General features: G+C 33.8%; 48 protein-coding genes and 1 pseudogene. All 49 read left to right on the top strand.

What is annotated here, in order from left to right:
- The first annotated feature begins 117 nt into the window (after positions 1 to 117).
- A complete protein-coding gene (gene serC, locus QVA17_RS04475) occupies positions 118 to 1200 on the top strand; it encodes a 3-phosphoserine/phosphohydroxythreonine transaminase (RefSeq protein WP_287386741.1) in 1083 nt (360 codons plus the stop codon).
- Between the two features lie 31 nt (positions 1201 to 1231).
- Positions 1232 to 2395: a phosphoglycerate dehydrogenase gene (locus QVA17_RS04470; protein WP_287386739.1), complete on the top strand. Its 1164-nt coding sequence runs from the start codon at positions 1232 to 1234 to the stop codon at positions 2393 to 2395.
- Positions 2396 to 2480: 85 nt separating this feature from the next.
- A complete protein-coding gene (locus QVA17_RS04465) occupies positions 2481 to 3821 on the top strand; it encodes an MATE family efflux transporter (protein WP_287386737.1) in 1341 nt (446 codons plus the stop codon).
- Positions 3822 to 3969: 148 nt separating this feature from the next.
- A complete protein-coding gene (locus QVA17_RS04460; protein ID WP_287386736.1) occupies positions 3970 to 5205 on the top strand; it encodes a DUF1015 domain-containing protein in 1236 nt (411 codons plus the stop codon).
- A 46-nt stretch (positions 5206 to 5251) separates the two neighbouring features.
- Entirely contained in the window at positions 5252 to 6187 is a 936-nt protein-coding gene (locus QVA17_RS04455) for an alpha/beta hydrolase (RefSeq protein WP_287386734.1), read from the top strand.
- A gap of 101 nt (positions 6188 to 6288) precedes the next feature.
- Entirely contained in the window at positions 6289 to 8772 is a 2484-nt protein-coding gene (gene glgB, locus QVA17_RS04450; RefSeq protein ID WP_287386733.1) for a 1,4-alpha-glucan branching enzyme, read from the top strand.
- Between the two features lie 13 nt (positions 8773 to 8785).
- The gene (locus tag QVA17_RS04445; RefSeq protein WP_287386731.1) at positions 8786 to 9667 is read left to right on the top strand and encodes a mechanosensitive ion channel family protein; all 882 of its coding nucleotides are present in this window, start codon (positions 8786 to 8788) and stop codon (positions 9665 to 9667) included.
- A gap of 17 nt (positions 9668 to 9684) precedes the next feature.
- Positions 9685 to 10611 carry a hypothetical protein gene (locus QVA17_RS04440; RefSeq protein ID WP_287386730.1) on the top strand — a complete coding sequence of 309 codons (927 nt, stop codon included), beginning with the start codon at positions 9685 to 9687 and terminating at the stop codon, positions 10609 to 10611.
- An 89-nt stretch (positions 10612 to 10700) separates the two neighbouring features.
- Positions 10701 to 11060 carry a hypothetical protein gene (locus QVA17_RS04435; RefSeq protein WP_287386728.1) on the top strand — a complete coding sequence of 120 codons (360 nt, stop codon included), beginning with the start codon at positions 10701 to 10703 and terminating at the stop codon, positions 11058 to 11060.
- A 99-nt stretch (positions 11061 to 11159) separates the two neighbouring features.
- Positions 11160 to 12362 (top strand): hypothetical protein, encoded by a 1203-nt coding sequence (locus QVA17_RS04430; RefSeq protein ID WP_287386727.1) that lies wholly within the window; start codon positions 11160 to 11162, stop codon positions 12360 to 12362.
- An 18-nt stretch (positions 12363 to 12380) separates the two neighbouring features.
- Positions 12381 to 13490 carry an ABC transporter permease gene (locus tag QVA17_RS04425; protein WP_287386725.1) on the top strand — a complete coding sequence of 370 codons (1110 nt, stop codon included), beginning with the start codon at positions 12381 to 12383 and terminating at the stop codon, positions 13488 to 13490.
- Positions 13491 to 13492: 2 nt separating this feature from the next.
- Positions 13493 to 14164, top strand: a complete 672-nt coding sequence (locus tag QVA17_RS04420) for an ABC transporter ATP-binding protein (protein WP_034246576.1) — start codon at positions 13493 to 13495, stop codon at positions 14162 to 14164.
- A gap of 173 nt (positions 14165 to 14337) precedes the next feature.
- Positions 14338 to 15138 carry a polyphosphate polymerase domain-containing protein gene (locus QVA17_RS04415; RefSeq protein ID WP_287386723.1) on the top strand — a complete coding sequence of 267 codons (801 nt, stop codon included), beginning with the start codon at positions 14338 to 14340 and terminating at the stop codon, positions 15136 to 15138.
- Positions 15090 to 15785 (top strand): DUF4956 domain-containing protein, encoded by a 696-nt coding sequence (locus QVA17_RS04410; RefSeq protein ID WP_287386721.1) that lies wholly within the window; start codon positions 15090 to 15092, stop codon positions 15783 to 15785. The genes QVA17_RS04415 and QVA17_RS04410 overlap by 49 nt, the downstream gene beginning before the upstream one ends.
- A 214-nt stretch (positions 15786 to 15999) precedes the next feature.
- Positions 16000 to 19797, top strand: coding sequence for a hypothetical protein (locus tag QVA17_RS04405; RefSeq protein ID WP_287386719.1), 3798 nt, complete (start codon positions 16000 to 16002; stop codon positions 19795 to 19797).
- A 268-nt stretch (positions 19798 to 20065) separates the two neighbouring features.
- The gene (locus tag QVA17_RS04400) at positions 20066 to 21328 is read left to right on the top strand and encodes an NAD(P)-dependent oxidoreductase (protein ID WP_287386717.1); all 1263 of its coding nucleotides are present in this window, start codon (positions 20066 to 20068) and stop codon (positions 21326 to 21328) included.
- A 238-nt stretch (positions 21329 to 21566) separates the two neighbouring features.
- Complete coding sequence (locus QVA17_RS04395) at positions 21567 to 21824, top strand: IreB family regulatory phosphoprotein (RefSeq protein WP_027431389.1); 258 nt, start codon at positions 21567 to 21569, stop codon at positions 21822 to 21824.
- Positions 21825 to 21830: 6 nt separating this feature from the next.
- Positions 21831 to 22280, top strand: a complete 450-nt coding sequence (gene ruvX / locus QVA17_RS04390) for a Holliday junction resolvase RuvX (protein WP_027431388.1) — start codon at positions 21831 to 21833, stop codon at positions 22278 to 22280.
- Between the two features lie 116 nt (positions 22281 to 22396).
- The gene (locus QVA17_RS04385) at positions 22397 to 22657 is read left to right on the top strand and encodes a DUF1292 domain-containing protein (protein WP_287386715.1); all 261 of its coding nucleotides are present in this window, start codon (positions 22397 to 22399) and stop codon (positions 22655 to 22657) included.
- A gap of 54 nt (positions 22658 to 22711) precedes the next feature.
- A complete protein-coding gene (locus tag QVA17_RS04380; RefSeq protein WP_027431386.1) occupies positions 22712 to 24382 on the top strand; it encodes a ribonuclease J in 1671 nt (556 codons plus the stop codon).
- A gap of 107 nt (positions 24383 to 24489) precedes the next feature.
- Positions 24490 to 24837: a YlbF family regulator gene (locus tag QVA17_RS04375; RefSeq protein WP_027431385.1), complete on the top strand. Its 348-nt coding sequence runs from the start codon at positions 24490 to 24492 to the stop codon at positions 24835 to 24837.
- Positions 24838 to 24879: 42 nt separating this feature from the next.
- Positions 24880 to 25257, top strand: a complete 378-nt coding sequence (locus QVA17_RS04370) for a hypothetical protein (RefSeq protein ID WP_287386713.1) — start codon at positions 24880 to 24882, stop codon at positions 25255 to 25257.
- 49 nt (positions 25258 to 25306) lie between these two features.
- Positions 25307 to 25951: an O-methyltransferase gene (locus QVA17_RS04365; protein ID WP_027431383.1), complete on the top strand. Its 645-nt coding sequence runs from the start codon at positions 25307 to 25309 to the stop codon at positions 25949 to 25951.
- A gap of 54 nt (positions 25952 to 26005) precedes the next feature.
- A complete protein-coding gene (locus tag QVA17_RS04360) occupies positions 26006 to 27268 on the top strand; it encodes a peptidase U32 family protein (RefSeq protein ID WP_074522055.1) in 1263 nt (420 codons plus the stop codon).
- A gap of 59 nt (positions 27269 to 27327) precedes the next feature.
- Entirely contained in the window at positions 27328 to 29136 is a 1809-nt protein-coding gene (locus QVA17_RS04355) for an aminopeptidase P family protein (RefSeq protein WP_287386710.1), read from the top strand.
- Between the two features lie 6 nt (positions 29137 to 29142).
- Entirely contained in the window at positions 29143 to 30297 is a 1155-nt protein-coding gene (locus QVA17_RS04350) for a hypothetical protein (protein ID WP_287386709.1), read from the top strand.
- Between the two features lie 206 nt (positions 30298 to 30503).
- Positions 30504 to 32213 (top strand): GspE/PulE family protein, encoded by a 1710-nt coding sequence (locus tag QVA17_RS04345; protein ID WP_027431379.1) that lies wholly within the window; start codon positions 30504 to 30506, stop codon positions 32211 to 32213.
- Between the two features lie 16 nt (positions 32214 to 32229).
- On the top strand, positions 32230 to 33294 hold the full coding sequence (locus tag QVA17_RS04340; protein ID WP_287386706.1) for a type IV pilus twitching motility protein PilT: 1065 nt from the start codon (positions 32230 to 32232) through the stop codon (positions 33292 to 33294).
- A gap of 107 nt (positions 33295 to 33401) precedes the next feature.
- On the top strand, positions 33402 to 34607 hold the full coding sequence (locus tag QVA17_RS04335; RefSeq protein ID WP_287386705.1) for a type II secretion system F family protein: 1206 nt from the start codon (positions 33402 to 33404) through the stop codon (positions 34605 to 34607).
- Positions 34608 to 34694: 87 nt separating this feature from the next.
- On the top strand, positions 34695 to 35201 hold the full coding sequence (locus tag QVA17_RS04330; protein ID WP_287386704.1) for a type II secretion system protein: 507 nt from the start codon (positions 34695 to 34697) through the stop codon (positions 35199 to 35201).
- Between the two features lie 19 nt (positions 35202 to 35220).
- Positions 35221 to 35985 (top strand): prepilin peptidase, encoded by a 765-nt coding sequence (locus QVA17_RS04325; protein ID WP_287386703.1) that lies wholly within the window; start codon positions 35221 to 35223, stop codon positions 35983 to 35985.
- Positions 35986 to 35994: 9 nt separating this feature from the next.
- The gene (gene pilM, locus QVA17_RS04320) at positions 35995 to 37566 is read left to right on the top strand and encodes a pilus assembly protein PilM (RefSeq protein ID WP_287386702.1); all 1572 of its coding nucleotides are present in this window, start codon (positions 35995 to 35997) and stop codon (positions 37564 to 37566) included.
- A gap of 17 nt (positions 37567 to 37583) precedes the next feature.
- The gene (locus QVA17_RS04315; RefSeq protein WP_287386701.1) at positions 37584 to 38324 is read left to right on the top strand and encodes a hypothetical protein; all 741 of its coding nucleotides are present in this window, start codon (positions 37584 to 37586) and stop codon (positions 38322 to 38324) included.
- Positions 38325 to 38336: 12 nt separating this feature from the next.
- Positions 38337 to 39623, top strand: coding sequence for a type II secretion system protein (locus QVA17_RS04310; protein WP_287386699.1), 1287 nt, complete (start codon positions 38337 to 38339; stop codon positions 39621 to 39623).
- Between the two features lie 10 nt (positions 39624 to 39633).
- The gene (locus QVA17_RS04305) at positions 39634 to 42114 is read left to right on the top strand and encodes a hypothetical protein (protein WP_287386698.1); all 2481 of its coding nucleotides are present in this window, start codon (positions 39634 to 39636) and stop codon (positions 42112 to 42114) included.
- Positions 42114 to 42689 carry a pilus assembly FimT family protein gene (locus tag QVA17_RS04300; RefSeq protein WP_287386696.1) on the top strand — a complete coding sequence of 192 codons (576 nt, stop codon included), beginning with the start codon at positions 42114 to 42116 and terminating at the stop codon, positions 42687 to 42689. The genes QVA17_RS04305 and QVA17_RS04300 overlap by 1 nt, the downstream gene beginning before the upstream one ends.
- Before the next feature lie 8 nt (positions 42690 to 42697).
- Positions 42698 to 43354: a PulJ/GspJ family protein gene (locus QVA17_RS04295; protein ID WP_287386694.1), complete on the top strand. Its 657-nt coding sequence runs from the start codon at positions 42698 to 42700 to the stop codon at positions 43352 to 43354.
- Positions 43355 to 43366: 12 nt separating this feature from the next.
- The gene (locus QVA17_RS04290; protein WP_287386692.1) at positions 43367 to 45937 is read left to right on the top strand and encodes a DUF5057 domain-containing protein; all 2571 of its coding nucleotides are present in this window, start codon (positions 43367 to 43369) and stop codon (positions 45935 to 45937) included.
- Between the two features lie 120 nt (positions 45938 to 46057).
- A complete protein-coding gene (locus QVA17_RS04285; protein WP_287386690.1) occupies positions 46058 to 47605 on the top strand; it encodes a YifB family Mg chelatase-like AAA ATPase in 1548 nt (515 codons plus the stop codon).
- Between the two features lie 27 nt (positions 47606 to 47632).
- A complete protein-coding gene (gene dprA / locus QVA17_RS04280) occupies positions 47633 to 48784 on the top strand; it encodes a DNA-processing protein DprA (protein ID WP_287386689.1) in 1152 nt (383 codons plus the stop codon).
- Between the two features lie 22 nt (positions 48785 to 48806).
- Positions 48807 to 50885, top strand: coding sequence for a type I DNA topoisomerase (topA, locus tag QVA17_RS04275; RefSeq protein ID WP_287386687.1), 2079 nt, complete (start codon positions 48807 to 48809; stop codon positions 50883 to 50885).
- Positions 50886 to 50903: 18 nt separating this feature from the next.
- Positions 50904 to 51683 (top strand): GTP-sensing pleiotropic transcriptional regulator CodY, encoded by a 780-nt coding sequence (codY, locus tag QVA17_RS04270; RefSeq protein ID WP_027431365.1) that lies wholly within the window; start codon positions 50904 to 50906, stop codon positions 51681 to 51683.
- 317 nt (positions 51684 to 52000) lie between these two features.
- Positions 52001 to 52393 carry a flagellar basal body rod protein FlgB gene (gene flgB / locus QVA17_RS04265; RefSeq protein ID WP_027431364.1) on the top strand — a complete coding sequence of 131 codons (393 nt, stop codon included), beginning with the start codon at positions 52001 to 52003 and terminating at the stop codon, positions 52391 to 52393.
- Between the two features lie 29 nt (positions 52394 to 52422).
- Positions 52423 to 52908, top strand: coding sequence for a flagellar basal body rod protein FlgC (gene flgC, locus QVA17_RS04260; RefSeq protein WP_287386684.1), 486 nt, complete (start codon positions 52423 to 52425; stop codon positions 52906 to 52908).
- A 116-nt stretch (positions 52909 to 53024) separates the two neighbouring features.
- Complete coding sequence (locus QVA17_RS04255) at positions 53025 to 53360, top strand: flagellar hook-basal body complex protein FliE (protein ID WP_287386683.1); 336 nt, start codon at positions 53025 to 53027, stop codon at positions 53358 to 53360.
- 36 nt (positions 53361 to 53396) lie between these two features.
- A complete protein-coding gene (locus QVA17_RS04250; RefSeq protein ID WP_287386681.1) occupies positions 53397 to 55010 on the top strand; it encodes a flagellar M-ring protein FliF C-terminal domain-containing protein in 1614 nt (537 codons plus the stop codon).
- A 17-nt stretch (positions 55011 to 55027) separates the two neighbouring features.
- Positions 55028 to 56050 (top strand): flagellar motor switch protein FliG, encoded by a 1023-nt coding sequence (gene fliG / locus QVA17_RS04245; protein ID WP_287386680.1) that lies wholly within the window; start codon positions 55028 to 55030, stop codon positions 56048 to 56050.
- A complete protein-coding gene (locus tag QVA17_RS04240; protein ID WP_287386679.1) occupies positions 56031 to 57155 on the top strand; it encodes a FliH/SctL family protein in 1125 nt (374 codons plus the stop codon). Before fliG ends, QVA17_RS04240 begins: the two co-directional genes overlap by 20 nt.
- 60 nt (positions 57156 to 57215) lie before the next feature.
- Positions 57216 to 57671: pseudogene (fliI, locus tag QVA17_RS04235) on the top strand (flagellum-specific ATP synthase FliI); the annotation flags it as partial.

Below are 57671 nucleotides of genomic sequence, written 5' to 3'. Positions count from 1 at the left end.
CTGATATCTTTTGGCTGATGTCAGACAAGTTAGAAAGCCCCAAATTCTCTAACCGCAGACAAGAGAATATGGCTACTTATGGGGCTTTGCAATTTAAAATCTAGGAGGAAGAGAAAAGTGGCAAGAGTTTATAACTTTAGTGCAGGTCCAGCTGTTTTACCTGAGGAAGTATTAAAAGAAGCAGCAGACGAAATGTTAGATTATAAGGGTTCTGGTCAGTCCGTAATGGAAATGAGTCATAGATCTAAGGTTTATGATGCAATCATTAAAGAGGCTGAGAAGGATTTAAGAGATCTATTAAACATTCCTGATAACTACAAGGTATTATTCCTTCAGGGTGGTGCATCACAGTTCTTTGCTGAAGTACCAATGAATCTTATGAAGAATAAGAAGGCTGGTTATGTTATTACAGGCCAGTGGGCTAAGAAGGCCTTTGCTGAAGCTAAGATTTATGGTGAGGCTGTCGAATTAGCATCTTCTGCTGATAAGACTTTCTCATATATTCCTGATTGCTCAGATTTACCTATTACAGATGATATGGATTATGTATACATTTGTGAAAATAATACAATTTACGGAACAAAGTATAAGACTCTTCCTAATACAAAGGGTAAGTTACTTGTATCTGATGTATCTTCATGCTTCTTATCTGAACCTATGGATGTAACTAAGTATGGAGTAGTATATGGTGGTGTTCAAAAGAATATTGGACCTGCTGGTGTAGTTATTGCAATTATTAGAGAAGATTTAATTACAGACGATGTATTAGAAGGTACTCCAACAATGCTTAAGTGGAAGACTCAAAGTGATAATGATTCACTTTATAATACACCTCCTTGTTATAATATTTATATTTGCGGTAAGGTATTTAAGTGGATTAAGAAAATGGGTGGCCTTAGCGCTATGAAGGAACATAACGAGAAGAAGGCTAAGATTCTTTACGATTTCCTTGATGAATCTAAGATGTTTAAGGGAACTGTTCGTAAGGAAGATAGATCACTTATGAATGTACCATTTGTAACAGATAGCGAAGAGCTTAATGCTAAATTCATTAAGGAAGCAGCTGAAGCTGGTTTTGTTAACTTAAAGGGACACAGAACAGTAGGCGGTATGAGAGCTTCTATTTACAATGCTATGCCAATTGAAGGTGTAGAAAAGTTAGTAGAATTCATGAGAGAATTTGAAAAGAAGAACGCTTAATACTTAGTGAATTGTTAAAAGGGAGATTAAAATGGTTAACGTACATTGTTTAAATAATATAGCTAGCTGTGGTTTAGACCTATTCACAGCAGATTATAATACAGAAAGTTCATATGAAGATGCAAATGTAGTTTTAGTAAGATCTGCAAAGATGCATGATTTAGACCTTTCTAATAATTTAGTAGCAATTGCAAGAGCTGGTGCTGGTGTTAATAACATCCCTCTTGAAAAGTGCGCTGAGGCTGGTGTTGTAGTATTTAATACACCTGGTGCTAATGCTAATGCTGTTAAGGAGCAGGTACTTGCTACAATGTTACTTGCTTCTCGTGATTTAATTGGCGGTAATAAGTGGGTAGAAGATAATAAGGATGATGCTGATATTGCTAAGACAACAGAAAAAGCTAAGAAGGCTTTTGCTGGTAGAGAAATTGCAGGCAAGAAGCTTGGTGTAATTGGTCTTGGTGCTATTGGACAGTTAGTTGCTAATGCAGCTATTAGTCTTGGCATGGAGGTTTATGGTTATGATCCATATCTTTCAGTAGCAGCAGCTCTAAATCTTTCAAGAGAAGTAAAGCATGTTATTGATGTTAATGATATCTATAAGGAGTGTAATTATATTACAGTACATGTACCAGCACTTGATTCAACAAAGGGCATGATTGGTAAGGATGCCTTTGAATTAATGCAGGATGGAACAGTAATTATTAACTGTGCAAGAGATGTATTAGTTGATGAGGATGTTATTGGAGATTATTTAAAATCTGGTAGAGTTAAGTGCTACGTTACAGATTTCCCAAATCCTAAGACAGCTAATATGGAGGGTGCTCTTTGTTTCCCTCATCTTGGTGCTTCTACAGCAGAAGCTGAAGATAACTGTGCTATTATGGCAGTTAATGAAGTTAGTGATTTCATCGAGAATGGTAATATTAAGAATTCTGTAAACTATCCAGCTTGTAATTTAGGTGTTTGTGCTACTGAAAGTAGAGTTGCAGTTTGCCATAAGAACGTACCAGCTGTAATTTCTAAGATTACATCTGCTATGGGTGGAGCAAATGTAAACATTGAGTCTATGGCTAATGCTTCAAGAGGAGAGTATGCATATTCATTACTTGATCTAGATAAGCAGCCAGATACTTCAATTATTACAGAACTTGCTTCTATTGAAGGCGTTATTAAGGTAAGAGTTGTAAAGTAAAATAGATAGTGATATAATTTTTAGCGGGTATTGAGAGGTTAACTTTCAATACCCCTTTATTTTTTTGTTTATTTAGGAGTAATTTATGCAAATAGAGAAGAAATCAACAGTTAAAGACATGACAGAGGGAAATATTGGAAAACAACTTATTTTGTTTATGATTCCTTTGCTTGTAGGTAACATTTTTCAACAGCTATATAATACGATTGATAGTATTGTAGTTGGTAATTATGTAGGAAAGGACGCTCTTGCCGCAGTAACAAGTACATCACCAATTTCAATTATGCTTGTGGGATTTTTTATGGGTATGTCAACAGGTGCTGGTGTAATTGTTTCTCAATATTTTGGTGCTAAAGATGAGAAATCCTTAAGAAAAAGTATTCATACGGCTATTATGTTAACTATTATTTTAGGCGTGGCATTTATGATTATTGGATATTTAATTACTCCAATAATGCTTAAGCTTATGGATACACCTGATTCAGTAATGGCAGATGCCAACACTTATCTTAGAACTTACTTTTTAGGAATCTTAGGCCTTATGCTTTATAATATGGCCTCAGGAATTTTAAGGGCTGTAGGTGATTCTAAGACTCCGCTATACATTTTAATATTTAGCTCAATCCTTAATATTATTCTAGATTTATTCTTTGTAATCGTGCTTAAATTAGGAGTTGCAGGCGTGGCCTATGCAACAATTATTTCTCAGTTTTTATCAGCTGTAATTGTAATAGGCATGCTTCTTTTAAGTAAAGATATTTATAGCCTAAGATTAAAGGAATTAAGAATTGATATGCCAATTCTAAAAAAGATAGTAAAGGTAGGACTTCCAGCAGGACTTCAAACAGCCATCGTTTCATTTTCAAATGTATTCGTTCAGTCTTATATCAATCACTTTGGGGCAGAGGCCGCTGCTGCTTGGGGCGTTTATAGTAGAATTGATGCCTTTGTTATTTTACCAATGCAGAGTATGGGACTTTCAATTACAACCTTTGTTGGACAGAATGCAGGTGCCGGTAAGAAAAAGAGAATTAGAGATGGTATTAGAATTGCCATGATTATGGCTATTGTTATAACTACAGTTATTTGTTTGCCTCTAGTTTACTTTGCACCAAAGATTGTAGTTTTGTTTAATAAGGAAGCACAGGTAATTGCCTTTGCAGCCCTCTTTATTAGAGTTAACGAGCTCTTTGATATTGTAGCTTGCACAAACCAGATTCAAGCCGGTGCCCTAAGAGGAGTGGGTAATGCCATAGTTCCTTCAATAGTTATGATTTTTAGTTTTGTATTTTTTAGACAAATATATCTAAAAATCGTATCTATGCTAACAAGCTCAATTATACCTATTGCCTGGGGTTATCCTGCAGGATGGATTTGTTGTAGTATAGTGCTTTTTATTTATTTTAGATTTAATAAAATAGCCTAAAAGTTTCTATAAATAATTGTAATAAACTAACTTCAATGATACAATAAAATACGTGGAAAAATGATTTAAACAATGGTTTTTTATCATTATGAGGAACTGGTAAAGAACAGATTTGTTTAGCAAAACTATTGCATTTGGAGGAAGTTTTATGGCAATAATTAGACCATTTGAATGTGTAAGACCTAACACAGAGGTGGCATCAAGATTTGCGGCTCTCCCTTATGATGTTTATAACAGGGAAGAGGCAACAAAGGAAGTAGAAAGAGAACCAATGTCTTTTTTAAAAATTGATAGGGCAGAAACTCAATTTGGCGAAGACGTTGATACTTATGCGGATGAGGTATATTTAAAGGCAAGAGAGCTATTTTTAAAGGCCCTTGAAGATGGCACTTTAATTACAGATAGCGACAAGGCCTATTATATATATGAATTAACAATGGATAACAGAACACAGACAGGTATTGTGGCAACTGCATCTATTGATGATTATGAGAATAATGTAATTAAGAAACACGAGAATACTAGAGCCGATAAAGAAGCTGATAGAATAAGACATGTAGATAGTCTATCAGCTCAAACTGGCCCTATCTTTTTAGCATATAGAGCTAATGCTGTTATTAATGAAGAGGTAAGAAAGGCTAAGGAAAGTAAGCCTCTATACTCTTTTGTATCAGAGGATGGCATTAAGCATAGAGTATTTAAGATTAGTAATCCTGAATCAATTTCCTGCATTAGACAGGCTTTTGAAAAAATTGATTCTATCTATATAGCAGATGGCCACCATAGAGCAGCTTCAGCTGTTAAGGTTGGCTTAAAGCGTCGAGCTGAAGCTAAAAACTATACAGGGGAAGAAGAGTTTAATTTCTTCCTTTCAGTTTTATTCCCAGATGAAGAATTAATGATTATGGACTATAATAGAGTCGTTAAGGACTTGAATGGGTTAACAGTTGCACAGTTTATAAAGGCCTTAGAGGATAAGGGCTTTAATGTGAAAAAGGCAACTAAGCCAGTTAAACCTAATAAGAAAGCAAGTTTTGGTATGTATATAGAGGAAACTTGGTATGAATTAGAGGCAAGAGAAGAGATTTTATCAGAAGATCCTGTAGATGGACTTGATGTGGCAATTTTACAAAACAATTGCTTAACTCCACTTCTTGGAATATCAGATCCAAAGACAGATAAAAGGATTGACTTTGTTGGTGGAATCAGAGGTTTAAAGGAATTAGAGGATAGATGCCATAAAGATTGCGTTTTAGCATTTTCAATGTATCCAACTTCTATTCAGGAATTGTTTGCAGTAGCAGATGCTAGTAGACTAATGCCTCCTAAATCAACTTGGTTTGAGCCAAAGCTTCGTTCAGGATTATTTATCCATAGAATTTAATCAAATAAATTCTTAAAATTTTATTGGAAATATAAGAGGTATTATTATGATTCACGAAAGCTTTGAAATCGATATAGACTACGAAAAATTAGGTCTAAAACATGATTGTAAAAAAGCGACAATAACAACTTATATTAAGGATTCCTATCCTAATGATCAGGATAAGTTTAATAGACCTTTAATTGTTATTTTCCCAGGAGGTGGTTATCACCATCATTCTGTAAGAGAGGCAGAACCTATTGCAATTAAGATGATGGATTATGGCTTTAATGCAATTGTTGTTCGATATTCGCTTATGCCAAATACTTATCCTTGCCAGTTATATGAAGCTTGTGCTGCTATGAAATATGTTAGAGATAATGCAGCAAAATGGGATACTAATCCAGATAATATTGTAATTGCAGGTTTTTCAGCAGGCGCTCATGTGGCAGGACTTCTTGGAACTAAGTGGAATACTAGGGAAGTTGACCCTATCTTAAAGGAGCTAAATTGTGATAGGGAATATATAAAGCCTAACAAGATGATGCTTGGTTATCCTGTTATTTCTTCAGGAGAATGTGCTCATAGAGCTTCTTTTGAAAGACTTATATATGGTGGCACTAAAAACGAATTAGAAGGTCAAAGACTAGAAGGAATTGCTGGTCAGGATGGAGATTTAACTGGTGGAATGCTAACAGGAGATAGGGATTATCTTTATGAAGAATTGTCTTTGGAAAAATGTGTCACAAAGGATACTCCAACAACTTTCCTTTGGCATACTTTCACTGATGCTTCAGTGCCAGTAAAGAATTCTTTACTAATGGCAGAAAGCCTTGAGGCTAACAATATTCCTTTCGAATATCATGTATTTCCAAAGGGACATCATGGTTCGGCTTTAGGAACAAAGGAAACCGCATCTAAAAACCTAGGTCACTACGAACCAAGTCTTGCAATATGGACTAAGATGTTTAAAAATTTTGTCTTAGGAGAACTTGTCTTATAATAATGGAGAAATTGTAAAAAGTAGACATACGGGAATTGTATAAAATAGACATTAAGAAAAGATAAAAATGATAGAGTAGATATAAAATGGGAGGTAGAAAAATGAATAAGAAATTGTACAGCGTTATGAATTGGCCAGAAATTGAAGGGATTGTTTATGCAGAAGCTAGTAATCCCTTCAGTTTACTGGGATCACATTTAATTAAGGAAGGTAATTTAATCCAGATTTTTAGACCGGATGCAGTAGCTGTGGCGGTTAAGGTAGATGGAAAGAATTATGAATTAGAAAAGGTAGACGAGGCTGGCTTTTTTGCATGTCTTATTCCTTCAAAAAAGAAAAAGCTAGATTATAGTGTAATTATAGAGGATGTTAAGGGTAAGACTATTAGCTATAAAGATGCTTATTCCTTTGATACATTTTCAAAAGCAACAGTCTTTAAAAACTTCTTTGCAGGTATGGAGTATAAGGCAAATGAAATCTTTAGCCCTAAGTTAACTAGTATTGATGGAGTAGAAGGCTGTCTATTTACTGTTTGGGTAGAAGATGCAATTAGAGTTAGTGTGGTAGCAGATTTTAACAACTGGGATGGACGTATTCATCAGATGGAAAAAATTGATGATAGAGGTATTTTCCAGCTCTTCATTCCTGGAGTTACTGCTGGGGCTAAGTATCTATATGAGATTAAGGTTAGAGGTCAAAAGGTTTATAGAAAGTTTGACCCTTACGCAATTGAGATGTCAAAAAAGCCTGAAGATTGCTGTATTGTCAGGGAAGATAAATTAGAGGCTAATATTGTTAAATTTAAGACTAAAAATAGTGATGCCCCTATTAGAATCTATGAATTAAATCTAGATGCCTGGAGTAAGAAATCTGAAGCAAAGACTTATAAATATTTGGCAAATGATATTATTTCCTATGTTAAAAAGGTTGGCTATAACTATATTGATTTAATGCCAATAGCACACTACCTAAATGATAAGACCTATGGATACACAACAGTTTCTATGTTTGCTCCTAGTTCTAGATTTGGTAGCCCAAAGGACTTCCTTGAATTTGTTAATGAATTCCATAAAAATGGCATTGGAGTAATTATTGATTGGAATTGCGCTTACTTTGGAACAGATGCTAGAGGCTTAGATAAGTTTAACGGAACTAATATTTATGGTGGCCTAAAGCCTATTCTTGAAAAAGATGAGACTTGGGATGTTTATACCTACGATTATTATAACAACTGTGTTTTATCTTTCCTTTATAGTAGTTTATATTACTGGATTGAGAATTTCTCAATTGATGGAATTAGAATAGATAGTCTTGCATCAATGCTCTATCTTGATTATGGCAAGGAAGCAGGAAGCTGGATTCCTAATATTTATGGTGGTAATGAGAATTTAGCTGCAATTGATTTTATTAAGAAGGTAAATAAGATTGCAACTAAAGAAGGCATAATTACTATAGCTGATGAAACTAGTGGTTGGATTGGAATTACAAAGACTTTTGATGGTGATAATTTAGGATTTGATTATTTACAAAACAAGAACTGGACAGAGGAATATTTAAATTTCTATGAACAAGATCCTTTATTTAGAAAAGGTTTATATGAGAATTTAACCTTCCCTATGGTTTATCATTTTAATGAAAAATTTATTCAGAAATTTTCAAGTGCAGACCTTTATGGAACTGGAGTTTCTCTTTATTCATTAGCAGCTGGTAAAGATGATGAAGAAAAAAAATCCGATTTACGTACAGCTCTTGCTTATCTTTATTTCTATCCAGGTTCTAAGATGATTGCTTTTGGTCAAGATTTAGGACTTGATATGACAAATCCTGCAAAAAAGGAAGCATGGGAATTAGTTGATGAGAATGGAGAAAACTATATTAAGTCATTAAATGGATTTTTAGATAAATATGCAGATGTATTTAAGAATGATAATAATGAAGATTCTTTTGAATGGTTAGAAAATAATAATGCAACAGAGACTGTTTTAAGCTTTGCAAGAAAATCTGCAAAGGGTAAGATTTTAACAGTAGTATTTAACTTTACACCAGTAGAAAGAAAAGCATATAGATTATTCGTTTGTGAAGAAGGTAAATATAAGGAATGCTTTAATTCTTCTTTAAAAGAATTTGGTGGAAATTTGGCTAAAACAAAAACTGTATATAGATCAGATAGAGAAGACGAACATCCTGATGCAAGAAAATTTATTGATATTGACATTCCAGGATTTAGTGCTGTTTGTTATGAATGTGAGGCTTATACAGAAGAAGAAATTGAAGAGAATAAGATATTAAAGGAGGCTGCAGTTGCTAAAAAGAATGCTGAGGATAAAGCTAAAATAGCTAAAGAATTAGCAACTAAAGCAGAAGAAGAGGCAAGAGTTGCCCTTGAAGCAGAAAAGAAGGCTAAACAAAAAGCTGATGAAGCTGTTAGAGCTAAGGAAGAGGCTGAAAGAAAAGCAAAGGAAGCAATTAAAGCCTCTATAAGAATAGACGAAGAGACAAAATTACGCTTAGAGAAGTTAAGAGCTAAGCTTAATTTAAAAGATGATAAATCTAAGAAGTCTATAAGTAAAAGAACTAAGAAATAGGATGGTTTAAGTTATGTTAGAAGTATTAAATTCTACATCTGTAAATGATGCAACTACACAGATGACAACTTTTTTTTCAAAAGAAAATTTAATGAATCTAATTACTGATTTTTGCAATTGGGCAGTTGGAGCAGTGGGTACTCTTGTTCTTGCAATTGTAATATGGATTATTGGAAAAAAGATAATTAAGGCAGTAGGAAAATTTTTAAGGAAAGTGCTTGATAGGGGAAAGCTAGATGAAGGGGTTAAAACTTTTGTGTTATCAGCAGCAAGAGTGCTTTTATACATTTTCTTATTTATTATTGTAGTTGATACTTTGGGATTTCAAACTACTTCCTTAATAACACTTTTAGGTACAGGTGCCCTGGCTATTGGTATGTCATTACAAGGAAGTTTGTCAAATTTTGCAGGAGGAGTTTTGATACTTATATTTAAACCATTTACTATTGGTGATTATATTGTGGCGCAAAATTCTGAGGGTAGTGTAGTTTCTATAGGTATCCTTTATACTAAACTTAGAACAGTAGATAACAAAGTAATCATGTTACCAAATGGTACACTTAGTAATTCTAATATTACAAATGTTGGTGCAGAAAATTTACGTAGACTTGATATTGAAGTGGGAATATCTTATGAGGCTGATATTAAGGATGCAAAAAGAGTTTTATCTGAAATTATTGCAAAGAGAAAAAATATCCTTACATCAGCTGGAAAAGAACCTAGAGTTATTGTTAAGAGCTTAGATGATTCTTGTGTAACACTTGAGACAAGAACATGGTTAAAAACTGAAGATTATTGGGATACAAAATTTGAATTGCTAGAAGAATATAAAGAAGAACTTGAAAAGAATAATATTAGTATTCCGTATAACCAAATGGATGTGCATATAATTTAATATTAATGGGGGGATGTATGAAAAAAATTTTTTGTGTTACATTAAGTTGTATGTTTATTTTTTTATCAGCATGTAGTAAAACAAGTGAAAGTGAAACAGAAGAAAAATTATCAGAAGAATTCACTTATGAACAAACATCTGAGTTAATAGATAATAGTGGACAAAAATATTATAATGTTAATAGCTGGGTTAGAAAACCCGAACTTGATTTTTATAATACACAAAATAATCTGATAGAAGCATACTATCCTAATCAATATTTTGAAAGTGGAATATATACAATATTAGATGATATAAATGCTGTAAATGTATCAATAAAAACACCTATAGGAACGGATATGATTAAAGATTATTTTTGTGAAGGGCTCTCTTTCTTTAAAAATAGTAAAATACCAATTATACAGAATAATGAAATTATAGATTATTATATTGATAATGAAGCAGTAGGTTCTGGACTTTTATATGGGGATGTTTCAGAAAACTCGTCATCAGTATTTGATCCAGATAATTATATGACAAATATAATAAATCATATACGATGCAGATGTGATGTATTACCTTTTTCAGCAGCATTATATGAAGATTTTTTTGAATGTGATATGAGCTTTCAACTTGATATTTATGGAGTATCAAAAGAATACTTTAATGATAAATTGGGAACGTATACATATTCATGGACGCAATATGAAGAATATTGTAAAGGAATAGAAGAAGATTATAAAAGTTTTGATCATTTATCTAGCTATAATTTAGATGAATCGGGTGTATATTATATAGATTTTACTCAATATAATGATGAATACGAAGATTATTATATAGTTGTAACAGATATTTCAGAGGAAAATATTACATATTTGTTTAAAGGACAAAATGGATATATGGTTAACGATGCGAATGCATATCAGAAATGGAGAGAGGATAATAAAGATAAGTTTATAAATTAATATTGACCGATTAAAGCCAAACTATTGTAATATATAAAAAATATGATAAAATAAATTTACAAAATTTTTTTATGAAATAGGAGGGATTTATGAAACTAAAAAGATTTTTTGTAGCGGCGTTATTGACATCGTCAGTTATATTGTCTTCATTAGCATTGGTATATGCAGGGGAGAATACTGGAACATATGGATATGCTTATCGAAATGTAGAAGGAAGAGATGGAGTGTATAAAATAAGTGCTGGTACAGTAAGAAGAAATGGTGCAGAACAATCATCAATTAATGTAATAAAAACATATTATGATGGTGATGTTCAAACAGAATTTTCAGGTGCGAAAAATGAAGATGTTGTGTACACAAGAGGCTATGAATACATAGAAGATTATGTAACGGTACACAAAACATATAAGAATTCTCGCCCAGTGTATAGTATTACATTGTATAAGTAATAGTAATTAATATTTATAAAATTTAGCAAGTAGATTATAATAATAATCTACTTGTCTAAAGATTATAGATTAAAAAAGGCGATATAATAGAGGGTGAATATGGTAGATGCTAGATTAATTTACAGAATATTTATGAAAAGACCATTATCTATATTTGTTATGACAATAATGTCTATGATTTCTTTTTATATGATTTCCAATGAATTGATGGAAAGTATATCTAATAAAGTTTATACTCAAAGAATTCACAATATGTTTTCAATAAATGAAAGTCGAGTAGGATTGATAAAAATGACTGATGATGTTGAATCAGGAAATATTGATATAAAAAAAGTAAAGCAAGATTTCGAAAAAAGTGAATATATAAAAGGTATTGGTTTTAATTCCTCAGATTATATTTATGAAGGGATAAATGCAGAAGTTTATTTTATTGATGAAAGTATGTTAGCTTCATATAATATTAGTGTGGAAAATGAATTAAAAGAGAATATGTTAAAAGATACAGAATATATACCGGTTGTAGTAGGTTATAATTTAAGGAATAGGTTTAATATAGGTGATGTTATTGATTCATCTATTGGAAATAAATATAGGGTTTATGGCTATTTAGCTAAAGATGATGCTATGTATCATGAACAAAAATTATTTGGGGGATGGACTAATTCTGATTTATATAATTTGGATGATTCATTTGTTGCTATTGTAGATAATGTAGAGGATTTTCGTTTTTTTAATTGGTATTATATAAATTTCTACGTAGATGAAGGTGATTTTAATCTTGCAAAAGAGGAAATTTTAAAAATTGCAGAAAATGATAATATCAACATACAAGTTATAAATAGGGGAGAGGAAATATTAGAAGCACAGGAAGATAATAATATTCTTCATAGTCCCAATCTTTATATCTTAATTGTAGTATTACTAGTTAATATAATTACTATAACTATAATGACAATAACATATGTAATGATTGAAAAAAGGCAATATGGTATTTTATCTATATGTACATATAGTAGAAGAAAGATATCATTTTTAATCATCAAACAGAATGCAATTATAGTCTATTTAGCAGCAATAATTGCTTGGGCCATTAATCAAAAGTTATATAATGGAAGCATTATTATAAAATTAGCAGACTACCCATCAAATTTGCCTTATAAGATAACATTATATAGTACAATGATTATTTTACCATTAGTATTATTTCTTATTGCATCTCTTATTATAGTAATTTCAAGTATGATTCCGGTTATTCTAATAAATAGATATAAAATACCAGAGTTAATTCATAGTAATAATTAAACTAGAGGTGGATTAGAAATGAAAAAAATAATAAATATACTTTTTAGACATAAAATGATATTAATATTTGTTATGATAGGGCAATTTGCAATCTATATAAGTGTATTTGGAATTCTAAATACACTTAATATTGCTGAATTAAAAGAAAAGGATAGGATAGAATCTGTATATAAATCAAGAATAAAAATGGAAATAATGAAATCTTCTGATTCCTCTTTGTTATCAGAGGATTTAAAGAATATTGATAAAGCTAATATTATTATTACAAAAGGCTTGGCTGTGAATTATAAAGAAGCAAATTCGTCATATATAGCAGACCTTATTATAGCTTTAAATGAAGAATTGCCATACAAATTAATAGAGGGACATATACCAGGCACAGATCCAGATGATAAAGGGAAAAATCTTGTAGCAATAGGTAGAGATAAATGTAAATATACATATGAAGAAAATGGGAAAAAATATATTACTCTTGATAACGAAAAATATGAGGTATGTGGTATATTAGGAAGTAAATATTCAGATTTTTGGGATTATAAAATTATATTAAATGTAAATAATATTGGAGATAATATAATAAGTAGAATAAACGAGCTTACGTATTTTAATATAGAGATTTTATCAAATGAAATTAATGTAAGTGATATTTATGAAGATGTTTATGTTGCAATAAAAACATGTAATAATGACGCTGCTATAGATTCATATCAACTTTATGGTAGAGGAGAAAGTGAAATTAGAAATACTTTAGCTAGAAATAACATTAACAAAAAAATATGTATTTTGTTATTTAGTTTATGTAATTGTATTGTAATATCGGAATTCTATTTCCTAGACTATAAAAAAGAAATTGTAATTTATAAAATTCTTGGCGCAAATAATTCATTTATCATAAAAAGATTAATGGTATCATTTGTTGTTATTAGTAGCTTTACATTAATTTTATATGGATTAGTTGCTACATTATTAAATACAATTGGGATGAATGGATTGATGTATTTTAGTGTTAATGCTAAGAATATAATAAGTATGTTTATAGTTATATTATTAGTTACAGCTTTATCTATGATATATCCATATATAAAAATGACAAAATTAAACATTACAAGCATGAGATTAAAGGAGTAGTTATGATAGATATTAAGGGGTTAACAAAAGTTTTTAAAGATGGTGATTATAATAAAGTCGCTTTAGATGATATTAATTTAAAAATCAATGATGGAGAAATGGTTTCTATAATGGGCCCATCTGGTTCAGGAAAATCTACTTTGCTAAATATTATTGCATGCTTTGATGATGTAAGTAAAGGTGAGGTGTATATAAATGATAATAATATAACTTCACTTAAAAAAAGAAAAAAAGAAAAATTTAGAAGAGACAATATAAGCTTTATATTTCAAGATTATGCTTTGTTAGAAAATTTCACATGTTATGAAAATGTAGAATTACCTTTATTAATTAACAAAGTAAGATCAAGAAAGACTAAGACCCTATCTTTATTAGAAAAGATGAATTTGTTAGAAGAGAAGAATAAAAAGATTAATAAATTATCAGGTGGACAAAGACAAAGAGTAGCAATTGCAAGAGCTCTAGCACTTGATACAAATTTAATTCTTGCTGATGAACCTACGGGTGCATTAGATCAAAAAATGGGTGAAGAAGTAACAGATATCTTACGCAGTATTAATAAAGAAGGGAAAACAGTTATTATTGTTACACATGATGAAAAGGTAGCTAATAAAACAGATAGAATTATTAAGCTAATGGATGGAAAAATAATAGATGATATAAAAAACGTTTAGATTAGGTAAAATTAAAGATTAGAAATTATAAAAAGGTTATCAAGTAGCGAAACTTGATAACCTTTTTTGTTCACAAAGAAGTCTTTTTTCATCCACAATTAAAACACATATTTCAATTAACATAATAAATGTAAAGAGGAGATAACATTAGTGTTAAATTGAAAGGAGTAGTTATGGCTATTGAAGTATTTAATAGATATGAAAAAAAGTACATGCTGACAAAGAAAAGTTTTAGAAAGCTTTTAACTAGAATTGAAGATCATATGGATATGGATAAATACAATATAAATGGTAAGCCATACACAATAAGTAATATATATTTTGATACAGATAATGATGCTCTTATAAGAGCTTCAATTGAAAAGCCTGTGTATAAAGAAAAATTAAGAATGAGAGCATATGGCACACCATCACTAGATGATAAGGTTTTTATAGAAATAAAGAAGAAGTATGACGGCATAGTTAATAAGAGACGTACTTCTATGACTCTTAAAGATGCCTATAATTATATACTTAATGACAATCCACCAACACCCGCTTCAGGAAAGATTAATACTCAAGTTTTACATGAAATTGACTATTTTAAAGATTTCTACAAGGTAAAACCTAAGTTATATCTTTCTTATGATAGATATGCATACTTTGAAAAAAATGATGGCGATTTCAGAGTAACATTTGACACAAACATTCAGACAAGACGATATGATGTTGCACTAGAAAAAGGCCAGTATGGAAGTCAGTTACTAGAAGCAGACCAGGTTTTAATGGAAATTAAAATCAGTGGCGCGGTTCCTATGTGGTTTACGAAGATTTTATCAGAATTAAGAGTCTATCCAGTATCATTTTCTAAGTACGGAACGGAGTACAAGAGATATGTATTAGAGAATACTCAAAGAGAATTTATTGAAAATAAAGGAGAAATAATATGTTCGAATCAATTTTATCCTCAGCTACAAGCAGTAGCTTCACTGTAAATGAGTTTTTAATTGCCGAAGTAGTAGCTATTGTTTTAGGTTTAATTATTGGCGTTGCTTATATGGTAGCTTGCAAGAATGACGGTTATTCTAAGAATTTTATCGTGGGTTTATCAATCTTACCAACAGTTGTGGCGGCAGTAATTTTATTTATCGGTAGTGATGTAGCAAGAGCATTTTCAATGGCAGGAGCCCTTACACTTGTTAGATTCCGTTCTGCTCCTGGTAATGCTAAAGACATTTCAGTAGTATTTTTATCTATGGCAACAGGCCTAGGATGTGGTTTAGGTTATATAGGATATGCAGCAATCTTCGCAGTAATAGCAGTAATTCTATTAATTATTTTAAGCTTAAGTACATTTGCAAAAAAGCCATCTAACAAGAAACAGCTTAGAGTAACAATTCCTGAAAACTTAAATTACACAAATGCTTTTAATGATGTCTTTGAAAAATTTGTTAATGAATGTAGACTTACAAGAGTAAAGACAACTAACATGGGTACAATGTTTGAATTGACTTATGAAGTGTCTTTAAAGGATGAATCTAAGGAAAAGAAATTTATTGATGAACTAAGAACTAGAAATGGCAATTTAAATATTATTCTTGGGATGATGCCAGCGGGAAATGAAGGTTCATTAAACGGTTAATTTTGTAGTTATTTGCGCAGCAAATCACTACCCATTATAGTTTTCGTAAAAAGCAGGTTAGAGAAAATCTAACCTGTTCTTTTTTTATCTTTGTATACATGTCCTTTTCTTCCTAAAATTTATTGACTATTTTATTGGAAGAGTATATTATGAAATTAGCTTTTTTAAAATATATTTATAAAAGTCAATTTATAATGTATAGGGAGGTATGCAAATGAAATCTAAAAGTTTGCGTAAAGCATTAGCGCTAGCTATGGCAAATGCCATGATCCTTGGGGTGGTTGGATCAAATTGTAGCTTAACTAGTGCATCGGGGTTACCATCAACTACTGGCCATGATACTTATGTCAATAGTGATGTGTTTTCAGTAATATCAAGTGATAGTTTTGGTACAACAGCACTTGATAGTCCACTTTTTTCAAAAAATATTGGTAGTTATGATATTACTAATCTACAAGTACCAACATTAGCCTATGATGATACAAGCATAGGTCTTGTCTGGGAAAAACCAGAAAACTATGAAAATGTAGCTGATTATCATGTATATATTAACGGGGAATTACAGGAAACAGCTAGAGAAAATTTTAAAGAAAATGCTAAATGGACTTATACCTACATGCAGTCTTTCTACGATTATTATGAGACAGCTTCTGATGTAGATATGGTAGATGTAGATATCCATTCTTTTAGAGCAACAAATTTAAGTCCAGAGACAAGTTATGAAATTAGTGTCGTTGCAATTGATGAGAATGGCAACGAACTTGGTAATAAGGTTTCAATTACTGCAACAACAACTAAGACACCAGAACTAGTTAATGTCTTAGATTATGGAGTTACATATACAGAAGGTTATACAGAATATAATGATGAAATCAATGCAATTATCGAAGCTAATACTAAGGCTATTCAGGCTGCTATTGATGCAGTTCCTGAAGGTGGCAAATTAGTTATTCCAGATAATGACCAGGGACTTGTATTAGTATCTGGTGCTCTTTGGCTTCATTCTAATATGACTCTTGAACTAGATGGTACATTATGGGCTTCACCAAATTCAGATCATTTTGAAATTGGTTTTCTTATGTATCCTTTCTACACAGATACAAGAGATTGGGGCCTTATTAATGCAGTTTCTCAAGATGAGAATGCAGCTCTTGAAAATATTAGAATCACAGGTAGTGGTACTCTTTACGGTAATGGTTGGAAGTATGGCGCAGGCGATACAATGTATGGAGATGGTTATACATCTAATGCTGGAGTGAATACTCAAAGTGGAGACCCAGATGTTAAAGATACTCAGTCTGAATACGGTCTTCCAAGATTTATGGGTGGTAGCAATACAAAAGTTTATTACTATGGTATTCAGGCAGCTGATTCTGCTAAGAAGTATTTAGCTAATCTTTACAATGAAGATGGTACAAGAAAGTATTCTGATGAATTAATTGAGAGCTTGACTTCAAAGATTAAAGCTAATAAGAGTGATAAGTTATCAAGTATTGATACTGCAGATTTAAAGGCTGCTTATGCTACAAGAGCTTCTCTTTTAATAATGAGAAATGTAACTAATGTTTATGTAGCAGATATTACAGTAGAAAATCCTTCAAATCACTCAGTAAATATTCTTGATTCAAGAAATATTGCTACAACTAATGTTAAGGTATTCTCGTATGATGGAAACAACGGTGATGGCCTTGGCTATGGTTGTTCTCAAAATGTAATTTGCTGGAATAACTTTACAGATACAGGTGATGATAACTTAGGCTTTGGCGCTTCTGTAGGTGAAGGCGCAAGAGATTGTGATATTCAGACAAACTCAGAGCTTTGGATGTTTAATAACTTCCTTCGTGAAGGACATGGCGGTCTTGCTGCTGGTTCTCATACAGGTAACGGAATTCAGGATGTATTATTTGAAGATACAGTAATGAATCATATTGATATGGCTTTCAGATTTAAGTCAGCACCTACTAATGGCGGCTTTGCAGCTAATATTACTATGAGAGATTGTGCTATTGCAGATACAAATCAGGCTTGGGTATTAACAACCTCTTATTCAGATCCTAACTCTGCATCTTCAACAGAGGCAGCTGAAATTGGCGAATTCTATAATTTTGCATCTTATAACGTATCTGTTTATGGTGCAAATCAGAACACAATTTGTGTTTATGCAGATGTAGATTATGATTCAAATCCACAAAAGCCAGCTCATTGTCACCACAATTTATACTTCCAAGATATTACTTTTGGAAATGTTGGTGGAAATGGCAGCTATAAATATTACAGTGGTTGGGATACACTTACAGGCTGTGAAAATGCTGTATTCTATAATGTAAAGACAGTATCTTATAATAGTAAAGCAGTATCTAAAGGTACAGACGCTGCTTGGACCAATATAAAGTACTGTAAGAATATCATTTTCCAAGGAACAACTCTTGAGAGCTTGAATATTAAAAGCTCTAATGTGGAAAATGCTATGCAGGCACCAGAAGTAATTGACAATAATATTACAGCTACAAGTGCTGAAGATGGAAAGAGCGTTAGCTTGTCTTGGGCAACACAAAAGGATAACTATTCTATGACTTATGGAGTAGAAACTTATGTAAATGGCGAAATGGTTGATTTTGTATCAGGCTTATCAGACACACAGACAACTATTAACTCACTAAGCCCAGGAGTAGATTATACTTTCAAGGTTTATGTATCAGATAAGACAGGCAATAAGACTTTAATTAATGAAGTATCTGTTAAAACAAAGGGTGAAGATACAGAAAGCATTGTAGCTCCAAAATCGCCTACAGTTACTTTAACAAATCCAATTTACACATGTGCACAAGCAAGCTTTGCATCTGCTTATGCAAATGATAATAGAGTAAGAGGTTATAAAATCTATGCTAATGGAAATTTAGTAAAGACAATTTATAACTATCAGATAAAAGATTACAAGAATGCTGCTAGCATTTCAAACCAGGTTGGTAGATTAACAGCAGGCATTAATAATGAAGTAAGTGTTGTAGCCTTTACAGATTCTGGTAAGGAATACAAATATGATCTTGCATATGTAACAACTCTTGGTAATTATGATTACAAGGCACCTGTATTTGCAACTACTGCTAAGATTACAGCAGTTGTAAATAAGGATAATACTATTGATTTAAGCTGGGATGAGGCAGTAGATGATACAGCAGTTGGTGGCTATAGAGTTTATGTAGATGGCGTAGCTGTTTATACAGAGGAATCAACAGATACTTTCAATCCTGTAAATGGTGCTTATACAACTAATAAGACAGAAATTACATTAACAGATGTAGATACAACTAAGCCTCATACAATTACAGTTCAGGCTGGAGATACATGGTGGAAAGCTGCTAAGACAATGGGTAACTTTGATAAGATGGCTTCTTATAACTGGACAGTTAAGGGGTTAAAGTTAACTACACAGGCTTATGAAGAGCCAACAACAGAGGAGCCAACAACAGAGGAACCAACAACTAAGGAGCCAGAAACACCTAGTGAGACTCCATCTGGTGAAGTAGCAGCAGATACTGACATTGTTTATACAATGCTTACAGGTAGCGAGGTTAACTATGTAAATGGAGAAAAACTAGTTCTTCGTAGCGCAGCAGACTTTGATAAGTTTGTAGGTGTTAAGGTAGATGGAACTTTAATTGATAAGGCTAATTATAGTGCCTACTCAGGTTCAACAATTGTTGAGATTAGCGAAAACTACATGGCTGGCCTTTCAAATGGAAAGCATGAGTTTGAAATTGTATCTAATGATGGAGCTGCTAAGGCAGTAGTTACAGTAAATAAGACAGAGACAGTAACAAATAACGAAGCTACAGTTTCAAATACAAATAGTAATACAGCCGAGGTTGCAGCAGATTCAAGCGAAGTTACAAATAGCTCAAAAAATACAGCAGACTTAAATAATATGTTAATTTATTTCTTAATGATTCTTGCTTGTGGCACAATTAGTTTTGTGGTTGCAAGAAGAGAATATAAGAATCGAATGAACTAAAAATCTTACATACAAAAAACTTCATAAATCTATAATTTCCGTAGGGATTAATGACTAATAAAATTGTAAAAAAGAGACATTTTTATAGTTAAAATCCCTACGGATTTTTCATCTTAATCAGTTAAATACTTAACACAGTTAAATCCACAAAATATTTAGTGATTTAGCGTACTAAATTTATGCAATTTTAACATTGATATAAAACTTTAATTATGAAAAAATAACCTTACCGTGTGGTAAATGTTGAAATGAATGGAGTTTTAAAGTTATGGCAATCAATGTAGTAGAAGAAGCAAAAAGGTGCTTACAATGTAAAGTACCAATGTGTAGAAAAGGATGTCCGATTTCTACAAATATTCCAGAGATGAACAGACTCTTTTTAGAGTTTAAAAAGGATGAAGCAGGAAAGATGCTTTTTGAAAATAATCCTCTTTCTGCCATCTGTTCACTTGTCTGTAATCATGAAAAACAGTGCGAAGGTAACTGTGTACTAGGAAGAAAGAGTTCCCCTGTACATGTATCAAGCATTGAGAATTATATATCAGATGCTTATCTTGATCATTTAAATTTACAAAGAGAAGATGATAAGAAGCAGAGAGTTGCTATTATTGGTGGTGGTCCTGCTGGTATTACAATTTCAGTAATTCTTGCACAGCGTGGATATGATGTAACAATTTTTGAATCAAGAGATAAGATCGGTGGCGTTTTAAGATATGGTATTCCAGAATTCAGACTTCCAAAGACAGTTCTTGATAGATATGAAGAAAGATTAAAGAAGTTAGGTATTAAGATTCGTCCTCATACAGTAGTGGGCTATGCCTTAACTATTGATGATCTTGAAAGAGATGGCTATGAGGCAATCTTTATTGGTACTGGTGTTTGGAGACCTAAAAAGCTTGGTATTAAGGGCGAGAGTTTAGGAAATGTACATTTTGCCATTGACTATCTTGCTAACCCAGATGTATATGACTTAGGTAAGAGAGTCGTTATTATTGGCGCCGGTAATTCAGCTATGGATGTGGCAAGAACTGCTACAAGAAAGGGCGTATCTGAAGTTTATGTATTCTGTAGAAGAGGACATGCAGCAGCTTCTGTTCGTGAATTAGAATACGCTGAGGCAGATGGTGTGCAGATCCTTTATGGTTACAGACCAGATGAATTTACTGATAACGGCGTATTATATAAGGTTGCAACAATGGACGAAGAAGACAATGTCTTAGAGATGAGCGAGCAAAAGTTCTTTGAGGCAGACAGCATTGTAGTTGCAGCAAGTCAGGGTGCTATGAACAGAATCGTAAGTACTACAAAGGGTATTGAGACTAACGAGAAGGGCTTACTTAATACTGATGAGAAGGGAAGTACTTCAAGACCAGGTATCTTTAGTGCTGGTGATGTTGTAAATGGCGCTAGAACAGTAGTAGAAGCAGTTAGATATTCTAAGGATGTAGCAGAAGCTATGGATGAATATTTAAAGGCAAAAAGAGAAGAAAAAGAAAATGCTAATGAGGATGAAGAAGTAAAGGCAAGCTAATTATTTGTCTTAACATACCATGTTTGAAATATTAGGAGATTTATATAAAGGACCTATGTCATATCTTAGACATAGGCCCTTGTTTTTTATAAAGACTATATATAGTAGATTTTTTTAAAAATAAAAATGAAAATATCCAAGAAATTGTGAAAATTTATCGAAAGATTTCCCTTTAGTACTTGTTAAATAAGTAGATTTATTATATTATTAATACATATATAGGAAGGACGTGATTTATATGGCAGATAATAACACACAATTTTTTAAAACACAGCCTGAAAAGACAATTTCGGTTGAAGGAATTATTGAGCAAGTTTATCTTGCTTTAAAGGAGAAGGGATACAATCCTGTGAATCAAATAGTTGGATACATTATGTCTGGGGACCCAACTTATATTACTAGTCACAACAATGCTAGAAGTTTAATTATGAAAGTAGAACGTGATGAGCTTGTTGAAGAAGTAATCCGCTATTTTATTGAAGGTAAGGGACTTTAATCTTACATGAGATATTTAGGATTAGATTATGGCAGTAAAACTGTAGGCGTTGCGCTGTCTGACCCTCTTGGTTGGACAGCACAAGCCTTTGAGACAATTACAAGAAAAGAAGAGAATAAGTTAAGAAAGACTTATGCAAGAATAGAGGAAATAATAAAAGAATATGGAGTTACTAAGGTAGTAGTGGGCTTACCTAAGAATATGGACGATACGGAAGGTGAGAGAGCTCTATTAGCAAGAGATTTTGCAAGTAATATCCATAGAAGAACAGGGATAGAAATCGTTATGTGGGACGAGAGATTAACCACAATTGCAGCTGATGAGGTTCTAGAAGAAGCTGGAGTTAAAAAGGAGAACAGAAAGGCTGTTATAGATCAGATAGCAGCAGTTTTTATATTACAAGGTTATCTTGATTTTGAGGCAAAAGAGGCCAAAAAGCAAGATTTCAATAAATAGGATGGCTAATCATGGGGAGTTTTAGCACTGTGATTAGAGTCTTTTTATGTCTAGATATATGTGAAATATTTAGGCGAATGTATTAGGGTTTAAATTTTTAATTTGGAGAGAGATTTATGGAAAAGATTAGTTTGATTTCAGAAGAAGGAGACAAGATTGATCTCTACATTCTAGAAGAGACAAGAATTAGTGGCGTGAACTATATCCTTGCCACAGAGTCAGAAAGTGACGATGATGAAGCAGAAGTTTATATTTTAAAGGATACTTCTAAGAGCACAGATGCTGATGCTATTTATGAATTCGTGGAAGACGATAGTGAACTTGATGCAGTAGCAAAGGTTTTTAGTGAATTACTAGAAGATGTAGATTTTAGATAATTTATAACGTGAAATATTATATGAAAGATATATTTTTAAATTAAGGAGAGTTATATGAAGAAAGAGGCGAATGCTACTTTAAAGATTGTGCCTTTAGGTGGTTTGGAACAAATTGGTATGAATATAACTGCGTTTTGCTATGAAGATAGTATTATCGTAGTAGATTGTGGACTTAAATTTCCAGATGATGATATGTTAGGTGTAGATTTAGTTATCCCTGACGTAACATTTTTAAAGGATAATATTGATAAGGTAAAGGGTTTTGTAATCACTCATGGTCATGAAGATCATATTGGTGCTATTCCATACATTTTAAAAGATATTAAGGTTCCTGTTTATGGTACAAAGCTTACAATTGCTTTAATTGAGTCAAAGCTTAAGGAACACAACATGATGAAGGAAGTTAAGAGAAAGGTTGTAAAGTACGGCCAGTCTATTTCTCTTGGAGACTTTAGAGTTGAATTTATTAGAACTAATCATAGTATCGCTGATGCAGCAGCACTTGCTATTTATTCACCAGCAGGTACTGTAGTTCATACAGGTGATTTCAAGGTAGATTATACACCAGTTGATGGAGATCCAATTGATTTACCTAGACTTGGCGAAATTGGTAAGAAGGGTGTACTTGCACTTATGTGTGATTCTACTAATGCCATTAGACCAGGTTTTACAATGTCAGAGCGTACAGTAGGTGCGACTTTTGATAAGATTTTTGCTGATAATAAGAACTCAAGAATTATTATTGCAACTTTTGCATCAAATGTAGATAGAGTTCAGCAAATTATTAATACTGCGATTAAGTATGACCGTAAGGTTTGTGTTGAGGGACGTAGTATGGTAAATATTATTGAAGTCGCTCAAGACCTTGAATACCTTAAGTTCCCAGAAGGAACAATTATTGAAACAGAAGAAATGAAGAATTATAATCCTGAGCAGATTGTACTTATTACTACAGGTAGTCAGGGTGAATCAATGGCAGCTCTTTCAAGAATGGCAGCTAACATTCACCGTAAGGTTTCTATTATTCCTGGAGACTGTGTTGTATTTTCATCAACACCAATTCCTGGTAATGAGAAGTCTGTATCAAAGGTTATTAATGAATTAGGAATGAAGGGCGCTAAGGTAATCTTCCAGGATACTCACGTTTCAGGACATGCCTGTCAGGAAGAAATCAAGCTTATTTATTCTTTAGTACGTCCTAAGTATTCAATTCCAGTCCATGGTGAATATCGCCACTTAATCGCTCAGAAAGAGCTTGTTATGGGACTTGGATATGATAAGCAGGATGTAATTATTGCTAAGTCTGGTGATATTATTGAATTATCAGAAAAGGAAGCTAAGATTGTTGGTAAGGCACCAGTTGGTGAAGTTATGGTTGATGGTCTTGGCGTTGGTGATATTGGTAATATCGTACTTCGTGATAGACAGAACTTAGCTGAGAACGGTATTATTATTGTAGTATTAACATTTGAGAGAAACTCAGGTCAGTTAATTGCTGGACCAGATATTGTTTCAAGAGGTTTCGTTTATGTACGTGGAGCTGAGGAATTACTTGATGAGGCAAGACTTATTGTTGAAGATTCAGTTCAGAAGTGTATTGATAATAGAATCTCTGACTGGGGCAAGATAAAGAATATTATTAAGGATGACTTATCAGAATTCTTATGGAAGAAAATGAAGAGAAATCCTTTAATTCTTCCAATTATTATGGAAGCTAATTTATAATTAAGACTTAAATAGGCGGCTAGATAAAAGGCCGCCTATTTTTAAAAGAAATCATTTAGGGAAAGTTAGTAGCAATTAGGTTTAAGTATTAATAGAGGTGAGAGACTATGACAGGGGATAAACTTGAAACACTAAAAAAGGAACTAACACAGACTATACTTGAAAGTGATGAGTATAAGGAGTACAAGCGCTTAGAGGCTATTATTAATAGAAACCCAGATTTAAGAAGAAGCGTGGACGAATTTAGAAGAAGAACATTTGAGATAGTTAATAATGATGATATTGAAGATGTCTATACAGCTATGCTAAATCTTAATATTGAGTTTGATAATATGAGAAGACAGGATATAGTTAATAGATATCTAACAGCAGAAATATGTTTTAGTAGCTTAGTAAAAGACATTGTAAAGTCTATTGTTGAGCCAATTGATATGGAACTTGATTTTTTGCGTTAAAACCCTTATTATAGCAAGTGATGGTAAAAAATGGAGGATTTCATGAGCAATAAAAATATTAGACTTATAATAGCAGTGTCAGTTAACGTAATAGTAATTCTTATTGGCGTTTTAATCATCTATAGAGTAGGAACTTATGCTTATACATTAGGCAATAACATATTTAATGAGGTTGCAGTGGATGATAGTTCTAATGCAAGATCTGTAGAAGTTACTATAACATCATCTATGTCTGCTAAGCAGCTTGCTAAATTATTCTACGAAAAGGGCTTAGTAGCTAAGGAGAAGCTTTTCTATTATCAGATTATAGCTTCAGATTATAATGGAGATTGGCTTGATGGAACATATACTTTAACAACAGATATGCTCCCAACAGATATGTTAAAGGCAATCTCAACTGCAACTACAAGCAGTAATTAGTGTGCAATTAATAATCAATTAAGAATTTAATTTAGAAAGAGGATTATTTATGATAGTCAACGAAAGAATTGTGGCTTATATTAATTCTCTTGATTGTGGTAATTCGGATATTGTTAATACAATTGAAAAAGAAGCGATTGAAACAGGTGTTCCAATCATAAGGAAAGAGATGGGGAATTTACTTAAGGTCTTGCTTTCATTAAAGCAGCCCTTACGTATCTTAGAAGTAGGTACGGCAGTAGGTTACTCATCTATTCTTATGAGTGAGAATATGCCAGAGAATTGTCATATTACTACAATTGAGAATTATGAGAAAAGAATTCCAATAGCTAAGGAAAATTTTAAAAGGGCTAAAAAAGAAGATAAGATAACTTTAATTGAAGGCGATGCCACTCTAGTTTTAAAAGAATTAGAGGGAAGTTATGATTTTATTTTCATGGATGCGGCAAAGGGGCAGTATATTAACTTCCTCGATGACATTTTAAGGTTACTTAGTCCAGGAGGTCTACTAATTTCAGATAATATCCTACAGGAAGGCGAAATTGTAGAATCTCACTTTACAGTGGCAAGAAGAGATAAGACTATACATACAAGAATGAGAGAGTATGTCTATACCCTAACTCATCACAAAGACTTAATTACATCCATTGTTCCAATTGGCGATGGAATTACATTAAGCGTAAAAAGAAGCTAGGACTAGTATTACAGATATTAGTTATATGTACTAGTTATATAAGAAAGGATTTATATGAGAAACAGAGTTTATAATGGTAGAAAGCTTGAATTACTTATTCCAGCTAGTAGTTTAGAAGTACTAAAGATTGCAGTTCTTTACGGAGCTGATGCAGTTTATATTGGTGGTGAAGCCTTTGGCCTTAGAGCTAATGCTAAGAATTTCTCAGCAGATGACATGAGAGAAGGTATTAAGTTTGCCCATGAAAGAGATGTTAAGGTTTATGTTACAGCTAATATTTTAGCTCATAACTATGATTTAGAAGGAGCAAGACAGTATTTTGAAGAGCTTAAGGAAATCGGTCCTGATGCTTTAATTATTTCTGACCCTGGTATGTTTACAATTGCTAAGGAAGTATGTCCTGAAATTGATATTCATATTTCAACTCAGGCTAATAACACTAACTATTTAACATATAACTTCTGGTGGAAGCAGGGTGCAACAAGAGTTGTATCAGCTAGAGAATTAAGCCTTGCAGAAATCAAGGAAATCAGAGAGCATATTCCAGAGGAAATGGAAATTGAAAGTTTCATGCATGGTGCTATGTGTATTTCATATTCTGGTAGATGTTTACTTTCTAACTATATGGCAGGTAGAGATGCTAATAGAGGTGCTTGTACACACCCTTGCAGATGGAAGTACTCAATTGTTGAAGAGAACAGACCAGGTGAATATATGCCAGTATTTGAGAATGAAAGAGGAACATACATTTTCAACTCAAAGGATCTTAATATGATTGAACATATCCCAGAGATGGTAAGTTCAGGTATTGATTCCTTTAAGATTGAGGGCCGTATGAAGACAGCTCTTTACGTAGCAACAGTTGCAAGAACTTATAGCCTTGCTATTGATGACTTCTTAGAGGATCCAAAGAAGTATGAGGCTAGAATTCCATTTTACAAGGAAGAAATTGGAAAATGTACTTACAGACAGTTCACAACTGGCTTCTTCTTTAATAAGCCGACAGAAGAAACTCAGATTTATGATAGCAACACTTATGTTACAGAATATAAGTATCTTGGTATTGTAGGTAAGAAGAATGAAGAAGGCTTATATAATATTGAACAGCGTAATAAGTTCTCAGTAGGAGAAACTATTGAGGTTATGAGACCTAATGGAGACAATATTCCAGTAGTAGTTAAAAGAATTGTAGATGAATTTGGACATGATATGGAAAGCTGTCCACATCCAAAGCAGCAGTTATTTATCGACTTAGGAATCGAACTTAATGAGTTTGATATTTTAAGAAGAAAAGAAGGAAATAAAGAAATGGCTTAACATATTCCTTTCTAGTGTTAAAATAGCTAGTGAATACATTTATGAAGGAAGGTTTACTTATGTCGAAGGTAGAAACAATTAAAGAGAGATTGGCTTCTGTTAGAGAAACTATGGCTAAGACAGGGGTTGATATTTATCTCGTATTAACAAATGATTACCATATCTCAGAATATTCAGGTGATTATTTTAAGGAAAGAGAATTTATAACAGGTTTTACAGGGTCAGCAGGAACAGCTGTCATCTTAAAGGATGAGGCTAAGTTATTTACAGATGGTAGATACTATGTTCAGGCTGCTAAAGAAATTGAGGGAACAGGCTTTGAACTTATGAAGGATGGTTCAGTTGGTGTACCAACTTTATCAGAATATGTAGCTTCTAAGTTAGAAGAAGGTATGTGTCTAGGCTTTGATGGTAGAACAGTAGATGCTAGATTAGGTCTTAAGTTAGCCGATATTGTAAAGAATAAGAAGGCAAGTCTTAATTTAACCTTTGATGCTATTGCTGATATCTTTACTGATAGAGCAGCATTCCCAGAAAGCAAGGCTTTTTATCTTGATGAGAAGTATTGTGGAACAACAATTAATGAGAAACTTGCTATGCTTAGAGAAAGCCTTAAGAAGGCTAATGCAGATTCTAATATTATTGCTAGTCTAGATGATGTTTGCTGGCTATTTAATATTAGAGGTAACGACGTTTGGTGTAATCCAGTAATTATGTCTTATGCTTATGTAAGCATGGATAAGGCTATTCTTTATACAGATGGCGATAGATTTAATGAAGAAATCCTAGCTATGTTTAAGGAAGCTAATGTAGAAATCCGTCCATACGAAGCAGTTTATACAGATGCAGCTAATATCTCAGGTCGCGTAATAGTAGATACTAAGAGAGTTAATATGCGTCTTTATAACATTTGCATGGATAATAAGAACTTAAACTGTGTGCTTTCTGAAAACCCAACAGTTTTACTTAAGGCAATTAAGAATGAGACAGAAATTAAGAACTTAAAGGATGTTCACCTTGAAGATGGTGCGGCTCTTACAAAGTTTATCTTCTGGACAAAGAAGCAGGTTAAAGAAGGAAAGCAGATTACTGAGGCAGATGCAGCAGAGTATCTTGATTCTTTAAGAGCTAAGATTAGTGATTATATTGAACTTAGTTTTGATACAATTTCAGCAACAGGTCCTAATGGCGCTATGATGCATTATCATGCAACTAAGGAGAATGCAGATATCTTAAAGCCAGAGGGAATGTTACTTGTAGATTCAGGCGGACAGTATTTAAGAGGTACAACAGATGTAACAAGAACATTTGCCCTTGGTCCTGTAACTGATGAAATGAAGAAGTGCTTTACACTTACACTTAAAGGTATGTTAGCACTTGCTAATGCAAGATTCCTACATGGCTGTAACGGCTTTAGCCTTGATATCCTTGCTCGTGGCCCATTATGGGATGAGGGCATTGATTATAGATGTGGAACAGGTCATGGCGTTGGCTATTTACTTAATGTTCATGAGGCACCTAATGGCTTTAGATGGAAGCACATCCCAGGTGTTAATGACTTAGCAGTACTTGAGCCTGGCATGGTTACATCAGATGAACCTGGTGTTTACGAAGAAGGCAAGTTTGGTATACGTATTGAAAATGAAATCGTATGCAAGAAGGATTACGAGAACGAATATGGTACATTCTTAAGCTTTGATATGCTTACAATGGCACCAATCGATTTAGAGCTTGTAGATCCAAAGTATTTAGAAGCAGTTGATATTAAGCGACTTAATGCTTACCATGAAGAGGTTTATAATAACTTAAAGGACTTCTTTACAGGTGAAGAATTAGAAGAACTTAAGGCGGCAACGAAAGCGATTTAATTAATTATGAAAGAATTTATTAGTAAGAAAAGAGAGAATAAAGACTTAAAGGAAATGAAAAGAGTGGTACCTAGAAAGGTAATTGCTTTAGTATTTATTGCACTTATAGCTGTAGTTATGATTATTGGATTTATTATTTATAATAATAGATTTGATGTTAGAGATTACATATCTGTTAGTTATGTGGGAGCAAATGATTATGCAAGCCCAGAGTTTAGCCTAGATAAAGAAGGTCTTAAAAATGCCCTTATAGGAGATAAGACAGATGCTAATGTATTATCTGCAATTAATAGTTTAGTTAATTCCATTGAGGTTAGCTCAGATGCCACAGACCTATCAAATGGGGACAAGATTGAGGTTTATATAAACTATGACAGTTCCTATGAAGATGCTGCTGGGGTTAAATTAAATCTTACAAAGTATAGTCTTAGGGTAGATGGAATATCTTCCGGAACTAAGATATCTTTATTTGATAATATTGAAGTCACATTTCAGGGCATAAGTCCAGAGGCTACTGTTTTAATTACTAATAATGCTAGTGACGAATATTTACAAAGCTTAACATTTACAGCAGATAAAACTACTAACATTTCCTTTGGTGATACAGTTATAGTAAGCTGTGATCAAAACTATGAAGATATAGCAAGACATGGCTATTTAGTAGATAGCTTAGAAGCTAGTTATACAGCTGATAAGTTAGGAGAATATATCAATGGCGTTGAAGATATTGATATTAGTGTAATTAATGAAATTGTAGAAGAAGCTAAGAGTGCTATTACTACAGAGACTAATGATACAACCTTTAGAATGCTTTATAAGGCCAGTGGAAACAAGGACTATTTAAAGCAGGCTAATACTGAAACAGCCACAGATATTACTCTTGTTTCAAAGTATTTGTTAGCTAATGGAACTAATGGCAGCGATTACAATAATGTAATAATACTTTTATTTAGCGCTAAGATTTCAAATCAAGAGTCTAGTGAAACGGTTTATTTTGCATTTTCATATTACAACAGTTACATAAGCGTTGATAATCAGTTTGACGTAGTTAGAAATTTATCTACTGAGAATTACGAAGTAAGCACAAATCTTGATTCCTTGGTTAATAGCCTTATTAACTCACAAAAGGAAAGATATACGGTTTATGAGTTAAGCAATTAATAATTAGAAATCATATTAGAAACACTTCTAGGGATTATCCTAAATTAGGATTTTCTTTGGAAGTGTTTTTTATTATTTTAAGGTTTTGACTGCTAGCTTTAGCCCATGCTTTCTTGACTTTACAAGGCTTCAATGCTATGCTTTAATTAAAAGTTTGGTAAAATTTAATATAACAACAATCTATATTTTTCATATGGAGGCTGCTAATGAATTATAGAAAAAAAGTAAAGTTAGGCAGTTTATTAGTGTCTAAAAATGTAATTAGCAATGAGCAGTTAGACTCAGCCCTAAAGGAACAAAGGCAGAGAGGGTTAATGCTAGGTGAGACCATTGTGGCCCTTGGTTTTGCTAGTCAAAGCCAGATAAATGAGGCTTTGTGTGAAAGTCTAGGCATTGAATTTGTAGATATGAGAGCTGTAGAGGTGCCAGAAGAGATACTAAATCTTTTAGATGATACATTTATGAGAAAGAATCTTTTAGTGCCCCTAGGCTTTAGACAGGATGAGGGTGGCAGCTTAAAGGTTGCCATGGCAGATCCAACTAATATTTATGCCATGGATGATGTAAATATTATTACAGGTAAGCAGGTTATTCCTTATCTTGCAGATGGCAATGCCATTAAGGCATTTCTTGATAGAGTTATTAGTTCTAAGGAAGCTCAAAATATTATTGATAAATATAAAAAAGAGCAGGAAAACGCCATTAGTAAGGAAGAAGAGGATAGGGAAAGAGACAGACAGGCAAATATTGAGTCTGCCCCTATTGTTGTGCTCATAAATAACCTAATTGAGGCAGCAGTTAGAAACAGAGCCTCAGATATTCATATTGAACCCTTTAAGGATAATATAAGGGTTAGATATAGAATTGATGGTAGTTTAAGGGAAGTATTAAGCTATGAGTCTAGTTTATATGGTGCCATTATTACTAGAATTAAGATTATTTCTGGTATGGATATTTCTGAAAAAAGAAAGCCTCAAGATGGCAGAATTACTATAAATGTAGATGATAAGGAATACGATATTAGAGTTTCAGGCCTTCCAACTATTTATGGAGAAAAGTTTGTAATGAGAATTGCAGCGAAGGAAGGCTTTAATAAAGAGGCTTCAGAACTTGGATTTTCTGAGCGTGACCTAAAGGTTTTTAATGACATTTTAAAAAATCCTCATGGAATCATCCTAGTAACAGGCCCTACAGGTTCAGGTAAGTCTACAACCCTTTATACAGCCCTTTCAAGTTTGAATAAAAAGGACGTAAATATTATTACTGTTGAGGACCCAGTAGAGGCAAATATTGATGGGGTAAATCAGGTGCAGGTAAATACAAAAGCAAATTTAACTTTTGCCAATGCCCTAAGATCAATCCTAAGACAGGATCCAGATATAATTATGATTGGTGAAATTAGAGATTCAGAAACTGCTCAGATTGCAGTTAGAGCCTCTATTACAGGACATTTAGTAGTATCAACTATTCATACAAATTCCACCGCTGCAACAGTGGCAAGACTTATTGATATGGGAGTTGAAAACTATATGATTGCAGATTCTGTGGTGGGAATTATTGCCCAAAGACTAGTAAGAAAGCTATGTAGCTGTAAACAAGAGCGACAAGCAACAGATTCTGAGAAAAAGATTCTAGGAAAGTCCTTAGAAGAGGATGTAAAAATCTATGAGCCCGTGGGTTGTAAACTTTGTAATGGCACAGGCTATTATGGCCGAACAGCTATTTATGAGATTATGAAGATTACACCTGCTATAAAGAAGCTTATTATTGAAAATGCAGGCGCAGACAGGATTTTAGAAGAGGCCAGAAAAGAAGGCATGCTAAGCTTAAAGGATTCTGCAAGTCTTTCGGTGCTTGAGGGGGTAAGCTCTATGGCAGAAATGATTAAGGCAACTTATGAGACAGAGGATTATTAAATTTTAGAGGTGGATTATGGTTACTGTTGAACAGTTACTTATGCTTGCTAAGGAGAAAAAGGCTTCTGATGTACATATAACAGTAGGTCTTCCTCCCAAGGTAAGAATTAATGGAGAGTTAGTAAATCTTGATTATCCAAGACTTTCCCCAGAGGATTGTCAAAAGTTAATTGAGGAAATAATGGATGATAGGCAGTGGGAGATTTTTAAAGAGGAAGGCGAGGCGGATTTCTCTTTCTCAATTCCAAGAGTAGGTCGTTTTAGAGTAAATGTATATAGGCAGAGAGGTTCTGTTGCTTGTTCAATGCGTATTGTGGGTACTGAAATTCCAAAGCCAGAAAAGCTTGGTCTACCTAGGTCTGTAATAGATTTATATGATAAAAAAAGAGGCCTTGTACTAGTTACTGGTCCTACAGGTTCAGGTAAATCAACAACTCTTGCATCTATTATTGATAAGATAAATGATGAGAGAAATGCCCATGTTATTACCCTAGAAGACCCGATTGAATATTTGCATAGTCATAGAAAGGCTATGATTAATCAGAGGGAAATTGGCATTGATACAGCAAATTACGCCAAGGCCCTACGTGCTGCCCTAAGAGAAGATCCAGATGTAATACTTGTTGGAGAAATGAGAGACCTAGAGACAATTTCAACAGCTATAACTGCCGCTGAAACAGGTCATTTAGTATTCTCAACTCTTCATACCATTGGAGCCGCAGCAACCATTGATAGAATTATAGATGTATTTCCACCACATCAACAACAGCAAATAAGAATTCAGCTAGCAGTGGTTTTAGAGGCTGTTATATCTCAACAATTAGTGCCAACTCTTGATAAGCTAGGACGAGTGGCAGCTTTTGAGGTAATGCATGCAAACATTGCCATTAAAAATCTAATTAGAGAAGGCAAGACCCATCAAATTGAGGGCATTATGCAAACCTATAAAAAGGATGGCATGATTACCATGGATGATGCCTTATTTGACCTTTATATTAGGGGAGAAATAAGTGCTGAATCGGCCCTTAGTTTTTCACAGGATATGGCCTATTTAGACAAGAAAATAAATAACTTATATTAGTATTTATAGTCGTTTAAATTGTTGAATGGGAGCAATACATTTGCTATAATGAGTATAGGTAAGGATAAGTTTGCGTGGAGCATGACAAGTGAATATGAGAGGTGAGTATGGATACATATTTATATCAAGCCATAACCTCAGAGGGTATAGAAAAGAAAGGTTCTATAAAAGCGGAGAATGAAAGAGAGGCACAATTAAGGATTAGAGAAACTGGATTAATTCCTATTTCCGTATCAAGACAGAATTTTCTCAATAAAGATATAGAGCTTTCATTCTTAAAGGGGAAAGTTAAACAAAGGAATATGGCGGTTTTTTGCCGACAGTTTTCTAGTATTATAAAAGCTGGAATATCTATTGTTAGCGCACTTGAGATGTTAGAGGAACAAACAGAGGACTCTAGTTTAAAAGAGGGAATTAAAAGAGCTAGAGCAGGGGTAGAAAAGGGCGAGTCACTTGCAGACGCCCTAAGAGAAGATAAGATTTTTCCAAGTATTCTAATTGAAATGATTAAGGCTGGTGAGAGTTCAGGCAGCCTAGAAAAGTCTCTTGATAGAATGGCGATTCAATTTGAAAAAGAGGCAAAACTAAAGGGAATTATAAAAAAGGCAATGATGTATCCTATTGTTTTATTAATCGTAATGATAGGCATTTTAGTGGTTATGCTAACATTTGTAATTCCTAACTTTGTGACCATGTTTGAAGACTTAAATACAAGCCTTCCAACTTCCACAAAGTTAATCATAGGACTTAGTGATTTATTTAGAAACTATTGGTTACTATTAATTGTATTGGTAGCCTTTCTCATATTTTTATACAAAATCTATAAAGCTAGTGATGGTGGCAGACACAAAATAGACGGGCTTAAATTAAAGCTTCCAATCTTTGGAAAGTTAGCTGTTAAAACCGCATGTGCTTCCATTTCAAGAACACTTGCAACCCTTATACAATCAGGCATGCCACTGATTTCGGCCCTAGATATAACGGCCCAGACCATGCCAAACATTCACTATAAGGATGCATTAATAAAAATGAAGGGCGGAGTAGCACTAGGTATTCCCCTTTCATCACAAATGAAAACAATGGATATTTTTCCAGCTATGCTAACACATATGGTGGGCATAGGAGAGCAGACGGGTAACATGGAGGAAATGCTTTCTAATAGTGCAAATTACTACGAGGAAGAGGTTGAAATTACAACCACAAGTCTTACAGCATTATTAGAACCAGTTATTATAATTATCATGGCGCTTTTAGTAATACTACTAATTGCAGCAATTTATCAGCCAATGATTCAATTATATAATAGCATTTAGAAAGTGATGATAGCATCGCAACAAAGAACAAGTGTGTTATAAACTTAGGAGTTAAGTTTATATAAAAACTAAAAAAGGAGAACGAAAATGGTTAGATCACAGAAAAAGTTAGGAAACAAGGGTTTTTCATTGGTTGAATTAATAGTAGTTATTGCTATTATGGTTGTTTTAGTTGGCGTTCTAGCACCTACACTTTTAAGAAGTGTAGAAAGATCTAGAGAATCAACAGATTTACAGACACTTGATTCAATCAGAGAAGCAGTTATGGTGGCAACGTCAGATGAAGCAATTGAAAATGAAGTTGCAGACGGTGCCATTATTGACCTAGGCTCAGGGGATAGCGCAGATTTAGAGGGAACAAGTTTATCTAATTATTCTTCACTTCAGCAGGAACTTCAGGCATCACTTACATCAAGCATTACAATGAAGTCATCAAAGGCAAAGTCAGGCAATATCTATATTGTTATTGCAGATAATGGCTCAGTATGTGTAATGGTTGCAACAACAGCACCTACATCAACAACACAGTTACCAGCAGATACTGATGCAGTAGCTTGTGCTAGAGTTACAGACGCATACTTTATTGTAAAGTAGAGTAAAGGACTTAATTAAAATGCAACAAGAAATTTACCTGTATATTATAATTTTTATTTACGGCTTAGTAATTGGCAGTTTTATAAATGTATTAATTTATCGACTACCAAAGAAAGAAGATATTATAATTAAAGCTTCAAGTTGCACTAATTGTGGCCATAGATTACAGTGGTACGACCTCGTACCACTGTTAAGCTACATATGTTTACGAGGCCGTTGTAGATATTGTGGCAAGAAAATAAGCCTACAGTATCCAATTATCGAATTAGTTAATGCTTTATTATACCTAGTTATATTTTTAAGATTTGGATTTGGAATTTATGGAGTTTTAGTTAGTTTATTTAGCTCCATTTTACTTGCAATAGCAGTTATAGATTTTAAAAGCTATATTATTTATGATGGCTTAAATATAGCCTTATTAGTTATAGCCATTATTAACGCAATTATAAGCATAAATTTAGCTGATAAATTTTTAGGCTTTATAGGAGTTAGTGGCGTTATGTATTTACTAGTTGTAATTTTTAGACATTTTAAAAACATAGACGTCTTTGGAGGAGGAGATATAAAGCTTATGGCAGCCGCAGGACTTTTCTTAGGACTAAAAGAAACAGTTCTGGCTTTTTTTATTGCATGTATTTTAGGAAGTGTAATACATACTATTAGAATGAAACTGACAAATGAAGGACATATATTGGCTTTTGGACCTTATTTATGTTTAGGAATATATTTTTCTATTCTATTTGGAAAGGAAATAGTAGCCGCCTATTTAGGCCTATTTATATAAGGAGGGCATATGGCATTTGTGAAAGTTAAAGGAAAACTAATTAGTGCAGTCCTAAATAATGAATTCATAAAGATGATGGAGGTATCAGTAGTAGGTAAGCAAATCCATGTTTACAGAGCTGTGACCATTGAAACACCTAAGGACTGCGTAAATGATGGCATATTAACTGATCTTGATAAAATAGCTAAGGCTATGCAAAATGCCATGCTTGAAAAGGGCTTTGAATCTAGCAATATCTGCTTTTCTGTAAGCTCTACAAAGATTGCTACAAAAGAAATTGTTATACCCAATTTGCCAAACACTAAGATTGCCAAACTTGTAGAGGCAAATGCATCTGAATATTTTCCAGTTAATATTAGTGATTACATAGTTGAATATTATATAGTAGATAGATTTAATGAGGATGGGGCTAGTAAGTTAAAACTTATGCTTGCAGCCCTTAATTTGGATATGGCAAAAAGCTATTATGAGCTTGCTAAAAAGCTTGGCCTTAATTTATCTTTCATAGATTATACAGGTAACTCTGCCTATCAGTTAGTTAAACACCAGATTAATAGCGATTGTAATTTAGTTGTGGAGATTGAAAATGATGGCACCGTAGTTAACATTTTCAAAAATAATGTCCTAAAATTACAAAGAATAGTTCCTTATGGAAAGTCCCTTTTAGTGGACGCAGTTATGGAAGAATTTGACCTAACCTATGAGGCAGCCCTGCTTAAACTGCAAAATGAAGAACTGCTTCAAAGTGAATTTGATGGGGATGCAATTACAGAATCCCTACGTTATTTAATTGGAAATATTAATAGAATCATGGATTATTACACCTCAAGAAATAAGGGTGATGAAATTGCAAAGGCCTATGTTTTAGGTAATGCTATTACTATTAAGGGCTTTAACGAGCTTTTATCTAATGAGATTAAAAAGGAAGTTACAAATCTTGTGGATTTAAATAATGTAATCTGTGATAAGAAGACAGCTTTTGAAAAAAGAAGACTTAATTCTTATTTGAATAACCTAGGTGCTTTAATTGAACCAGTAAATTTTATTCCAAAAGATATTGAAAAAGAAGTAGTACTAAGGGGTGAATTAAAGCCTTTTAAGTTAATCTTAGGACTATCAATTATTGTGACGGCGGTTTTGATTATATATCCTCTAACAAAGAATTTCTATCTTGTACAAAAGGAGAAAAATCTTAATAAGTCCATAAGTCAAAAGAGTGAAATAAGTGAAATTGTAAATGAATATTATGATGCTAAGGATGCCTATCTTGATGCTAAGGCCTTTAAGAATTTGACAGTTAGTAGCGATGATGAATTAGAAAAGCTAGTTAGCATTTTAGAAAAAAATTTACCAGCAGATGTTGTTATAAAAAATATGACTGTATCTAATGGCTATGTAACTATATCAGCAACAGCAAGTTCAAAGCTATCTATTGCTGCAATGATTACACAACTAACTAATACTTCTGGTATTAGTAATGTGGAATTGCCAAGCATACAGGAAAGTAAAAATAGCTTAGAGACAATAGTACTTTCCTTTAGTGTAAGCTTTAACTTTAGCGACCTTAGTGATGAGTCTTAGATAGAGGGGTGGTATTTATGAACGATTTTTTAAAGAGCCTTTTTAAGAAGTTAAATATTAGCACCGAAGTTTCAACTAGAGATAAAAAATTATTGTTATTGCTTTGTTCTTTTCTACTAATTATTGCCGCCTATTATCTTGTATTTACTAGGGTGGATGCAAAAAATGAAAAGCATGAGGTAGAAATTGTAAAGCTTGAAAAGCAAGTAAAGGACCTAGAAGAGAAGACAAAAAATAAGGATAAGTATTTAGAAGACACCAAGGATTACACAAGCAAAACAGAAGAAATACTATCAAATTATTCCTCAGGCAGCAGTAAAGCTTATATCATAAATTTTCTAAACACAGTAGAGTCAAGCACCGGAGTATGGATTAAATCTGCCGCCTTTGAAACAGCTAATCCAATTTATACCTTTGGTATATTAAATAGCTCAAATCCCGCAAGTACAACTAGTTATGAAACAGATATGGTGGGCTATAGTAACAGCCTATCTATTGCCTATGAGGCAGATTATAATGAATGGAAAAATTTTATTAGCTATGTAAATAGCTATTTTAGTAAGAATACAATAGATAATATATCTTCTTCCTATGATGCTTCCTCTAATATCGTGTCAGGTACCATGACCATTAGTATGTATTATATTACAAGCACTGATAGGGAGTTTAAGGAATCCACTTATGATTTTATAAGAGGAAAAGACAATTTATTTATGGAAAATGTAGACACAACACAGTCAGTTACAGTTAGTGATTAGTAAGGTGGTCCTATGGATAAAAGAAAAGGAAATGAAGGATTTTCTTTAGTAGAGGTTTTAATAAGTATAGCTATATTAGCTATTGTAACTCTGCCAATTTTATCTATTTTTACAAATGCTGCAAAGACTAATTCAAAAGCTCGTCGCACTGAAAATGCCAACACTGCAGCAAATAATATTATTGAAGAGATAAAAAATGTATCAGTTTCTAATCTAGAAATTGAAGATCTAAATTATAGCTACCAAAAGGAGAGCAATCAAAGCTTTGAAGATGAGCAGGGAGTGCTCAAATTTTTGGTGTCTAATAATGATAAAGATAGCTATACAGGAATTGATGGGGAAGACTTTATAATAGAGGCAACGCTTGATCCTAGTTATTATAATGACAACTTTACAAATGGAGCGTCTAATAGCAAGAATAATGTCAATAGCTATGGCCTTTCTAGCTATGCAAGTCTAGATAAGGAAAAGAATATTATTTACACAGACGATGCCATAAATGAAGAGGCCGCCACCTACTTTTTAGAATCCACAGGAGACCTTTATGACAGATCTTGTATAAAAAAGACATCCGTTATTGATGTTAGTATAACTAAAGATAGAACAAGTTCTGATTTTGTCTCTTATATTCAAAAACTAGATGTGACAATTTCCTATTCCTACATAGACGAGGCTAGACCTGACCTTAATATTGCTGACTATATTAGAGAGTTTAATTATGCAACGAAACTAATTACAGCCTCTAATTTAGATACAAAATTAGAGCCAGATTTATCAGAAGATGATTATGACTACATAATTTCTTCTTCTAATGATTACGAGAATAATGCCAACAAGATATACATTTTCTATAGCATCTTTGATGATTATTATGCAGATGAAAATGTATCTATAGTTGATGGACAAAAAAAGCAGTATGCAAAGGATGAAATCACCATAAATTATTCCTATGATACTAGCTTTAATAAAAAGGTAGCCTTTTTAAATTTAGACCTACTTTTTATAGAGCAGGAAAAGCAAGGGGATGAAGGCTATGTAGTGCTTAGTAATGACAAAGTAACTTGTAATTATTATAGTGATGCCAATAAAAGCTTGAGGGAAAATTCAAGTCAAAAGGAAGTATCAAAAGACTTAGTGGTGTCCATTTTTTCCAATGTTGAAAACTGGGCATTATCCATTGAAAATGGCATAAAAAGTCCTGGCAAAAATTACATCTATAGGCTTATTGTAAAGGTCTATTATAGAAGTAGAGAAGAAGAGAATTTACTTACAACTATTGTTAGCACAAAGATAGAATAGAGGAAATCCTATGAAGATTTTTAATAGAAAAAAATCAAAAATAAATTTAAAAATGAATAAAGCAGGTTCGACTCTTATTATTGTGCTAATTATGTGCTCTTTTATTCTTATTTTAGCAAGCTCAGTAACCTCTGTAGTTATGCTAAATCTTCGCATGAAAAAGACTAAGCTTAATTCTAAATCTAGTTTCTACAGCTCAGAAGAGGCTGTAGATGAGATTTATTTAAGCCTTTCAAAGACTGCCATGGAAAGCTTTAATATGGCCTATATTGATGAATTAAGGCGCTATTCAGATAATCTAAATCAAGCAAGAACCGATGCAAGCTTTACTAATGCAAGTGCTAATTCCCTTTTTAGAAAAAACTATACAATAAGACTCCTAGAAAAGCTTGGCATAATCACTGAAGCTAACAGGGATAGTTATCTATCTGACATATACCTTTCAGGTAATAGCTTTGATACCCTTTTTGGAGAATTTGATGTAGATAAAAAGGAAAATTTAATTGAGACACTAAAGTCTTATCTTGAGACTAATACAGAAGGAAAGCTTGATGTTAAGGACATTTTAAGCCTTAGTCTTACTAAGGAAAATGAAACGCTAACAGATTTTTCAGGCCTTAATGTAAGTCTTGATAATTACACTTTGAAAATAAAAGACATAACTATTAGCTATATGACAAGTGCTGGTTATTATTCAGATATAACTATTGATTTTGATATTAGCTTTCCATCAGAGCTTCTTGACCTTGTGGATACTAATTTAATTGCCACAACTAATTTTTCAAAATACGCTCTTATTGGAAACACAGGCATTATAAACACTGGTAGCACTAATCTCTATGCAAGTGCTTATGGTGGCGGCGAAACTGGAATTACAGTAGATAATAATGCTAGCCTAAATTTTAGAGGCGGGGAGAATTCTAATTTAATTTCCGGGTCTGACATAAATATTAAGGGAGGCAGTTTTAACCTGCTTTCTGGAAGGCTCTGGGGGGAAAACATTTTCACAAAAAATAACCCTTCAAGCCTTACAATTGCAAGCAATGCCAGCGCCTATCTAAAGGATGATTTGCAGCTAGAAGCAGATAAATCTACTGCCACAATTAATGGAAACCTCTATGGCTATGGCTATGTGACGGCTAACGGGGCTAGTCACCTTTACTCAAGCTCCATGATAATTAACAGTAATGAGAGCAATATTTATATTAATGCCAATGCAAATGTATTGCTATCCGGCAATGCCTATATTGGCTATAACGGCTTAGAAAGCCCCTATGCTACTGGCTTTTCCTATGCAGGCTATGGCAATCAGGAAAGCTATCTAGTGCCTTCTAGATACATTTCCGCTAAAGTAAATCCGGTGCCACTAATTACTGCCACAGACTACAACACTGCAGGAAACACAGGTGTCATAAACTATAAGGGTAAGGAAACTACAATTACTATTGATGAGTCATTCTTTGCCTACGCCTTTCTTAATAGTGATAAGCCCTACGAACTTAAGTTAATTTCAAACGGAGATTCTACTGGCAGCGCCTATTATTATCTTAATTTTAAAAATGCAGCACTAAAGGCAGTTTATGCAAAACTAATTGAGTCTGATGAGGCCTTTGATACCTTTAAGGAAAATAGTAGTTATTATCAGGGCTTAAGCAATAGCAAAAAGGAAGAGTATGAGGAGATTAGAGATGCCCTACATGATAGCCTAAGTGTTAATGCTTCCTCTACAGCTAGCAATATTTATCTTAGCGATTATGCTAATATGACTGCCCTTTCAGATAGCATTTATGATAGTTATCTAAGGGCGGTTAATACAGGCTCTACAACTATAGATTTTAACTATGATGCTTACCTTGCTAAATATAATAATTACTCCATAAGATATAACATTTTACATAAGATCTTGCTTCCAATAGAAGATGTGGATACTAGACTGCTTACAAGTGCAGATATTGGCAGCGAAGAGGTTATGGATGTTGCGGCCTATAGCGACAACGTTTTCAATAATTTTATATCTAGTGAGGGCTTTAGAAAATATATTCAAAACCGAGCAGTAGCGGCGCACAACTACGGTGTTATATCAGAGGATGACTATATGCTTGTTGCCATTGATAATGAGGGCGCTAGTAAAAATGCTGTAATTGTGGATTCTAGTCTAGCTAATTCAAGCTACAGCCAGGGTAAATTAAAAATGTCAAAGGGCATAATAATTGCCTCAGGAGATGTAACTGTAAGATCTGATTTTACTGGGCTTATTATGGCTAAGGGCACAATTAGACTTGAGGGAAATGTAAATATTTACCCTCTAACTGAAAGCCAGATTATGAATATGATTGAAGCAGATGATGGTGTTACAAATGGGGCTGGAAGCGGTCTTTATCCTTTTAAGTCGATTTTCCTTTATGGCTATGAAGCAGAGGATGAGGACAGCCTAAATAGTACAGACCTTGAATATACGGATTTAGTTGAGATAAAGAATTGGAGAAATTAATGAAAAAAATGGACATGAAAGGCTTTAGTTTAATTGAATTACTAATAACGCTTGCCATAATGCTTGTGGTAATATCAGGCAGCGCTATCCTTATGTCCACTTTAGTCAATGCCAATGAGCAAAGGGCAGTAAATTCCCTAAAATCAGAGGTGGAGATGCTTAGAAGCAACACCCTTTCAATTGATAATTCCTACTATATAGAAATTACTAATAAAGAGGGAATAATCTATATAAATAGCTATAAAAATGGTGATTTAATGGATTCTACTAAGCTTGGCTCTAGGATATCTCTTTCTATAAGCTTTACAGAAGGGGATACAAGCACAGGCCTTGCCCTATCAAAGGGCACTAGTCTCTTTATTGAATTTGACAAATCAAAAGGTTCTGTTAAAAGCCTAAATTATGGAGGAAGTGCAGTTAGTTCAACTGAGGATGTCAATGGAACTAGCGTTTATTACATAACTTTTACAGGGGGAACTAATCTAATAGAGAATAGCTTTATAAACTTTAATATAAAGGGCAGAAAAACAAAGTCTTTGCTACTTTATTTAAAGACAGGAATCTTTAAGGAATAGGGGGAACTATGAAGGAAAACGAAAAGTCAAAAATTACACAAAATAATAAAGGCTTTAGTTTTGTAGAACTTATCATTGCCCTTGCAATTTCAAGTGTTGTTCTTTTTGCCCTAGGTGTTTTTGTAAGCCAAAGCGTAAGGTCTTATAGAAGGTCAACAGTTAATGCAAAGCTTGAGACTAACCTAGATAATGCCATGGCCTTTGGGGAGAGTTGCGTACTAAACGCTAGCTCTATAAGGCTTTTTAAAGTTGGAGATTTAGTTTATCTACTAAGCTATGATAGTGACAACAATCAAGTAGGCCTTAAGTATGAAAATGAGACTCTGTATTACATTTTCAATCAAGAGGAAAGTTTTATAGCAGGAAACATTACTGACTTTAGTGTAAAGCTAAATAAGGACATGATAAGCCTAACAAGAAAAGATTCTAATAGCTTTAATCTAGATTATGTCTCAGATTATCCAATGCTTGATATAACTATTAGCTCAAAGCTATCGGGCCAGGAAAGGACCATAAATAAGAGCTTTAGCACTAGAAATAGCTGTAAGGATAAGTTTTATTTAGGGAAGGGAAATAGTGAGTCTAGTATAGATTTTGTAAAGCTTAGTACTAGTGAAAATCAAGTAATTCCTACTAGCTTAGTTGATAGTTTTATAAATCGGTAAATAGGAGTGCCTATGAATAAGGAATTTAAAAAGGATTTGTATAAAATAGCCCTTTTATTAGTTGTTATTTTTTGCATTTCGCTTCTAGCAATCTTAAAGGGAAATAAATCAAGTACGGTGGCAGCAGATACTGTTAGCTACCCTATTAGAGTGCTTGAAATTGAGCCAAGTGGCGCAAGCAAATATAACAATTATTCATCGGCTAAGCAGATTCTTAAATGGTTTGGTTTTAAGGTAAAAAATATAAAGTCTAGTAATTACAAAAATTATGTAACCATAGATAGCATTGCCTCAAACGGTTTTATTGGCATGAACTCTGATATTGTAAATGACTATGATTTAGTAATTATAGGAGATTATAATCCTAAAGGTTATCTTGCAAGCGGCGCCCTTCAGGGTAATGGAAACTACTCGCCAGCAGGTAAATTTTTAAAGATGAATTTATCCATAGAATCCACAGGAGAGACGGTTTATGCTGCCTTTAGTGGCAATGACTTTACCCTTAAAAGCCTTAATAAATTGATGAATTTTATAGACAATGGTAAGCCTCTAGTTTTAGCTAATTCCATTTATAATGCCATTAATGAAAAGACCTCAACTAATAGTTGTAATTACAGCGTAAATGTCTATAAATTAGCCCCTTATTATTTAGAAAAAAATGGACATAATACCTCTAATATATTTGATGAAACTAAAGATATTTCTCTTAACTATATTAGTCATCCAGAAATAAGTCTAGATGATGATTTTAAGGCAGATTATGACAGTAATAAGATAATTAATTCAAAAAAAGTTTTAGCTTCTTCCCTTTCTAGTTTTGAAATTTATGGACAAATTGGAACTACTAGTGAGAGCTATGACCTTGATATTTATATTGATAAAAACGGCGATGGTATATTTTCAGAAATAGCAGGTGAGGAGTATGAGCTTTACTATTCTTCAACTCGTTCAACAGATAGTAAAATCACCACGGATAATAAGGGTAACTTTAGAGTAAGTCTTGCCCTTCCAACAGAGCTTAGAGGCTATGTGGGAATTAAGCTGGTGGCTACAAATAAGACCGGAGGCTCTTGTCAGGATACAGGCTGTATTATTGTTTCAGAAGAGGATGTAAGCGAAGTTAAGGTATTACAAATTGTTCCTCTTGATGATGTAACCACAGGAAATTTCTTACTTGAAGATGAAGCTTTTATGGAAAGATTTGATGCCATTTCAGATTTGGTTGGAATTGATTTATCCATTGATAGTGTCTCAGTTAATGACTTTGTTAGCTGGTATGATGGGGTTGATTACGAAATGAATGGGCTGGATATCTATGATGAGTCCAAGAATAAATTGTATAAATACGACATGCTAGTCATAGGCTTTTATGATAACTTTAACCGTGAGGATATTGAAAGTGAAAGTGCTCTAAATAATATTGAGGACTTTATAAATTCCGGCCGTGCAGTGTTATTTAGCCACGATAATTTTATTTACTCCGCCTATTCAGATGTTAATTATGAAAATGTAAGAGTTCTAGATATGTCGTCTGCTAAGAAATCTAATATTGATACCTCCTTTTATTTAACCTCAAGGTTTAGAAATATGGCAGGTATGGATAGATACGGGGTTTCTGATAAGTCGGTTACAAGTGTAGCAGGGGCTAATAAAGCCACGGTTTTTGATGATAATTATCAGGGCTATACTAATTTAAATCTTATGAGAAGAGGCACAGATAATGGGAATCCTTTTAAGATATATACTAATATTTCCGATGAGATAAATAAAAGTGTTCTAACCACTACTAATGTAAGGCAGCTAAATAAGGGTCAGGTTACAGAATACCCTTATGGAATTGATGAGAGTATTACAGTTTCAAAGACCCACTCCCAGTGGTTTGTGGTGGATTTAGAGGCAACAAATTCAAAGCTAATTGATTCTTCAAAGGATGTAGTGGTTTGGTATGCTCTCTACTCTTCAGATACGGGCTCTTATTACCACCTATCAGGAGTTGACGCCCTTAATAACTACTACATTTACTCCAAAGGAAATATTACTTATTCCGGCTGTGGTCACTCAGAGGTTACAAAGGATGCAGAACTTAAGCTTTTTGTTAATACTGTAGTTAAGGCCATAAAGTCTGGTAATTCTACACCTAAGATTTCAAGCACTACAGGAATTAAGACGGGCTCTAATTCCTACGAGCAGGCAATTAGATCAAATGATCTTTCTTACTTATCAGACCTTACTACAACCACTAACTATTTAAGATTTACAGTAACAGATATTGATATGGGTATTTCAAATGGTGCCTATTCTTATGGAAGAGCCTTCTGGGATGTGGACGGAGATGGAAGCTTTACAGAAGGAGTGGATGTGATATTAGAAGAATACGAGGGAGACAATTGCCTCAGAAATAAAGTGGAAAATGTACTGGATTTACGAGATTATCTAAATCTAACAAATAATGAAGGAATAACCCTTTATGATAGTTTAACTAGGGGAGATTTAGTAATTACAATCTATGCAGAGGATGTTAATAAAACTAGGGGAACTACTAGCTTTAGTCTTGCAAGAAGGGATTTATTTGACTTAGATTAGAATTTATGATAGTCTAGGAAAGTCTTTTAGCTAGAATCTAGCAAAATTCCAATTAACAAATAAGAAAACAAAACTAAAGCAAAAAGTAATTAACAAAAGAATCAAAAGAAAGGACATTAGATGTATAGTTGTATTAAATCGGCCTCTGTTTACGGACTTGAAGCTATTTTAGTGGAAGTGGAAACAGATGTCTCAGATGGTCTACCAGATTTTAACATGAGTGGTTTACTAAGTAGTGAAGTAAAGGAAGCTAAGGAAAGAATCAAGGTAGCAATTAAAAATTCAAATTTTAAACTTCTACCCCAAAGAGTAGTAGTAAACATATCTCCTGCAGATATTAGAAAGGATGGAACGGGCTTTGACCTGCCTATTGCCCTTGGCTTACTTGCGGCAAATAATCTAATAACTAATGAATCTTTAGGAGAGTATTTCTGCATTGGAGAGCTTGGCCTTGATGGTAGTATAAAAGGGGTTAAGGGAATTTTGCCCTGCGTATTAATGGCTCAAAAAGCTGGTATTAAAAATGTAATTATTCCAAAAGCTAACAAAGAAGAGGCTTTAATTGTAGAAGATATAAATGTAATTACCGTATCTAATCTAAAGGAATGTGTAAATATAATTAATGGTAAATTAGAGCCTTCAAGTCTTAATCTTGATAGTCTAGACACATTTTCGAAATCCCCAATTATAGAAGAAAAGGATATAAAGACCCCGGACTTTAGTGATGTCAGGGGGCAAAATAGCGCTAAAAGAGCCACAATGATTGCAGTAGCCGGGATGCACAACATCATGTATATGGGGCCTCCAGGCAGTGGAAAAACCATGCTTGCAAGTAGAATTCCCTATATTATGCCGGATATGACAAAAGAGGAAAGGCTTGAGGTCACTAAGATTGAAAGTGTAGCAGGAATACTAAAGGAGGGCAGTGGTCTTGTAAAAAAACGACCTTTTAGAAATCCTTATCATAACATCACCATGAATGCCTTAATGGGAGGTGGCGCTTTTGCTAAACCTGGGGAAATCACCTTAGCAAGTAAGGGGGTTTTATTTCTTGATGAAATCACAGAGTTTAATTCAAATATTATTGAAAGTCTTAGAAGTCCTATTGAGGATAGAAAGGTTAAGGTTACAAGACTTAATTATTCTTATGACTACCCTGCAGATTTTATGCTAGTGGCGGCCATGAATCCTTGTAAATGCGGCTATTACCCTGATAGAACTCGATGTAAATGTAGAGAAGTAGACATAAGAAGATATATTGGAAAGATTAGTAATCCAATTTGGGACCGCTTTGACATTTGCATAAAAACTAATGAAATTAAGTTTAAAGATATAGCCTATGAGACAGAGATGGATGAAAATGTGCTCTCAAATAAAAAGATGAAAGAAATGATTTTAAGGGCTAGAAAGGCACAGCTAGAAAGATTTAAAGACACTAATATCAATTTTAACTCCCAGATGAATTCAGAAATGGTAAAGAAATACTGCCAGTTAAAGGATAGGGAAAAGGAGCTTATGGAGCGTTTTTATGAAAAGAAACATTTAACAGCTAGAGCTTATACAAGGATCCTTAAGACGGCTAGAACTATTGCGGATTTAGAAGGGGAGAAGGACATTAACTGGAGTCATATTTCAGAGAGCTTTTCCTATAGAAGGGTTAATGAATAAAAACAAAAGAAGAATAAGGAGAATTTTATGGAAAATTTAAGCGAGATTACAAAGGGATTTTACTGGTATTGGATTAATAGCATCCCAAGGGTGGGCCTTGTAAAAATCCACAAATTACTAGAATATTTTGGGAATCCTAAGAGGGTATTTTTTGCAAAGAAGTCGGACTATTTAAATATAGAAAAGATTAGTGAAAATGATGCTAAGGCCATTGAAGAATCAAAGGAGGTTGGCTACATTTTAAAGGACTATATTAAGCTTAGAAAGTCAGATATGAAATTTAGCTATCCAGGAAAGGAAGACTATCCAAAGCAGTTACTTGATATAGATAATTATCCTGTGAATCTATATTATTATGGAAGACTTCCGGATTTTAATAAGCCAATTGTTTCTATTGTAGGGGCTAGGGGCTGTACTGATTATGGAAGAAGAATTGCCTATGAGTTTGCAAAAAACTTTGCAGCTAATGGTATTCAAGTAATTAGTGGCATGGCCCTAGGAATTGATTATTATGGACAAAAGGGGGCTATTAGTGCTGGCGGTTATTCTTTAGGAGTTCTTGGAACTGGGGCAGATGTATGTTATCCAAGAAATAATTTAGAGCTATATCTTCATTTAAAAGCGCACGGAGGAATATTGTCAGAATATAAGCCAAATACTCCTGCAATTCCCGGACATTTTCCAGAGAGAAATCGTATTATTAGCGCACTTAGTGATGCAGTAATTGTAGTTGAGGCAAGGAATAAAAGTGGTAGTAAAATTACGGTGGATTGGGCTCTAGAACAGGGAAAGGACGTCTATGTAGTACCAGGGAGAATCTCTGATCCTTTATCAGTTGGATGTTTAGAATTATTGAAGGAAGGTGCTAATCCTATACTTAGACCAGAAGATATTTATCAATGCGATTTAATTTCTACTAAAAGCAATAAAAATCAAGCTTTATCTAGTGAAATTTCCCCACAAAATGAACAATTTAGACACAATTTAAATAAATTGCCTATTGCCAGTCCAAAAAATATGGTGTATAGTGAACTCGATTTGTATCCTTGTGCGTTAGATGATTTAGTAACTAAAACAAGGTTACCTTTAAGTATCGTGGTGGAAAATTTATTAGAATTAGAGCTAGAGGGTTTAGTGGAGGAGACAACGAAGAATTGCTATGTAAGGGTACAAATCTAACATAGTAACGGAGGAATATGAAGTGGCTAAGTATTTAGTAATAGTAGAGTCGCCAGCTAAGGTAAAAACAATTGGAAAGTTCTTGGGTTCAAATTACAAGGTAATGGCCTCTCAAGGACATGTACGTGACCTTCCAAAGTCACAGATGGGTATTGATCCAGAAAACGATTATGAACCTAAATATATAACAATTAGAGGTAAGGGTGAATTACTTGCTGCCCTAAGAAAGGAAGCAAAGAAGGCAACTAAAGTATATCTTGCAACCGATCCCGATCGTGAAGGAGAGGCTATTTCTTGGCATTTAGCAGCAGCTCTTAAATTAGAAGATAAGGATATCTATAGAATTACCTTTAATGAAATTACAAAGGGTGCAGTTAAGGAATCTTTAAAGAATGCAAGAAAGATTGATATGAATCTTGTTGATGCACAGCAAGCAAGACGTGCCCTTGATAGAATTGTGGGTTATGGAATCAGTCCTCTTTTATGGGCAAAGATTAAGAGAGGTTTATCAGCTGGTAGAGTTCAGTCTGTTGCACTTAGAATCATTTGCGATAGAGAGAAGTTAATAGATGAATTTATTCCAGAAGAGTATTGGACAATTGAGGCTAATTTAAATATTGAAGGTGAGAAGAAGCCTATTGTTGCCCAGTTTACAGGAACATCTAAGGGTAAGCTTGAAATCAAATCAAAGAATGAAGCAGATGAGATTTTAGCTAAACTTAAAAAAGAGAAATTTAGTGTTGATCAGATAAAGAAGGGTGAGAGAAATAAAAAAGCTCCACTTCCATTTACAACAAGTACAATGCAGCAGGAAGCAGCTAAGGCCCTTAACTTTGCAACTCAAAAGACCATGCGAATTGCACAGCAATTATATGAAGGTATTGAAATTGAGGGAAGAGGTAGCGTAGGTTTAATTACTTATTTACGTACTGATTCTACAAGAGTTGCAGATGAGGCAGTAGCTACAACAGCAAGCTTTATTAATGATAATTATGGTAAAGACTATGTAGCTGGTAATCATACTGAGGCAAAGAAGGATGAGAAGAGAATTCAGGATGCCCATGAGGCAATTCGTCCTACAGATTTAACTCTTTCACCAGTTGTTGTAAAGGATTCTCTATCTAGAGATCAGTTTAGATTATATCAATTAATATGGAAGAGATTTATTGCAAGTCAGATGACTCCTGCAGTTTATGAAACAACTTCTGTTAAGATTAAGGCAGGAGATTATAGATTCTCAGTATCTGCATCTAAGGTTAAGTTTGAAGGTTTCATGGCAGTTTATAAGGAAGCTGATGATGAAGAGAAGTCTAATACTTTAGCTAAGAGCTTAGATGAGAATTCAAAGCTTAGTTTAGAAAATGTTGAGGGAATTCAACATTTTACACAGCCACCTGCACACTACACAGAAGCTAGCTTAGTAAAGAGTCTTGAAGAGCTTGGTATTGGTAGACCATCTACTTATGCACCAACTATTTCAACAATTATTGCTAGACATTATGTGGCAAAGGAACAGAAAAACCTTTATGTAACAGAGCTTGGTATTGCAGTTAATAACGCAATGACAACAGCCTTCCCAGTTATTGTAGATACACAATTTACAGCTAACATGGAATCATTACTTGATGGAGTTGAAGAGGGAGATGTGGATTGGAAGGATATTATTAGAAACTTCTATCCAGATTTAAAGGAAGCAATTGATACAGCCTCTAAGGAATTGGAAAATGTAACAATTGAAGACGAGGTTACAGATGTTATCTGTGAAAACTGCGGTAGAAACATGGTTGTTAAATATGGCCCACACGGTAAGTTCCTTGCTTGCCCTGGTTTCCCGGAGTGTAGAAATACAAAGCCTTATCTAGAAAAGATTGGTGTTCCTTGTCCTAAGTGTGGTAAGGATGTTGTTCTTAAAAAGACTAAGAAGGGTAGAATCTTCTTTGGTTGTGAAGGCTATCCAGAATGTGACTTTGTTTCATGGCAGAAGCCATCAGTTAAGCCATGTCCTCAATGTGGCGGCTATATGGTTGAAAAGGGTTCAAAGCTTGCTTGTGCTAACCCAGAATGTGGCCATGTAGAAGTGCTTAAAAAGAACGAAAACTAGTATTACAGGGGTGAATTTATGAGTATACAATTATTGGACAAAACTCGTAAAATTAATAAGTTGTTACACAATAATCACACCTTAAGAGTAAATTTTACAGATATTTGTCTTTGCCTTTCAGAGATTTTATTATCTAATATTATTGTTACTAGTAAAAAGGGCAAAGTCCTTGGAATGGCTAATTTAGAGGAAGGTCCCTTTATAAAGGATTTAGTAATATCTAAGGGAGGTTTTATTGACCCAGAGCTTAATGAGAGATTTTTAAGTGTCCTTAGTACTAATGAAAATGTTAATCTTGCCATCTTAGGTTTTGATAGTAAGGATGTAAAGAATATTACAGCCCTTATTACACCTATTGAAATTGCTGGCGAGAGACTTGGTACACTTTTTATGTACCGAAAGAATAATAATTATGATATTGACGATATTATTCTTAGTGAATATGGAACTACAGTAGTAGGCCTTGGTCTTATGCAGTCTGTTAATGAAGAGTCTGCAATAGATGCAAGAAAGCGCCAGATTGTAAAGTCTGCAATCTCAACCCTTTCTTCTTCAGAGCTACAGGCTATGAAGTATGTTTTAAATGAACTTGATGGAACTGAAGGAATATTAGTTGCCTCAAGAATAGCTGATAAGGTAGGCATTACTCGTTCTGTTATTGTAAATGCCCTAAGAAAATTTGAGTCGGCTAATGTAATAGAAACTAGATCTTCAGGTATGAAGGGAACTTATATTAAGGTATTAAATGACTTAATATTTGACGAGGTTGAGGCTAAGGATGGCAGTCTTTCTCTTTAGCTTATTAGGCTAAAAATCAATGAAAGACGAAAAATCCTACTAAAATTACTAAATATATAAATAATCTTGCTTTTTTACTATAAAGATAGTACAATATTACTATCCAAGGAGGATAAAGCGACGAATGGATGGATCCACATTAGTGGGTCCATTTTTTGTTTTATCTTGAAATACGTGATTTAAAGATCTTGCAAGACTTTGGTAAGACAAAATTTACTTGTAATTTTATTAATTTATTTTATAATTAAATTAGTATTATTCGTGAATTAAATATACTCATAGTAAATAAAAAGCTTTTTCTTTTGAAAGGAGAATCTATGGCGACAGGAGCATTTGGTTATGTAAACCTATTAACAACTGCTGCTAATGCAAGTTGGGCGAGGGAAGAAGTACTAAGTAATAATATTGCTAATGTTGATACTCCAAACTATAAAAGGCAAGACATAGAATTTACTACATTTTTAGAAAATGCCCTTCAAAGAGCAGGTAGCGATGCCACCTCTCTTAGTCAGAGAGTAAACAATGTTAATTACAATGATATTGCAATTAGAACTTATACAGATAATTCTACACTTTCATATAGAACAGATGGAAACAATGTGGATTTGTCCACTGAAAATGTAGAACTAGCCTCAGAACAGTTAAACTATTCGGCATTGATTGACAGCATTAAAAATGAGTTTAATAGGTTTGGTTATGTGATTAAGTAGTAGGAATAGTCTAGCTAAAGGAGGATTATATGGCACTTTTTACATCCTTTAACATTAGCGCTTCTGGAATGACAGCACAGCAGCTAAGAACTGATGTTATTGCAGAAAATATTGCTAATGCGGATACAACTAGAACTTCTGATGGAAAAGCATACGTAAAGAAAAACGTTGTATTTACAGAAAAGACTTTAACAGGTACAGCACTTGGAAAGAAAGCAAGTGTTTATCAGAGCTATTCTACATTTGCAGATGCACTTCGTATGGCAAATGGAGGAATTGTAGGAAATGGTGTTAAGGTAACAAGCGTTTATGAAGATACAAATACAGATATGAATATTGTTTATGATCCATCTCACCCAGATGCAGATGAGAACGGTTATGTAACATATCCTAATGTAAATGTAGTACAGGAAATGACAGACTTAATTGATGCTTCAAGATCTTATGAGGCAAATATTTCAGCCTTTAATGCAGCAAAGGCTATGGCTCAAAAAGGCTTAACCATTGGAGAATAGGAAATAGAAATTTATTAGTAAAAGAAATCATAAAGAGAAATTATAAAGAGAGATTATAAAGAGAAATTAGTAAGGTTTATAAAGAGAAGTAAGATACTTAAATTTGGAGGTGGCTTATGGATGTTACACAGGCTGTAAATAATTTAAATTCAGACTATGTCTATAAGGTAACAAATGCCATGAATCAAGGGGCACTAGAAAAAACTAGTGAAACTAATTCAGGGGATGCTTTTAGTGCAGTCTATTCTTCTGTTACAAGCTTACTTGAAAGTACTAACGACTATATTAAACAAGCTCAGCAGGCAGAAGTTGACTTTGCCCTTGGAAACTTAACGAACACACATGAATTAGGGGTATATCAGCAACAGGCAAATATTGCATTGCAATACACTGTTGCCATAAGAGATAAGGCGCTAGAAGCCTACAACGCAATAATGAATATGCAGATTTAACAAAACCATTTTTGAAGGATTTGGGGTGTGAGAATTATGTTAGAGAGAATTAGGGAAATACCGGCTAAGCTTCTAGACATTTGGAGAAGTTTTTCGAAAGCTCAAAAAATAATTATTGTCAGTGGTATTACTGTCTTTATTGTAGCAGTAATAGTACTGGCCTTTGTGCTGTCTAGACCTAAATACGAAGTCTTAAAGACTTGTAGTGATTATGAGACTTTAGGAGAGGTACAGACATTACTTGATGAAAACCAAATCAAATACAAAATTGATAATCTTATAGTTTATGTCGAAGATAAGGATTTAACTAAGGCTAAGGTAGCAATTGCCTCAGGTAATTTAAAAGCTGATGGTTATACCTTTGAAGAGGCAATGTCTAATGATCTAACAACAACAGACTCCGATAGAATTAAGAAATATGCCAACTATTTGCGAAGTAAATTATCCGCTGACCTTGAAGGCTATAATGGCATTAAGTCCGCTGAGGTAAATGTAACAATACCAGAAGATACCTCTAGCTTTTATGCAAACTCAGCTGAAACTACTGTAGCTGCAAAGCTTACAACTACAGGAAGCTTTGATGAGTCACAGGCAGAGGCGATTGCCCTTTTCCTTGCAGCCTCAGTTGGTAATTCCTCAACAGATAACATTACCATTACAGATGATAATGGAAATGTATTGTTTAGCGGTATTAATTCTGACTCCACATCCACAGTTACATTAAATAAAAAGCTTAAATACAAATCAACAATAGAAAATACAGTAGTTTTATCTCTTCAAAAGGCCATTACAAGTAGTGGTTTATATGATGAGGTAAATGTTGCTATTAATCTAGATTTAGACTGGGATACTATCAATGAAATCTCAACTACTTATACAGCACAAGAAGGTAGAGAAGAAGGTCTTTATTCAGAAAGTTATGAGCTTGAATCTACTGGAAATACAGGGGCTAGTGGAACTCCAGGAACTACAAGTAATGATGAGACAACTTATGATGTTACAGATGGCACAAATTCTACTTCTACTTATATAGTAAAGCAGTATTCATATTTGCCAAATGAAATCCGAAAGACTACTACTAGTTCTCCTGGAGATATTGTTTATGATTCATCTACAATTGCAGTAACCCTCATACAAAAGGTTGTTTATAAGGAAGAGGAGGTGCAGGATGCTGGACTATTGTCTGGTACAACTTGGGACCAATATAAGATAGATAATGCTGAATCTGTAAAGTTAGAGGTAGATGATGACTGGATTCAGATTATTGCTAAGGGTACTGGTATTACAAACACTGATAACATTTCAGTAGTTGCCTACCAGGTACCATATTTTGAAGATAAGCCAGCAACTAATATTTTAAAGACAGCTAGCTTCTGGATTCAGATTGTGCTTGCTGTGGCTATCTTAGCAATTCTTATCTTAGTAGTTCTTAGAAGTACAAGACCTCTTACAGTTGAGGAGACAGAGCCTGAGTTATCTGTGGAAGATATGTTAGCTACTACTAAGGAAGCAACTGCTACACAAACAGTTGATGATATTGATGTACAAGAAAAATCAGAAACCCGAATTGCTATTGAGAAATTCGTTGATGAAAATCCAGAGGCCGTGGCGCTATTGCTGCGTAACTGGTTAAATGAAGACTGGAATTAGTAAGGGAGGAAGAGTATATGCCAAAAGGATCTAATGGTGAAAATGAGATGGATGGCGTTGAAAAAGCCGCCACACTATTAATTGCACTTGGACCAGAAAAATCAGCAAAGATTTTTAAACATTTAAAGGAAGAGGAAATAGAACAGTTAACCCTTGAAATTGCCAATACTAGTAGTGTTTCACCCCAGACAAAGGAAGCAGTTCTTTCTGAATTCTATGAAGTATGTTTAGCTCAGCAGTATATTGCTGAAGGTGGTATTTCTTATGCTAAGGAGCTTCTTGAGAAAGCCCTTGGTGAAGATAAGGCTAAGGATGTTATTGGTAAGTTAACTGCCAGTCTTCAGGTTCGTCCCTTCGAATTTATTAGAAAGACTGATTCATCACAGTTACTTAACTTCATTCAGGATGAGCATCCACAGACTATTGCCCTTATTTTATCCTACCTACCAGCAAGCCAAGCTTCAATGGTTGTAGGTTCTCTAGCACCAGAAAAGCAGGCAGATGTTGCAAAACGTATTGCCTTAATGGATAGAACAAGTCCTGATGTAATTAAGCAGGTTGAAAAGGTATTAGAGCGTAAGCTATCAAGCCTTGTAAATCAGGATTACACAATCGTTGGTGGTGTAGATGCCATTGTTGAAATTTTAAATACTGTTGATAGAGGAACAGAAAAGCATATTATGGAGACTTTAGAAGTAGAAGAGCCAGAGCTTGCTGATGAAATCAGAAAGAAGATGTTCGTATTCGAAGATATTCTTTCACTTGATGATAGATCTATTCAGAGAGTTCTTCGTGATGTTGAAAATTCCGACCTTTCTCTTGCTCTCAAGGGTGCCACAGAGGAAGTTCAAAATGTTGTGCTTAACAACCTTTCAAGCCGTCTTGCTTCTATGATCAAGGAAGATATGGAATTCATGGGTCCTGTTCGTATGAAGGATGTTGAAGAGGCTCAGCAGAAGATTGTTAATATTATTAGAAAGCTCGAAGATTCAGCAGAAATTGTTATTGCTAGAGGTGGAGGTGACGAAATCATTGTCTAATCTTCTTAAACGTGGAAGTATTATTAATAAGGACGAAAGAGTCATTGATTACAATGAAATAATACAAAAAAAGATCGAGGCTCTTAGTGAAAGCTACGCAAGAAGAGATGAGGATGGTTTTGTTAATGGCCTCGATGCAGATTACATAGACTATGATGACTATGAAAATGATGAGGACATAGATTCCTTACTTGAAGATGGTGAAGGGCATGAGGAAGATTATTCAGAGCTTACAGCTGATGTAGATGAGGAATTACAAAGGCTTTATAATCTTGAGAATATGGGCTTTGATGATGATATATCACCAGAGGAGCGAGACGCCATTTTACAAACAAGAGAAAGAAGAAAGCAGGCTCTTTTAGAAAAAAAAGAGGAGCTAATTGAGGAGGCAAGAAAGCTAAGAGGCAAATCTAAGCCAAAGGAAAGACAGGCAAGATCTGCATCTAGGCCTACTTCTAATATTACTACAGAGAGTCTAGCCCAAATTAATAAACAGTCTGAGGAAATACTTGCTGCTGCCAATGAAGAGGCAGAAAGAATTTTAGAGGAAGCAAGACAAATGGCTGAGGGCATTGTTAATAAGGCCAATGAAGAAACAGAGGCTATTAAAAATGATGCAGCCCAGTCAGGTTACAACGATGGTTGTATTAAAGCGGAAGCTAAAATTGAAGAAATGCGACAAGAACTTGATAATGAATATAATCAAAGAAAAGAAGAGCTTGAAAGAGAGTACGAAGAAAAGAAGGCCAATATTGAGCCGGAGCTTGTGGACATTTTAACAGATGTATTTAAAAAGGTGACCTTAACTGTGGCAGAGGATAATCAAGAGATTATTATGCATTTAATTAATGGGGTTATGAGAAATGCAGATAGCAGTCATAACTTTATTATTAAGGTTTCACCAGATGACTATAAATTCCTGATTAATAATCAGGGAAAGCTTTATGTGGCCATGTCAAAAGAAGTTAATATTGACATATTAGAGGATCCAACCATGAAGCGAAACGAGTGTATCATTGAAACAGATACAGGAGTGTTTAATTGCGGCCTTGATATTGAGCTAGATAATCTAATTAAGGATTTAAAGCTACTTAGCTGCATTTAGTTATTTAGATATTTACATTAGTAGATACATTTTCATTAGTAAATAAGAATAAGAGGGGGAGTGGCATTGGTGTCATTAGTAGACAGAAATAAATACTATGCTCTAACAGATAAGTCTTTTTATGACAAACTTGGTAAGGTTACCAAAATCGTAGGACTTACAATTGAATCTATTGGCCCAGATGCTAAGTTAAATGATCTATGCCGCATTGTCTCTGCGGATAAATCTGTGGTTTTATATGCAGAGGTAGTAGGCTTTAGAGATTCTAGGGTTTTACTTATGCCCTTTGATGTAGTAGATGGCATAGGTCCTGGTTCCGTTGTGGAAAATACAGAACATCCCCTTTCTGTTAAGGTAGGAGATGAAATTCTAGGTCACACCCTAGATGGTCTTGGAAATCCCACAGATGGCTTTAAGCTTGAAACTAGCAAAGAGTATTCTGTTGAGGCCACACCACCAGATCCTATGGATAGGGTAATTATTAATGAAGTGCTTCCTCTTGGAGTTAAGGCAGTA

Origin of the sequence: Lachnospira sp., assembly GCF_016290755.1 — a bacterium.
GTDB lineage: Bacteria > Bacillota > Clostridia > Lachnospirales > Lachnospiraceae > Lachnospira > Lachnospira multipara.
The sequence above is the reverse complement of the archived record's forward strand: the minus strand, read 5'-3'. Positions and strand labels throughout refer to the sequence as shown.

What these genes read in the sequence shown, in the direction of transcription:
- QVA17_RS04470 (WP_287386739.1), top strand. Translation starts at nt 1,232, where the DNA reads ATGGTTAACGTACATTGTTTAAATAATATAGCTAGCTGTGGTTTAGAC.
- QVA17_RS04465 (WP_287386737.1), top strand. Translation starts at nt 2,481, where the DNA reads ATGCAAATAGAGAAGAAATCAACAGTTAAAGACATGACAGAGGGAAAT.
- QVA17_RS04460 (WP_287386736.1), top strand. Translation starts at nt 3,970, where the DNA reads ATGGCAATAATTAGACCATTTGAATGTGTAAGACCTAACACAGAGGTG.
- QVA17_RS04455 (WP_287386734.1), top strand. Translation starts at nt 5,252, where the DNA reads ATGATTCACGAAAGCTTTGAAATCGATATAGACTACGAAAAATTAGGT.
- glgB (WP_287386733.1), top strand. Translation starts at nt 6,289, where the DNA reads ATGAATAAGAAATTGTACAGCGTTATGAATTGGCCAGAAATTGAAGGG.
- QVA17_RS04445 (WP_287386731.1), top strand. Translation starts at nt 8,786, where the DNA reads ATGTTAGAAGTATTAAATTCTACATCTGTAAATGATGCAACTACACAG.
- QVA17_RS04440 (WP_287386730.1), top strand. Translation starts at nt 9,685, where the DNA reads ATGAAAAAAATTTTTTGTGTTACATTAAGTTGTATGTTTATTTTTTTA.
- QVA17_RS04435 (WP_287386728.1), top strand. Translation starts at nt 10,701, where the DNA reads ATGAAACTAAAAAGATTTTTTGTAGCGGCGTTATTGACATCGTCAGTT.
- QVA17_RS04430 (WP_287386727.1), top strand. Translation starts at nt 11,160, where the DNA reads ATGGTAGATGCTAGATTAATTTACAGAATATTTATGAAAAGACCATTA.
- QVA17_RS04425 (WP_287386725.1), top strand. Translation starts at nt 12,381, where the DNA reads ATGAAAAAAATAATAAATATACTTTTTAGACATAAAATGATATTAATA.
- QVA17_RS04420 (WP_034246576.1), top strand. Translation starts at nt 13,493, where the DNA reads ATGATAGATATTAAGGGGTTAACAAAAGTTTTTAAAGATGGTGATTAT.
- QVA17_RS04415 (WP_287386723.1), top strand. Translation starts at nt 14,338, where the DNA reads ATGGCTATTGAAGTATTTAATAGATATGAAAAAAAGTACATGCTGACA.
- QVA17_RS04410 (WP_287386721.1), top strand. Translation starts at nt 15,090, where the DNA reads ATGTTCGAATCAATTTTATCCTCAGCTACAAGCAGTAGCTTCACTGTA.
- QVA17_RS04405 (WP_287386719.1), top strand. Translation starts at nt 16,000, where the DNA reads ATGAAATCTAAAAGTTTGCGTAAAGCATTAGCGCTAGCTATGGCAAAT.
- QVA17_RS04400 (WP_287386717.1), top strand. Translation starts at nt 20,066, where the DNA reads ATGGCAATCAATGTAGTAGAAGAAGCAAAAAGGTGCTTACAATGTAAA.
- QVA17_RS04395 (WP_027431389.1), top strand. Translation starts at nt 21,567, where the DNA reads ATGGCAGATAATAACACACAATTTTTTAAAACACAGCCTGAAAAGACA.
- ruvX (WP_027431388.1), top strand. Translation starts at nt 21,831, where the DNA reads ATGAGATATTTAGGATTAGATTATGGCAGTAAAACTGTAGGCGTTGCG.
- QVA17_RS04385 (WP_287386715.1), top strand. Translation starts at nt 22,397, where the DNA reads ATGGAAAAGATTAGTTTGATTTCAGAAGAAGGAGACAAGATTGATCTC.
- QVA17_RS04380 (WP_027431386.1), top strand. Translation starts at nt 22,712, where the DNA reads ATGAAGAAAGAGGCGAATGCTACTTTAAAGATTGTGCCTTTAGGTGGT.
- QVA17_RS04375 (WP_027431385.1), top strand. Translation starts at nt 24,490, where the DNA reads ATGACAGGGGATAAACTTGAAACACTAAAAAAGGAACTAACACAGACT.
- QVA17_RS04370 (WP_287386713.1), top strand. Translation starts at nt 24,880, where the DNA reads ATGAGCAATAAAAATATTAGACTTATAATAGCAGTGTCAGTTAACGTA.
- QVA17_RS04365 (WP_027431383.1), top strand. Translation starts at nt 25,307, where the DNA reads ATGATAGTCAACGAAAGAATTGTGGCTTATATTAATTCTCTTGATTGT.
- QVA17_RS04360 (WP_074522055.1), top strand. Translation starts at nt 26,006, where the DNA reads ATGAGAAACAGAGTTTATAATGGTAGAAAGCTTGAATTACTTATTCCA.
- QVA17_RS04355 (WP_287386710.1), top strand. Translation starts at nt 27,328, where the DNA reads ATGTCGAAGGTAGAAACAATTAAAGAGAGATTGGCTTCTGTTAGAGAA.
- QVA17_RS04350 (WP_287386709.1), top strand. Translation starts at nt 29,143, where the DNA reads ATGAAAGAATTTATTAGTAAGAAAAGAGAGAATAAAGACTTAAAGGAA.
- QVA17_RS04345 (WP_027431379.1), top strand. Translation starts at nt 30,504, where the DNA reads ATGAATTATAGAAAAAAAGTAAAGTTAGGCAGTTTATTAGTGTCTAAA.
- QVA17_RS04340 (WP_287386706.1), top strand. Translation starts at nt 32,230, where the DNA reads ATGGTTACTGTTGAACAGTTACTTATGCTTGCTAAGGAGAAAAAGGCT.
- QVA17_RS04335 (WP_287386705.1), top strand. Translation starts at nt 33,402, where the DNA reads ATGGATACATATTTATATCAAGCCATAACCTCAGAGGGTATAGAAAAG.
- QVA17_RS04330 (WP_287386704.1), top strand. Translation starts at nt 34,695, where the DNA reads ATGGTTAGATCACAGAAAAAGTTAGGAAACAAGGGTTTTTCATTGGTT.
- QVA17_RS04325 (WP_287386703.1), top strand. Translation starts at nt 35,221, where the DNA reads ATGCAACAAGAAATTTACCTGTATATTATAATTTTTATTTACGGCTTA.
- pilM (WP_287386702.1), top strand. Translation starts at nt 35,995, where the DNA reads ATGGCATTTGTGAAAGTTAAAGGAAAACTAATTAGTGCAGTCCTAAAT.
- QVA17_RS04315 (WP_287386701.1), top strand. Translation starts at nt 37,584, where the DNA reads ATGAACGATTTTTTAAAGAGCCTTTTTAAGAAGTTAAATATTAGCACC.
- QVA17_RS04310 (WP_287386699.1), top strand. Translation starts at nt 38,337, where the DNA reads ATGGATAAAAGAAAAGGAAATGAAGGATTTTCTTTAGTAGAGGTTTTA.
- QVA17_RS04305 (WP_287386698.1), top strand. Translation starts at nt 39,634, where the DNA reads ATGAAGATTTTTAATAGAAAAAAATCAAAAATAAATTTAAAAATGAAT.
- QVA17_RS04300 (WP_287386696.1), top strand. Translation starts at nt 42,114, where the DNA reads ATGAAAAAAATGGACATGAAAGGCTTTAGTTTAATTGAATTACTAATA.
- QVA17_RS04295 (WP_287386694.1), top strand. Translation starts at nt 42,698, where the DNA reads ATGAAGGAAAACGAAAAGTCAAAAATTACACAAAATAATAAAGGCTTT.
- QVA17_RS04290 (WP_287386692.1), top strand. Translation starts at nt 43,367, where the DNA reads ATGAATAAGGAATTTAAAAAGGATTTGTATAAAATAGCCCTTTTATTA.
- QVA17_RS04285 (WP_287386690.1), top strand. Translation starts at nt 46,058, where the DNA reads ATGTATAGTTGTATTAAATCGGCCTCTGTTTACGGACTTGAAGCTATT.
- dprA (WP_287386689.1), top strand. Translation starts at nt 47,633, where the DNA reads ATGGAAAATTTAAGCGAGATTACAAAGGGATTTTACTGGTATTGGATT.
- codY (WP_027431365.1), top strand. Translation starts at nt 50,904, where the DNA reads ATGAGTATACAATTATTGGACAAAACTCGTAAAATTAATAAGTTGTTA.
- flgB (WP_027431364.1), top strand. Translation starts at nt 52,001, where the DNA reads ATGGCGACAGGAGCATTTGGTTATGTAAACCTATTAACAACTGCTGCT.
- flgC (WP_287386684.1), top strand. Translation starts at nt 52,423, where the DNA reads ATGGCACTTTTTACATCCTTTAACATTAGCGCTTCTGGAATGACAGCA.
- QVA17_RS04255 (WP_287386683.1), top strand. Translation starts at nt 53,025, where the DNA reads ATGGATGTTACACAGGCTGTAAATAATTTAAATTCAGACTATGTCTAT.
- QVA17_RS04250 (WP_287386681.1), top strand. Translation starts at nt 53,397, where the DNA reads ATGTTAGAGAGAATTAGGGAAATACCGGCTAAGCTTCTAGACATTTGG.
- fliG (WP_287386680.1), top strand. Translation starts at nt 55,028, where the DNA reads ATGCCAAAAGGATCTAATGGTGAAAATGAGATGGATGGCGTTGAAAAA.